The organism is Pantoea sp. GABEPS69 (genome assembly GCF_045780835.1).
In the GTDB taxonomy this organism is placed as follows: Bacteria; Pseudomonadota; Gammaproteobacteria; order Enterobacterales; family Enterobacteriaceae; genus Pantoea; species Pantoea septica.
Map to the genome: position 1 here is coordinate 1 of NZ_CP118619.1, position 56973 is coordinate 56973.

Sequence of the window (56973 nt, forward strand, 5' to 3'; positions counted from 1 at the left end):
ATGGCAGATAAAGAGAGTGAAAACAAAGCGTTACTTGAACCTTTTCTGTCGGTGACCAAAAACAGCGGTGAAGTTATTCAGCTTCATCCCAATAAGAACAATACTGTTCAGCCCGTCGCTTTGATGCGTCTGGGACTGTTTGTCCCGACACTGAAATCAACGGCGCGCGGAAAGTCAGGTGCGATGGCTTCCACCGATGCGACTAAAGAGCTTAAAAACCTGTCGCTGGTGAAAGCAGAGGGTTACGAGAAGATTACCATTACCGGCGCGAGGCTGGATATGGATAACGATTTCAAAACCTGGGCCGGGATCATTCAGTCTTTTTCCCGTTACCCTACTCAGGGCGATACCGTTACCCTGCCCTTTATCGATTTCGTTAAGATGTGCGGCATTCCCTCAGCCAACTCCTCAGCGGCGTTACGTAAGCGGCTGGACGCCTCGCTGCGTCGCATCGCCACCAATACCCTCTCTTTTGAGGGCAACGGCAAGGCTTACCATACGCACCTGGTGCAGTCAGCCTATTACGATCGGGAAAAAGATGTGGTGCGCATTCAGGCCGATCCCAAGCTGTTTGAGCTCTATAACTTTGACCATAAAGTTCTGCTGCAGCTCAGGGCGATATCACGGCTTAAGCGCAAAGAGTCTGCGCAGGCGCTCTATACCTTTCTTGAGAGCCTGCCGACCAATCCTGCGCCTATCTCGCTGGCGCGCCTGCGTATGCGCCTGAACCTTGGCTCAAAAACCACGACGCAGAACCACGTTGTGCGACGTGCGATGGAGCAGCTAAAGGAGATTGGCTATCTTGATTACTCCGAGGTTAAACGAGGTCGCTCGGTGTTTTTTATCATCCATAGTCGCACGCCAAAACTCGATGGAATCAGTACGCTGGAGAGTATCGACTCTCTCGACGAGATCGATTTTGATGAGTCATAGGTATCATTCACTGTAATCGGTATGCTGCCTGCGGCACTGTTACTTTCATGGAAAACGTGACAGTCGCCGCTACTGCATTGGCGTTCACTGTAGTTGGCTTTTCGTAGCGTTCACTGTAGTGGGTGCTGTTCACTGTAGTTAGTAAATACAAGCTCATGCGCTGCCTTCCTGTCTTTCTCATCTTTTAAAATATCATGTTAAAACAATTATTTAAACGGTAAGTTTGCGCTTACTAACATCCATTGCCTCTTTCTTGCTATCTTAAGAATGCTGTCTACACTGATTACAGTGAATATTCTCTGGCGCAGCTCTGGGCTCTGTTTCTGCTGTCTACAGTGAATGGTTTTAAAAGAGTGGGTTACTGATCACAGTGAATAAAATTCTTTAACCATCTGAATTTCATATTTAAATTTTTGCTTTGCCCTGCGGTGGTTTCCATCTTACTGACTACAGTGAACATTAGCGTGTATGGCGCAGAGAAACGTGACAGGGTTAGACTCCGTACTGATTACAGTGAACATATGCAGGATAGCGAGATGATTTTGCGGGTTATCTGAGCGTTATTGCCCATTACAGTGAACCTTCCGTCTCACACGGTGAGACCAATAGCTCCGAGATACAGCTTATCTACTCGGTTCTGACTATAGTGAACACTGTGATTCCCTTTGATTGACCCTCCGTCTGTTGTCATTTGCTGACTACAGTGAATCTTTCTCGCTTCTCCTCCACGGTATGCATTTCTGCCTGCATTCTATTAGTGCTGACGCGTATTCCTTTCGCCGGTTACAGCGCCATTTACTGAATACAGTGAATGTTAGTGCCCTGCTCAGTCCGCTATTCTGCTCGTTGCTGATTACAGTGAATCCTTGCCGCGTAATGGTTCTGACATCCCTGCTCGCGCTTTAATACGACGTTCGTTACTGATTACAGTGAATGTTTGAGCTCCTTACTGATTACAGTGAATGTTCAGCTGATTACAGTGAACGTTTCTGCATTGAAATCCTCAACGTGTGATTTTCGGACGCAGATACTGATTACAGTGAATGTTACGACATCATATCGCGTCCCTGCCCTCTTCTGCTGACTACAGTGAATGCTTTCAGAGGCAACAGCTGATTACAGTGAATGTTTTGCAGGGTAATACCGACATAAGAAAGCCAGAAGCGTGCCGTTGCTTCAGGCTGTGCCCGATTGCTGATTACAGTGAACGAACGTCTGATTACAGTGAATGTTTTGGTTGTAAATTTAACATCTCAACCATCCGCTGCTGATTACAGTGAATCTTTAAAACAACTCCTTATCCTGGCAGCCAAATTTGGAGCCTCCTTTATTTCGGTATGAAAGATATTTTCTTGCCCGACATGCAGGATTTATGTATAAAGTCACAAATCCTACATGTGTGGAGCAAGTATGGCTAACGACGAAAAGCAGGTGCTGAAGGTCGCACAACGGTCTGAGAGAATGCTGCTAAGCCTGACAGAACAGATTCAGGCGCAGAAAGAAGAGCTGCATGAGAATACTTTTTACCAGGTTTACGCCAAAGCTGCGCTGGCTAAACTGCCCAAGCTGACGCGCGCCAGCGTTGACTATGCTGTCAATGAGATGGAAGAAAGCGGCTACCAGTTTGACAAGCGCGCAGCGGGTAGTTCGACCAAGTACGCCATGTCGATTGAAAATATCATCGATATCTATCACCACCGCGGCGTGCCTAAGTATCGCGATCGCCATCCAGAAGCCTATACGATCTTTGTTGGTAACCTTAAAGGCGGCGTATCTAAAACGGTTTCGACCGTCTCTCTTGCCCATGCGCTGCGAGCGCATCCACATCTGCTTTTTGAAGATTTGCGCATTCTGGTTATCGACCTCGATCCCCAGTCTTCTGCGACGATGTTCCTCAACCACGAACGCTCAGTGGGTATTGTCGAAGCGACAGCCGCACAGGCGATGCTGCAAAACGTCAGTCGTGAAGAGCTAATAAAAGAATTTATCGTGCCGTCTATTATCCCTGGCGTTGATGTATTGCCGGCGTCCATTGACGACGCCTTTATCGCTTCTCGCTGGGACGAACTCTGCGCCGAACATCTTTCCGGACAGAATGTGCATGCGGTGCTGTATGAAAACGTCATCGCTAAACTGAAGAAAGATTATGACTTCATCTTTATCGACAGCGGCCCGCATCTGGATGCGTTTTTGAAAAACGCTATTGCGGCGTCCGATCTGCTGATGACGCCCGTGCCGCCTGCGCAGGTCGATTTCCACTCTACCCTGAAGTATCTGACGCGCCTTCCTGAACTGATCGATATCATCGAACAGTCCGGTGCACCCTGCCGCTTACAGGGCAATATCGGCTTTATGTCCAAGCTGTCAAATAAGGCGGATCACAAACTCTGCCACAGCCTGGCGAAAGAGATATTCGGCGGCGATATGCTGGATGCCGCTCTGCCGCGCCTTGACGGGTTTGAGCGCTGCGGCGAATCCTTTGACACCGTTATTTCAGCCAACCCCTCTACCTACGTCGGCAGCAGCGAAGCGTTAAAAAACGCGCGTTCAGCTGCGGAAGATTTTGCGAAAGCGGTTTTTGACCGTATTGAATTTATTCGCCTGAACTGAGGTCGCTATGAGTGCAAAAAGAATTACTATCGGCAGAACCTTCAGCCAGACGCCTGTACAGGCTGAAGCGTCAACAGATACGCCAACACAAACCTTTGTTCTTTCTACCGGCAAGCGCGCCGTGTTTCGTCTTGAGCGTATTGAGGCCAGGGAGATTGAAGATAAAACTTTTGTGGTGATGGAAACTAACGGACGCGATCAGGCTGGGTTGACGCCCGATTCGCTGCGCGACATTATCCGCACCATTAAACTGCAGCAGTTCTTCCCGGCCATTGGCGTAAAGCGGGACGGGCGCATAGAAATCCTGGACGGTTCGCGCCGTCGCGCTGCCGCGCTCTATTGTAAAACCGGGCTGGATATTCTGGTTTCTGAAACCGCGATCACCACTGAAGAAGCGCGTCGGCTGGCACAGGATATTCAGACCGCGCGCGAGCATAACCTGCGCGAAGTTGGCCTGCGTCTGCTGACGTTGAAAAACGGCGGCCTGTCGCAAAAAGAGATCGCGGAGAGTCAGGGCCTGTCGCAGGCGAAAGTGACGCGAGCTTTGCAGGCGGCTAGCGTGCCGACAGAGCTGATTTCACTTTTTCCCAACCATTCCGAACTGACCTATCCTGATTACAAGGCGCTGCTGATGGCCGCCGATAAACTTTCCGCAACAGGACAGCCGATTGAGCGGCTCATCGAAACCGTTTCTATGGATGTGGATAGTATCTGCGCCCGCGAAGGGCTGGCGGAAGATGAGGTGAAAAACCATATCCTTCGTCTGGTGCGTAACGGCAGTCAGACGCTGATGGAAGTCCCCGCAAAAGAGAAACCTGTCTCAGAAAACCTCTGGAACTTTGCGGATAAGGATCGTTTTGCCCGGAAGAAAATTCGCGGCCGCATGTTCAGCTACGAGTTTAACCGACAGTCCAGAGAGCTGCAGGAAGAACTGGACAAAGTGATTGCCGAAACGTTACGCAAATATCTGGGCGACCAGTAAGCTTCTGCATCCGGGTAAATCTCTACCCGGATGTGTTTTATCCCCCTCTTCCCGCCTCTCTGTTCGCCATCAGTATTTCAAAGCTAACCTACTGTTTTTGCGATTTTTACAAAAAGATTTCAGGCTGAAATCGCCAGAATTTCAATCTGTTTTAAAGGCAAAAGCTATCAGGCAAAGCGCTAGCTATAAAAGGCGCAAAATCTCTCGCTATACTCTGCCCGTGCTGAAAACTAAACAACCTTCTCCAGTGCAATTTCACAATTAACTTATTGAATAAAAACATTTTTTAATCAGAATTTCAGGCTGAAATCGCCAGGGTTTGGCGATAAGTGAGGAGATGATTGCCCTGAGGTCAGGGCAATAACACGTTATTTCTTATCTGATGACCAGGTGGCCGATCGCACATCTACTTTAACCGGCAGCAGCTTCACACGGTAAAAGGTATCCGCCAGCGTTTGCTGTTGCAAAAACACGCTGTCGGACATGCGTTCCGCACCATAAGGCAGACGTGTCAGCGTGGTGCGCCAGATCGCTTTATCCAGGCCAGTGGACTGCGCCAGAATCGCGGCTGCCTGATCCTGATGCTCATTAGCCCAGCGGCTTAAAGTACTTAGCTCCTCGAGCACTTTTTTGGCCGTATCAGGCTGGCTATCGGCAAATTTCCGGCTGGCGAGATAAAAGGTGTAATGTGGCACCAGTCCCTCCGCATTGCGCACCTGACGCGCGCCAGTGCTGGCTTCAACTTCCGCGAGATAGGGATCCCAAATCACCCAGGCATCCACCGCGCCTTTCTGAAAAGCGGCGCGCGCATCGGCTGGCGGCAGATAAACCGGCGTAATATCTTTATAGGTCAGCCCCGCTTCTTCAAGCGCAGCGATAAGCAGATAGTTAACGTCTGAGCCTTTATTCAGCGCCACACGTTTCCCTTTAAGGTCTTTAACGCTGTGAATAGCAGATGAGGAAGGCACTACAATTGCTTCGGTTTTCGGATTCGCAGGCGAATGTCCCAGGTAAACCAGATCGGCTTTTGCCGCCTGAGCAAATGCGGGCGGCGCATCGCCGGTGGCCGCCAGGTCGATGCTACCTACATTCAGTCCTTCAAGCATTTGCGGTCCGGCGGGAAACTCGACCCAGCGAACGGCGATATCCTCTTTTTTGAAGGCGGCGTCGAGCGTGCCGCGATATTTAAGCAGGGCAAAGATATTCGCTTTCTGATAGCCGATATTTACCTGTTCAGGTGCCGCGTGACTGGCGGCAGTCAGGGCACAGGCCACTATTGCCAGCGTTAATCCATTTCTTTTCATCTGTTGCTCTCCGTTTTTTTCGCTAACTTAGCAAATAGCGGATATAACCAATAAATAACCAATTGCATTGACTTATGCTGCGAGAGAATAGTTAGCACGTTAATAATTTGTAGTAATAATCAAAGAGCATTCCGTCAGGCCTTCTGCCAGGATACGGCCAAAAATGCCTGTCTGAGGTCCATTCACCGTATGAAGTGGTTTTCAAAAAGCGCGCTACTCTTTTCCAGCAAAACCTGCCTGGCCGCCTTCTTAGCGCTCTTTATCGCATTAGAACTCAACCTTGATAAACCTGCCTGGTCACTGACCACCGTCTATGTCGCTTCACAACTTTATTCCGCCTCCACTATCTCAAAATCTGTTTTCCGGTTTTTAGGCACGCTGCTGGGCGGGCTGTTCGTATTGCTGATCTATCCCGCCACGGTACAGGACCCGATGCTGTTCAGCCTCTGCATCTCACTATGGGTCGCGCTCTGTCTCTACCTGTCGCTGCACGACCGCACGCCCAAAAGTTATGTCTTTATGCTGGCGGGATATAGCGCGGCGATTATGGGCTTTCCTGACGTCACCGCTCCGGCTGACATCACCTATACCGTTATCTCGCGCGTGGAGGAGATTAGCGTCGCTATCCTCTGTAGCAGTCTGGTGCATCGGCTCATCATGCCGGTTTCGATGAGCAGCATGCTGGAGCAGAGCGTCAGCAACTGGTATCAAAACGCCAGAAAGCTCTGCGCCGAGCTGATTACAGTGATGCCTAAGGAGAAGTCGCTGGAACGGGAAGATATCCTTGTCCAGATGGCGAACTACCCGCTGAATGTTGAGACCCTGATTACCCATTGCGTTTATGAAGGCGAAGCGGCTCGACGGCTAATTCGGCTGGTCAGTGTGCAGTATCAGCATCTCTCCTATTTAATTCCCACGCTTACGGCGATTGAGGCGCGCCTCAGCCTGCTGGCGGAACAGCAGATACGTTTTCCAGAGCATGTCGCGCAGACGTTTCAGCAGTTTTTGCGCTGGCTGAACAGCGCCGAGCACGGTGTCGAAACGCAGGCGATTAAGGAAAGGCTGGCGGTAGCGCAGCAGCAGCTCAAGGCGGAGTGGGAAAGCGGCGAGCTGCCGGTTGAGGAGAGCATCCTGCTCGCCGGTCTGCTGGAAAGGCTGCTGAATTTCGTGCGTATTGCAGAGGCCTACCAGACGGTGGGCGAGCGCGTCAGCGATCTGACGCCGAGCGTGAAACCTGGCAAGGTGGCGCGCAGCCATAAACATGTCGATAAAGGCATGCTGCTGCTTTCCTGCCTGACCGCTTTTCTCGCCACCTTCCTGACCTGTCTGTTCTGGATAGGCAGCGGCTGGGTGGATGGCGCCACTGCCCCCATGATGGCGGCGGTTCTTTGCTCCTTCTTTGCTGCCATGGACAGTCCGCTCGCGCCGATGAAGATTTTTCTCAAGGGCGTGGTGGTGGCGATCGTCATCAGCATGCTTTACACCACCTTGCTGATACCGGAAGCGACCTCCTTTGAAGCGCTGGTGCTCTGCCTGGCGCCAGGGCTGATGGCGTTGGGATTGGTGATCGCTAATCCCTCCACCAATCTGATCGGCTTGATTGTGGCGACGCAGATCCCTGGCCTGATCGGAATGAGTCATCACTTTAAACCCAACCTGCTGCTTATAGTGAATGCCTCCCTCTCTACCCTCAGCGGCATTGCGGCAGCGGTAATGGTTACCGCAGTGATCCGCAACAAACGGCCTGCCTGGACTGCTAAACGTGCGCTGCGCAAAGGATTGAAAGAGCTGCTGCAGTTTATCAATGCGGTTGAGCTCAACAGCGCTTCGCTGCTGATGCGTCAGCAGTTTGTGGCGCGCACGCTGGACAAGGTTAACGTTATCCTTCCTCGTAAGCGTATCGACAACGATGCCGAACTGGCGGCGGGCGGCAATCTGATTACCGAAGCCTGGCTGGGCGCCAACTGCTATGACTTCTACGTCCGTCATCAGCCACTGCTGGCCGAGCAGCAGATTAGCAGCGACCCGTTATTCGGCGAGCTACGGCTGTTTCTTAAAGGCCGTATCAGGGTGTTACAGACGCCGCCGCATCAGGCGCTGCTGGATGAGCTGGACAGGCTGGTGCTGGCGCTGGAAACTCTGGCGCAACACGATAGTCGCTTTTATGCGCCGTTGTTGTATCTGTTCAACGTACGGCTCTCGCTGTTTCCTCAGGCCCGGTGGCCACAGCAGACGTAATCCATTCCCGGAAAATAACCACAGCCACATCCGTGGCTGTTTTTTTGTGCTAAAGCGCATCCGCATGGCAATAAAGCCGCGCCAGCGCGGCCTGTTATCAGGCATGCTATAACAATCATCATCTGAAGAAGCGAGGCGTAATGTGAAAACGATCGGCTTAATCGGCGGCATGTCATGGGAATCGACGGCGCTCTATTACCGCATTTTGAATGAAGAGGTTAAGCTTGCCCTGGGTGGCCTGCATTCGGCGCGCGTGGTGCTTTACAGCCTGGACTTCGACGAGATAGAGAAGTTGCAAAGAGCGGGACGATGGGACGAAGCCGGCCTGATGCTGGCGCAAGCTGCGCAGGCGCTTTCGCGTGCGGGCGCTGACTTTCTGGTGCTGGCGACCAACACCATGCATAAAGTTGCCTCTCAGATTGAACAGGCTGTAGCGATCCCTCTGCTGCATATCGCCGATGCGACTGCGCAACGCATTCATGATGAAGGATTAAAAAAGGTCGGGCTGCTAGCCACGCGCTTTACCATGGAGGAGGCTTTTTACCGTGGACGGCTCACGGATAAATGGGGGCTGGAAGTTATAACGCCAGAGAAGAATGATCGCGATTTTGTTCATCAGGTGATCTATCAGGAGCTGTGTCAGGGAGTGATCAATCCCGAATCGCGGGCGCGGTTTCGCGAGATAATGGCCACACTTGCCGCGCAGGGTGCTGAAGGGATTATCCTCGGCTGTACCGAGATCACCATGCTGGTTACAGTGAACGATGCCAGCGTGCCGCTGTTTGATACTACACAAATTCATGCGCAATGGGCTGTTCATCAGGCATTAAAAGAAGAGTGATCAAGATCGCACTTTTTGTTAGTCAGGTAATAGTAACTATGGTTATTATAACACCCATCGAAGGCATGTTGCCTTGCACTAACAAAAGAAGGATTTTGACCATGAAAAATGTAAAAACTCTCGCTATTGCTACCGTCGCCGCACTTTCTATGATCTCATTCGGCAGCTTTGCCGCACAAAGCATCTCTGCGCACGGCAGCACGCTGGACAGCGCTGAAGCCCATATCGCCGCGCAAGCGCAGGCTGAAGGCGCCTCAGGCTATAAAATTACCAGCGCCCGCGCCGATAACGGCGTCTACATGACCGCTGAACTCTATAAATAACGGATGGTCGTACAGGGACGTGCCAGAAAAGGCTGCCGCAAGGCAGCTTTTTTGTTGTCCTGCGTTAACCGCTGACGCGCCATTAATAGGGCGAGCGGGTAGGGCGCACCACAATCTCGCTCACATCGACATCGTCAGGCTGCTCGATGGCGAAGCGGACGGCGCGACCAATCGCCGCCGGCTGGAGCGCGATAGATCGATAGTCATCCATCAGCGCGGCGGCGGCGGGGTCGGTAATGGTAGAGGCGAGTTCGCTTTCCACTACGCCAGGGTGAATACAGGTTACGCGCAGCTGCGTATTCTCCTGACGCAAACCGTCTGAGATCGCCCGCACGGCAAACTTGGTCGCGCAGTAAACGGCGGCGGTGGGCGAGACGCTCAGCGCGCCGATAGAGGCGATATTGATGATATGGCCCGCTTCACGCGCCAGCATCGGCGGCAGCACGGCGGCAATGCCGTACAGCACTCCTTTAATATTGACGTCAATCATCTGATCCCACTCATCAACCTTCAGGGATGCCAGCGGCGACAGCGGCATCACGCCCGCATTGTTAACCATCACGTCGATCCGTCCCCATTTTTCCAGCGCGACTTCGGCAAACTGCTGCACGGAAGCGCGCGAGGTGACATCGAGCGCGGCGACGGCGACTTCTGCACCTTGCTGCTTAAGCTCCGCCGCCAGCGTCTCTAAGCGATCGACGCGGCGTGCGCCCAACAGCAGAGTTGCGCCGCTCGCCGCCAGCTCACGTGCGATGCCTGCGCCTATGCCGCTTGAGGCGCCGGTGATTAAGATCACTTTATTGCTCATGGTTTCGCTCCTGTCGTTAAGTGTCTGGCGATCTTATGCCTGCTGCTTTATAAAGAGAATCCATCCATTCCTTACCTGACTGGTAACAGAGGCTAACCAATGATGCTGGACAAAAACGCGCTGGAGGTTTTCGTCACCCTGGCGCAAACGCGCAATTTTCGCGTGGCGGCAGAGAAGCTGGGCGTGACGCGACCGGCAGTGAGTCAGGCGTTAAGGCGGCTGGAGGATCGGCTGCAGATATCGCTTATCCGTCGCACTACGCGCAGCCTTAGCCTTACCGAAGCGGGGGAAAGGCTCTACGCCGAGGCAGCGCCGGCTATTTCGCAGCTCAATCAGGCGGTAGTGGACGTCAGCGCGCTGGCGGGCGAGCCGCGAGGGCTGCTGCGGCTCGCCGTCTCTTCTATTGCCGAACGCTTTATCAACGGCGAGCTGCTGGCGTCGTTTCTCAGCCGCTATCCGCATATCGAGCTGGATATTTCAGTAACTGACGAAGAGTTCGATATTGTGGCGCAGGGCTATGACGCTGGCGTCCGGCTGGGAGAAATAATCGCGCAGGATATGATTGCGGTACCTGTCTCGCTGCGTCAGCGGCAGATCGCCGTCGCCTCACCCGATTATCTGGCGCGCTGCGGCACGCCGCGCCATCCCCATGAGTTGCTGCAGCACTGCTGCATCGGCTGGCGACGCGAGCCGGGCGTGGCCCCCTATCGCTGGGAATTTGCGGAAGAGGGCAGGGAGTTCGATGTGGCGGTTAACGCGCGGCTTAATACCAATGACATGGGAGTCATGATCCGCACCGCCTGCGCGGGCGGCGGCATCGCATTCGGCATGGAGGAGACCTATCGGCCCTATATCGCGCGCGGCGAGCTGGTGCCGCTGCTGGCGGACTATCTGCCGACCTTCGCCGGGTTCTATCTCTATTTCCCCAGCCGAAAAAATCTGGCGCCCAAGCTACGGGCGCTCATCGATCATATGAAGATCTGAGCGGCGGTTCAGCGCGACGCGACGCGCGTTACCGCGACTCCTTGTTCCTCTAGCTGCGCCAGCGCCTCGGCGTTCAGTCCGCTATCGGTAATCACCTGCGCGACCCGATAGCCCGACGACAGCGGATAGGGATGGATCTGCCCGAACTTCGAGGCGTCCGTCAGCGCCCAGGTCGGCACATTCTTCGCCAGTACCGCATCCACCACATCGCAGCGCAGCATATTGCGGCCGGTAAAACCGGTTTCCGCCTGCCAGCCGTCAACGCCGATAAAGGCTTTATGGAAGTGTATTTGCTGAATGCAGTAGCGCGTCAGCGGGCCGACCATCGACTGGCTACTCTTTTGCAACAGCCCGCCTGGCACGATCACGTCGCACGCCGCGTCTTTCAGCAGGTGCGCGATGAAATGGCTGACGGTTATTACCGTAATGTCGGCGCGATCGGCCAGCAGGCGCGCCAGCAGCGCATTGGTGCTGCCGCCCTCGATAAAAACCGCCTCGCCGGCGTCTATCAGGCCTGCGGCGTGGCTGGCGAGCGCCTGTTTGAGTTCGTAACGCGTATGCATACGTATGCCGACGTCATCGCTGTCCAGCGCCATCGCGGAGCCATGAACGCGGCGCAAGAAATGGTCGCGCTCCAGCAGGTTGAGATCCTGACGGACGGTGACTTCGGAAACGCCGGTCAGCTGGGCCAGTTCGGTGACCGTCACGCTGCCGCGCGTGTTAACAAGTTGAATAATCTGTTGATGACGAGCGTTCATGCGAGCCGTTTAGTGGAAAAGGGTGGCGCCAGTGTAGCAGAGAGAGGCCGCGCAGGGGACGCTGCGCGGCAATGATCAGGCCAGACCGAGCGCGCGGCGGCCGTTGTCGTTGAGATCGTCGAACGTGAAGCGATCGCGCCAGCCCGTTTCGTAATCCTCAGGCGGGAAATCTGCGGGCGACCGGCCGAGCGCCAGCGCTTCGGCGACCTCCTGCGCGCAGGCGCGGTTTTTGGCGCACATCGGCGCGGCGGGAATATACATCACGTTTCCCCAGCCCTGTTGATTTTCCACCGGCGCGACGGAATGGATGACGTCGCAGTGCCACCATACCGAATCGCCCGCTTCCAGCGGCGGGATAGAGCTGAGGCCGTTAATCAGCAGCGGATGCCACTTCTCGCTGACGGGCAGCACCTTGCCGGGCGCGACGCCGCACAGCTCGTCGTCCGGCACGTCGTCGAGCAGCGGACGCAGCAGAATATAGGCCATCGCCTCCGGCACTGGCACGACATGCAGCAGACCCTGTCCGGCGAGCATATCCGACAGTGCGGTCCAGCCCTGAAATGTGCGAAACGCGGAGCATTTGGTGGTGTCGGGCACGTCATATTCATTCACCTCGGTGCGCCACGCCGCGTCCCAGGGATCGTAAGCCTCTATATCGCCACGGAAGACGGCGGCGAACACCTGCTGATAAGCGGGCAGCAGCCAGCGCTCCAGCGCGCCGGAATCAGTATGCGCGCCCAGCCCTTTCGAGGTGGTGCCCGGCGGACGACGACGGATGCGGTCGGGATAAATAATGCTGACGTCAGGATCGAACCATTGCTTGCCCTGTGAAGAGAAACGCCACAGACGATTCAGGAAAGACTGCACCTGCGTGGTGGCGTCGCTCTGACGCGCCTGCATTTGCGCCTGCGACCAGTAAATAGGGAAAATTTCCGGACGTGACGCTTCGAGGCTGCCAAAGAAATTATCGCCGGGGCCGCGATACTGCGCGTCGAAGTCATTCAGATCGAGATAATCCAGCAGGGATTGATCCCACGCCAGCGCCTGCTCGCGAGGAAACTGCTGCTTTACCACTACACAGCCGCGTCGTTTAATGCGCGCCAGGGTTTCATTCGAAACCTCTCCCTGGGCGATAGCTTGCTGCGTTACGGTCGGCCACGCCGTACCGTAACGTTGCTCTTCCTCTTTCGCTTCCGCAATCGCGCTTTCGATGCGCTGGCTGACGCGGGCAAAAAGCGCCTCGACATCGCCGATTTGCTCACGAAGCTGCTGTTTAAAGGTGCGAATCGCTACGCTGATGTCGTCGGGCAACGGCGTAGCCTGTGTGTGTAGGGCCATTTTGGCCTCCGTAGGCTGGTAACTGTTTTTCATTTGTAATAAAATTGTGTTTCGTTCGTAAGTTTAAGCAGAGCAGTTATGATTAGGCAACCCCCAGTTTCGTGATCGTCTGCACACTGTGTCAGGAAAGCTCCGAAAGCCCTGAACATTCTTATTATTAGAATTCTCATTAATCCACACTGCGGGTAAGCTTTACCCATTGAGTGGGCATCACTGAAACAACAGCCTCAGCAAGGAGATGACAATGGCGGTAAAGATGATCGCGGTGGATATGGATGGCACCTTTCTCGACGACAATAAGGAGTACAACGTTCAGCGCTTTTTGCGACAGTACGCGCTGTTGAAAGAGAGAGGCATTCGTTTCGTGGTCGCCAGCGGCAATCAGTACTACCAGCTGCAGCGTTACTTTCCTGAGATTAAAGATGAAATCGCCTTTGTCGCCGAGAACGGCGCCTGGGTTTCAGACAGCAATGAAGAAATTTTTTGTGGCGAGCTGGCGCAGTCGCGCGTGCATCAGGTGCTGGATATCCTGGCGAAAGAACCCGATATCAGTACCGTGGTGTGCGGACGCAACGGCGCCTACGTTCACTCATCGGTCCCGGATGAGGTAGTCAACCTGCTGTCCAACCATTATGCCCGGCTGGAGAAACGCGACGATCTCTACGCTATCGATGACACTATCTTTAAATTTTCCCTGAACCTGGCGCATGCAGGCGTCGATGCGCTGCTGGCGCGCCTGCATAACCAGCTGGGCGAGATCGAAAACATTATGCATCCGGTCTCCAGTGGCTATGGCTTTATCGATCTGATTATCCCGGGCTGTCACAAAGCGCACGGCATCGCGCTGCTGCAGGAAAAATGGGGCATCAGCGATTGCGAAGTGGTCGCTATCGGCGACAGCGCAAACGATCTGGAGATGCTACGCCAGGCCTGCTTCAGCTTTGCGATGGCGAACGCCGTGGAGCCGGTGCGCGCCGTGGCGCGTTATAAAACCGAAAGCAATAACGATGACGGCGCGTTAAACGTTATCGCCCGCGTGCTCTCGCGCGAATTTCCCTTCGGTTAAGCCTCTGCCGGCCCCGCGTGCGATACAGCCGGGGTTACACCTGCCGCCGCGCTGCCTCGAGATTCTGCTCCATCTCATCCAGCGCGGCCTGATGCTCCAGCCCCCACTGATACATCCGCTCAATCGGTTCGGCGAAGGTTCTTCCCAGCGGCGTCAGCGCATACTCCACCTTAGGCGGCACCACTTCAAACACCTTGCGTGTCACCAGCCCGCGCTGCTCCAGTTCCCGCAGCGTCTGCACCAGCATTTTTTTTGAAATACCCTGCAGGCTGCGCTGCAGTTCGCCCGTGCGCGCACGCTGCTCAGGCCAGTGATAAAGAGCGTGCAGCACCATAGTGCTCCACTTTACGGCAAACAGCTCCAGCAGACGCCGCGGCGGCGAATCCGCGAAAAACATCAGCTTTCCATCAATCCAGGCGGGCATAGCAAAATTTCCTCATGGTCACCAAAAGGTAACTACTACCAATAGCTTCCCCGCCTGTCTATAGTGGGCCGCTTTCTTTGCCGCTTCAGGCAGACATCAGGAGGAAACGATGAAAATTAACGCACTGGTCGCTCAGCAGGCGACGCAACCGCTGGCGGTAGGCCAGGTCGAGTTACGCGAACTGCAGCCGGACGACGTTAAAATTGCCATTATCTACTGCGGCGTATGCCATTCCGATCTGCATATGGCGCGCAATGAGTGGGGCGTAAGCCGTTATCCGCTGGTGCCAGGCCATGAAATTGTCGGACGTGTCGAAGCCGCTGGCGCTAACGTTACCCACTTCAAAGCGGGCGACATTGTCGGCGTCGGCGTGATGGTTGACTCCTGCGGTCAGTGCCGCTTCTGCCAGCAGCAGGAAGAGCAGTACTGCGAGGCGGGCTTTACCCCCACCTATAACGGCACCGATAAATATACCGGTTCCACCACCTTCGGCGGCTACGCTCAGCATGTGATTGCCGATCAACATTTTGTGGTTTCCATTCCGCAGAATCTCGATCTGAAAGCGGTCGCGCCGCTGCTCTGCGCCGGGGTAACCGTCTGGTCGCCGCTGCGTCACTATCAGGTGCAGCCGGGCCACAAAGTCGGCGTTATCGGACTGGGCGGGTTGGGGCATATGGCGGTGAAGCTGGCCAGCGCGCTTGGCGCAGAGGTGACGCTGTTTACCACCTCGCCGGAAAAGGGCGCCGATGCGCGTCGCCTGGGCGCCAGTCATGTAGTGGTATCGCGCGATGACCAACAGATGGCCGCCTGTCAGGCTTCACTGGATATTATTCTCGACTGCGTCGCCGCGCCGCACGATCTTGATCCCTATCTGGCGACCCTGAAAACCAATGGCCAGCTGGTTCTGGTAGGCATTCCCGATCGGCCACATCCGTCGCCGAATGTGACACCGATGGTTTTCCGTCGACTGAGCATTAGCGGCACCTCCATCGGCAGCATCCGCGAAACGCAGGAGATGCTCGACTTCTGCGGCCAGCACAACATCACCTCCGACGTCGAAATGATCGCTGGCGAAGAGATTGAAAGCGCCTTCGCTCGTATGCTGCAAGGTGACGTGAAATATCGCTTCGTTATCGATATGGAGAAAACGCGCTGGTAACGTTAAAGGGGCTTAGGAATAAGTCCCTTGATTTTTAAGCATTTCAGCCTGAAATCGCCAGCAATGCCTGGTGCTAACCGCCGATTCGCGGCGCTATCCGCTTTCACGCTTTTCTACTGATTACAGTGAATGCTTCGTGGCTGGCGGATGTGATCAAATTTCATCCGGTAATTGCTCAGGGTTCAAACAGATCGGCCAGTTTTCTGCACGCAGAGCCGTTATATATGCAGATTGACTGTAATCAGCACCGGCGTGCTTTCTCTGACGCAACAACATTCACTGTAATCAGCAGCGCCATGCTGACTTTACTGCATTAACATTCACTGTAATCAGTAACCCGGCCGCACGTCAGACCTGTTCACTGTAGCCAGCGCAGGGCATGACATTGCCTGACATCGTCGGTAAAGTCAGGCTTTCGCTTTTAAAAGGAGGAGGTAAATGGAAAAGCTGTTTGTCTACGGCACCCTGTGCCCGGGACGTTCCAACGCCCATATTCTGGAAAATATCGGCGGCGACTGGCTACCGGGATGGGTGAAAGGCGTGCTGCATGAATCGGGCTGGGGCGCGGCGCTGGGCTTTCCGGCTATCCAGCTGGATGCCCAGGGATCGCCTGTACATGGCTACGTTTTTCAGTCATCCAGCCTGGCGCAGCACTGGCCGATGCTGGATGAATTTGAAGCAGGTTACGATCGCGTGCCGGTTACAGTGAACACTGAAGAAGGCGACCTCGTCACCGCCTGGATTTATCAAATTCAGACCGCCTGAAAAGCCTGTGCCGGTAAGGAGTACTGGCACAACAATGCGTTACCCTCCGCTTCGTTTTAACCCCAGCCTGACGAAATATTGCCGAAATAGTGGCGATCGCCTCTTTCTCTGACTAGTTTTTTAATCGTCCTTGTTAACATTTTTTTTACGTTCGCATCATGGGTGCGGCGCTTTTCTGGCTGCGCGGGCATTTTCGACCGCGTCTGTCTTTCAACACTGCGGCCGGGCGGGCGACGCCTGGCGATTTCCGGAGTCGATGATGAAAACCCTTAAAGACGCGCGTTCTCTCGCTGCCTTCGCTGCCGTTGGCGCGTTACTGACGCCGCTGTCGGCGCTGGCGTGGGATAGTCTTACCGTGTTTGGCGACAGCCTGAGCGACAGCGGCAATATTGGCCGTTTTACCTGGGATGGCGGTCGCCATCCGCTCTACGATGAAATTCTGGCTGCGAATCTGGGACAGGACTTACAGCGATCGAGGCTGGGCGGCAGCAACTATGCCCAGGGCAACGCAGTATCGCGGCCGCAGCTCAACCCGCAGCTCAACACCGAAGACCAGCTCGCCGGCTACCTGAGATCGACCGGCGGCCGCGCCGACAGCAACGGTCTTTATATTCACTGGATCGGCGCTAACGACGTCGCGGCCGCCGTTACCAATCCCTTTACCGCGACTAATACGCTCAGCACCAGCGCGGCAGCGGCGACGGCACAGGTGAAAACCTTGCTGGATGCCGGCGCAGGCGCGGTGATTGTGCCGACCGTACCGCAGCTGGGCGAAACGCCCTATATGATCTTAACGGTATTGAGAGCGCTGGGCCCCGCCTCCAGCGCGGCCTCGGCCGCCGCGTTTCAGTCGCTCGACGGCGCCACCACGCCCGATGCCGCCTCACGCCAGCAGGCGGTGCGCAACGCCTTTACTCAGGCGGCGGCGCAGGTGTCAGGAATACCCGCCGTGCGCGACGCGCTGGCGGAACAGCTCTATCGCGCGTGGCAGGCGCTGAGCACGCAGGTCTCGGCGCTGACGGCGGGCTACAACCAGCAGGAAGAGCAGGGGCTGGCGACGCTCAACGGCAATATCGTGCGCGTCGATATCGCCGGGCTGTTTAACGAAGTGATTGCCGATCCGACCCGTTACGGCCTGACTAATACTATCGGCATCGCCTGTCCGGTCGGCACCGCAGCGGATGAGTGCGCCTCTACCGACGCCGGCTTCTCCCGCGCGCAGGCCTATCTGTTTGCCGATCGTCTGCATCCCAGCCCGGACGTACACGCCATGATGGCGGACTATATTCAGTCGATTCTCGACGCGCCCGCGCAGGTCGCGGCCCTGTCGCAGGCACCGCAAACCCTGGCACGCGATATGCAAAACACGCTGGACGGGCATCTGCAACAGCAGAGGCATCAGGCGAGCAGCGCGGGGCAGCTTTCGGTATTCGGCGGCTATGCCGGCCAGCATGTGGACTATAAAGGCGATGCCTGGTACAACGGCGACGCCACCACCGCCAGCTTTACGCTGGGCCTCGGCTATCAGCTTACCGACAGCTGGCAGACCGGCGTGCTTTTCTCAAATACCAACCAGCGGCAGGAGCCTTCATCGCGCTACGACTACCGCCTGCGCGGCAATCTGGTTGCGCTTTACAGCCAGCTTGAGCTGGGCGACCAGGCGTGGATCAACGCCGATCTGCACTATGCCGACCTGGATTTTGACGATATCCAGCGCGACATAAAAATCGGTCCTGCAACCCGCACCGAGCAGGGCAACACCGGCGGCAAGCTGCTGGGCATGCGCGTGCAGACCGGCTGGGACCTGCCGCTGGGCGATCACCTGACTACCGGCCCCGTAGCCAGCTATGCGCTCGACTATGGCCGCGTCGGCGGCTATCGCGAGCAGGGCAACAGCAGTACGTCGATGCGCTACGGCGACCAGACCAGCCATTCGCAAATCGGCGCCATCGGCTGGCGCATTGACAGCCATCAGTGGCCGGTCAATCCCTGGGCGCAGGTGAGCTACAACCATCAGTTTGGCGATACCGACTCCACCGTAACCGCCGGCTTGAAGTCGACGCGTACCGCTTTCAGCCGAACCACAGGCGCACGCGACAGCAACTGGCTGGACGCCGCCGTCGGCGCCAACGTGCCGCTGGGCGAAACGATCAATGCCTTTGCCGGCGTATCGGCCGTCGGCGGCAATCGTGATGCGCATCAGCTCGGCTGGAATATCGGCGTAAACGCCACCTTTTAATGTTAATGGGGCCAGTCTCGACGGCTGGCTCTGATTTAATGGGTGAAGCGCCTGCGCGGATTAATTGGTGCAGATGTCAGAGGTTTTATTAATAAGGATGAAAAGCGAGGAGCGCAAATCAGGTCTGATTAAATCGGAGAAATAACAGGGGATTTATTGCTCGGGCTAAAAAATATGCGCCAGGTTTTGCAACCCGGCGCAGTCACTAGCGGCTTAATCCTGGCGCTCCGGCGTTTTCCACCTCTCTGAACGCCGGCAGGAAAATAAGCGGTCAAGAGCCACGGCGGCTGTTCTGCCCGCCTTTTTTACCTGCTTCTGACGCTTTTTCTCGGTCGTTTTTAAAGTTGCCGCCGCTGTGCTGTCCGCCTTTACGACCAGCTTCTGACGCTCTTTCACGATTTTCAGCAAAGTTACCTGATCCGCCTCGATGTTGAGCCATAATGGGTCCTCTTCATGAGTTGAAAATAACACAGCCGGTCTGGAAAGCTGTGTGCGTCTTACAGCATTAAGATTAGAAGCCCTGTTTCATTACGCAAGCGCTACGGCGAGGCGGTAAATAGCAGGTTAAGTGAGAGGGTAATAAGGCAGGCTACATGAAGCGGCTGGAATTAAAGGAAAATATGCGTGAAGTTGTATAGGAATAATATTGGTGTACAGGTTTAAGCTAACAGAAAAATATCAATTAATTTGCTGCTGCTAATGATTCAGAGTATTCCTGGCAGAGCGGCACAGCCGCGCCGAAGCGCGGTCTGGCAATGCTGTCATTCGGCGGGCAGCCAGCGCGTTTGGGTAGCTTCGCTGTCATACTTCAACGGCGAGGGCAGGGCGATCAACTCAATCAGTACCCCGAACGGCGTCAGGCAGAACCAGGTCTGATTGCCTGGCCCTTCTTCCTGCGCAAAACAGTCGCTCGGTCCGTCGTAAAAGCGCGCGCCGTGCGCCTTAAGTTTCTCCGCCGTTTCATGGATATCATCCACCAGCAGCGAGAAATGGTTGACGCCGGGCTGGCCGATATTCGCCAGATCGTCGGCGATGCCCGGATCGAGCTGAAACAGCTCTATATTACTGCCGTTGCCCAAACGCAGCATCGACAGCCCAATTACGCTCAGCTGCGACGGAAAGCCGTTCACCGGGCGCATCTGATCGCCGCTGATACGCTGCTCGCTTTTTTGCCAGGGCACGATGCGGTAGAGGATCGATGCGTCGAGGGCGTGGATAAAAAAGTTTTCCGCCTGCTCAATATTGCTGACGGTGATGCCGATATGCTCAATGCCTCTGATCCCCATCAGGCTTCTCCTTTGGTGTTCTGATTAGATTGATGACAGGTCAATGCCTGCGCGGCGCAGATCAGGGCCAGGTGGCTCAGCCCCTGCGGCAGGTTGCCGCGCCACTCGTTACTGCGTACGTCAAACATCTCATTAAAGATCTCAACGTTGCCGCTGTCGCACAGCGTCTCCAGGATCTCCTCCATGCAGGCACGCGCCTTGTCGATCTCGCCAATCGAGGCCCAGGCTTCCGCCAGCCAGAACGAGCAGGCGATAAAGGTGCTCTCTTCCTCTTCCACGCCGCTATAGCGGTAAAGCATGGCGCGTCCCTGGCCCAGCTCGCGCTGGATCGCCGCATAGGTCGAACGCATACGCGCCGGGTTGACCGCGTTGCCGTAGTGATGCACCAGCGCCAGCGACGCGTCTAGCCGATCTTCGCTGCCGACGTAAAACAGATAGGCCTGCTTGCTCTCCGACCAGCAGTGCGCCTCTATCCAGTCGCGAATGCGATCGCGCTCGCGCGCCCAGCGCTCCATCCAGGTGGGTTCGATATGACGGGCCTCGGCCATGGCGACCGCGCGATCCAGCGCCAGCCAGCACGCCATTTTCGAATGGGTGTAGTGCTGCTCGTCGTGCAGCTCCCAGATACCGGAATCCTTCAGCCGCCAGCGGTCGGCACAGTGGTTCGCCAGCTGGCCCAGCAGACGCGAGGTGCCGAGATCCAGCACGTGGCCCGCTTCGATAAACAGCTGCGCCGTGGCGAGCATATCGCCATACATGCTTAGCTGGCGCTGATCGCGCGCGTTATTGCCGACGCGTACCGGCCGCGAATCTTTATAGCCGCGCAGCGACGCATAACGTTCCGGCGGCACGATATCGCCTTCCAGCGTATAGCAGGTGCGTAGCTCGATGCCGTGGCGCAGAATGGTCTGCGACAGCCAGGAGAAAGCCGCTTTGCAGTCCTCCAGCGCGCCGAGATAGACGAAAGATTTGATAATCAGGCAGGCGTCGCGCACCCAGGCGTAGCGATAGTCGTAATTCTTCTCCCCGCCGATGCCTTCCGGCAGCGAGGTAGTGGCCGCTGCGGCCAGCGCGCCGGTAGGGGAGTACCAGAGAAACTTAAGCGACAGCGCCGAGCGTTTAACGTGGTCTTTGTACTCGCCCTCGTAGCTCAGGCTTTTACACCAGTCTTGCCAGGCAGTATGGCTGGTTTCGATCCGCGTATCGATAGCGTCGAGATCGGGCACCGCCAGCGGTTCGCGCTGAGTAATCAGCAGCGCTACCAGCGATCGAGAATCCTGCTGCGTGATCAGCTCGGCGATCACCTGTTCGTCATCCATGTGGGTAATCTTCACGTCGTCGCTGGTGCGCAGCATCGCCATGATATCGCCGATATGAAACACATTGCCCTGCGTGGTTTCGCCCATCCATGGCGAGCGCGTTTCCGCCACGGTGCCGAAGCGCAAATGCAGTTTAAGTTTCACGCTGCCGCGCACGCCTTCAACGCGACGCGCCAGTTCGCTCCACGGCAGCCGGCCCGCCAGCGTACTGTTAAGCGACTCCGTCAGGCGCACTTCGCCTTCGTCGGTGGTGAAACAGGTTTCCAGCACGTTGCTCTCTTCGCGATAGCGTCGCGCCATGCGATAGGGCTCAACCGGCGTAAGCGCAAAAAAACCGCCGATGTCCGGATCGAGCAAACGATCGAACAGCGGCGGTGAATCCAGGTTCGGCGCGCACCACCAGTCGATGGCGCCGTCGGGGGCAATCAGCGCCACAGAGCGTCCTTCGCCAATCGCTGCGTAATCGCCGAGGCCAGCAAATCCCTCCTCGCGCACGGGCGAGGCGTAATCACCGTTTTTCATCAGAAGCATCCTTGTCTGAAACGCATTCTCTACAGACGAAAAAACTGGCCGCACAGGGCGGCCAGTTGGGAGGAGAACAGAGGGATTACAGCGTGCCGGTACCGCCGTCGGAGCACCATACCTGACCAGAGGTGTAGCTGCTTTCGACCGAGGCGAGGGTCACATAGAGCGGCGCGATTTCAACCGGCTGACCAGGACGGCCCAGCGGCGCGCTGGCACCAAACTCTTTCACTTTTTCCTGCGGCTGACCGCCGGAAACCTGCAGCGGCGTCCAGTATGGACCCGGCGCCACCGCGTTCACGCGAATGCCTTCTTTGCCCAGCTGCTGTGCCATCGTCTTGGTAAAGGCGACGATACAGGCTTTTGTTTGCGCATAATCGAGCAAAATTTCGCTGGGCTGGTAAGCCTGCACGGACGACGTATTGATAATGGACGCGCCGCGTGGCAGATAGTCGACTGCCGCTTTGGTGATCCAGAACATGGCGTAGACGTTGGTTTTAAACGTGGCGTCGAAGTCTTCGGTGGAGAGGGTACGAATAGACTCGTTAAACTGCTGACGGCCAGCGTTGTTGACCAGAATATCCAGTCCGCCCAGCTTCTCGACAGCCTGTTTTACCAGCGACTGGCAAAAGGCTTCGTCGCGGATATCGCCAGGGATCGCCACGGCTTTGCGGCCTTCCGCTTCAATCAGCTTAATCACTTCTGCGGCATCGGACTCTTCTTCCGGCAGATAGTTAATGGCCACGTCAGCGCCTTCACGGGCATAGGCGATAGCCACAGCGCGGCCGATACCGGAGTCGCCGCCGGTGATCAGCGCTTTACGACCGGTCAGACGGCCTGTGCCGCGATAGGTGGTTTCCCCATGGTCCGGAACCGGATCCATTTTGCTGGCAAGACCGGGCACGGGTTGTTTCTGCCCTGGAAAAGAGGGTGTCGGAAATTCAACCGGGACGAGTGTTTTGTCGTTTTGATTACTCATGCTTAGCTCCTTGCACATCGTTTTCGGATAATAATAAGCCTGGCACATATGTGAGGTTTGTCACATTTAATTTCGCTGGAGCTTATTAAATCCACCTGTATAGGGATCAGCATTAATAATAAGATGCCTTTTGGCTTTTCAGGGCGAGCAGCGAAAATTTTTTTGCTCTGGCTATTTAAATGACGGTTTAATAAACAGTTTATATAACCTGCACTTAGTTGAGACTGTTACGCTTTTTCGATGTTGATTCTGTATAAATAACATTTAATATCAATGTATTAGATATTAAAGATGTTTTTTATGATGCGCTTTTATATCGCTTTATTTTGGCCTGGTTTTTTTAGCTCCGCCGCTTTTTCTGACGGGCGATGAGCCCCCATGGCAGGACGAAAAATTATATTCATCCTCGCTAAGCAAAGCGGGAAATTAGTTTGTTCAGCGCTCGCGTCGAGATAGCGAAAAAATCAGGCGCATATTTGTGCTGCGTGCCAGTCTCATAAAGGCAGAATACGCTGTATTTATTGTGGTTTCCCACCGCCCGCGCCGCGCGTCTGCGTTACCCTTAACGCTCACTTTCTGCAACGGGCAAATAAGGAGCGCGACGTGAGCGCGTCGACGGGAATTTCACTCAAAATCATGGCGACCCTTAGCTCGACGCTGATGCTTGCCTGCGTAAAAGGTCTGGAGGGCGCGCTGCCGGTGGGAGAAGTGATCTTCTTTCGTTCGCTGGTGGGCGTAATGCCGCTGCTGGTATGGCTAACCTTTCAGGGCGGCATTATCCAGGGCATCAAAACCCGCAATGTGAAAGGGCATATCGGTCGCGGTCTGGCGGGCACCTGCAGCATGTACCTGAGCTATCTGTCGCTGATTTATATCTCACTGACCGACGCCACCGCTATCAACTACGCCGCGCCGCTGTTCACCGTGCTGCTTGCCGCCATAGTGCTGCGCGAAAAGGTGCGGCTGAATCGCTGGCTGTCGGTAGCGGCCGGTTTCGCGGGGATCGTCATTATGCTCTCCGGTCACCTGTCGCTCAGCGGCCCGCCCAGGCTGACGGTAGCCAGCCTGGCCTCTTCCGTCGGCGTCTTGCTGGCGCTGCTCTCTGCGCTCTGTACGGCGGGCGCGCTGATTCAGATCCGCTATCTGAGCGGTAAAGAGAAGCCGGGCGCGATCGCTTTCTGGTTCACCGCTATGACGGGCGCGACATCGCTGCTGACGCTGCCGTTCGGCTGGCGCCTGCCGCAGGGCGAGCAGCTGCTTCTGCTGCTGGGGTGCGGCCTGTGCGGCGGACTGACGCAAATTTTGTTGACGCTGAGCCTGCGCTACGCAGATGCCTCGCTGCTCGCCCCGTTCGATTACAGCTCGCTGCTCTGGTCGGTCATTATCGGCCTGATTTTTCTCGGCACCTTGCCAGAGAAACTCACGCTGATCGGCGCCAGTCTGGTGGCGTTTGCCGGCATTTACGCGGTTTTAAGCGAGCGACGTCAGCGGCGCCGGGCCGCGGCATTGGCGCTGACCGCCCGCAGCGAAACCGCCGATTTAACGCCTGATTAACACACCGTACTTGACGTCGGGCAGGCAGTTGCCCTACAACTAATGGCCGTCGGGGGAGTCTCGCCAGAGAGACTGAGAGGCTAATAGCGCAGCGCGCGGTTTAGCGACCCTTTGAACCTGACCCAGTTGATACTGGCGTAGGAAGACTCGTATCTCATTATTTTTAGCCTCTGTGAGATGCCTGCCGCGCGAGCCTGCTCACTGCTCACGCTTTTTCCCTTCACGTATCACGGGTCGTCAATATCGAGGCCTGCGTGAACATGACTCTTTTTCAAACCGTTTTCTCTATCAGGTGCGCGCCATGAGCCGCTGGTCAGTCATCGGCAGCGGCGTCGCCGGCTTATGCGTCGCGACGCTGCTGGCTGAACAGGGCGAAACGCCAGAGGTGATCGTCAGCGACGAAATGCCCGCGTCGCACTGGGCGGGCGGCATGCTGGCGCCCTTTTGCGAAGGGGAGAGCGCGCCTGAACAGGTTATCGAGCTGGGGCAGCGCGCCGCCGGCTGGTGGGCGCAGCGGGTCGACGGCGTCGCGCGTCAGGGCACGCTGGTGGTGGCCGCGCCGCGCGACGCCGCAGAGCTGACGCGCTTCGCCCGCATGACGCGACAGCATCAGTGGCGCGATCCTGCACAGCTTGAGCCTGAGCTGGCAGGGCGCTTTGCGCGCGGCCTGTTTTTCCCCGACGAAGCGCATCTTAATCCGCGCGACGCCATGCGCCAGCTGCGCGCCAGCCTGGAAGCGCGCGGCGTCGTTTTTCACCGCGGCAAACCACGCGGCACGGTTATCGACTGCCGCGGCATTCACGCCGCCGCTCGCCAGCCTGATCTGCGCGCGGTGCGCGGCGAGATGCTGATCCTGCAGTGCGATGAACTCCACTTCTCCCGTCCGATCCGGCTGCTGCATCCGCGCTTTCCCTGCTATCTGGTGCCGCGCGCCGACGGCCTTTTTATGCTCGGCGCCACCATGGTCGAGAGCGACGACGCTAGCCCGATCAGCGCCCGCGCCATGATGGAGCTGCTCGGCGCCGCCTGGAGCATTCATCCGGCGCTGGCCGAAGCGCGCATCGTCGAGAGCGGTACGGGACGGCGTCCCGCCTATCGCCATAACCTGCCGGAAGTACGCTATCAAGACGGCGTTTTCTCCCTTAACGGCATGTATCGTCACGGTTTTTTGCTCGCGCCCGCCATGGCGCAGCAGCTTATGCAACTGCTTAGTCAGGAGTCGAATGATGCAAATCGAACTTAACGGTCAGAGAGTGGAAACCGAAGCGGCGACGGTCGCCGCGCTGCTGCAGGAGCGGCAGATCGACGCCGCCTGCGTCGCCAGCGCCTTTAACGGTGAGTTTTTGCCGCGCGCGCAGTATGAGAGCCAGCGGCTGGAGGCGGGATGCCGTCTGGAAGTGCTGTCGCCGATGCAGGGAGGCTGAACCATGTTTTACGGCTTTGTTCCCCGTTCGCGTTTTCTGCTCGGCACCGCAGGCTATCCGTCGCCCGATATTTTGCAGCAGGCGATCTGCGCCGCAGAGGCGGAGATCATCACCGTCAGCCTGCGGCGCGAAGGCAGCCAGGGCGGCGCGTTTCGCGAGCTGCTCAGCCAGCTCAACCGTCGCGTGCTGCCCAACACCGCCGGCTGTCACAGCGTGAAAGAGGCGGTGACCACGGCGCATATGGCGCGCGAACTCTTCGGCACGCCCTGGATAAAGCTGGAGGTAATCGGCAACGCCGACACGCTGCAACCCGATCCCTTTGCCCTGGTGGAAGCGGCGCGCATTCTCTGCGCTGACGGCTTCCAGGTCTTTCCCTATACCACCGAGGATCTTATCGTCGGCGAAAAGCTGCTGGAGGCGGGCTGCGAAGTGCTGATGCCCTGGGGGGCGCCCATCGGCTCTGGCCAGGGGCTGCGCAATATCGAAGGGCTGCGCAGTTTCCGTGCCTGGTTCAAAGGGGTGCCGCTGGTGATTGACGCCGGTATCGGCGCGCCGAGCCAGGCGGCGCAGGCGATGGAGATGGGCTTCGACGCCATTCTGCTCAACACCGCGGTGGCGAAAGCGCAGGATCCGGCGGCAATGGCGGGCGCCTTCGCAAGCGCGATTCGCGCGGGGCATCAGGCGCATCAGGCGGGCATGATGGAGCGGCGCGATATGGCCGCCGCGTCGACGCCGGTGTTCGGTCTGGCGCAGTTTAGCTAACGGGACAACATAATGAATCGTTATCAGCGGCAGCAAATGCTGCCGGAAATCGGCGAAGCGGGACAGCAGCGGCTGCGCACCGCGCGCGTGCTGGTGGTCGGCGCGGGCGGGCTGGGATCGACGCTGTTGCCGCTGCTGGCGGGCGCGGGCGTCGGCTATCTGCGCATCTGGGACCCTGATCAGGTGGAGCTGCATAATCTGCATCGGCAGACGCTCTACACCGAGGAGGATGTCGGTCAGCCAAAGGCGCTTTGCGCCGCGCGCGCGCTGGCCGCCCGTAACCGCGACTGCATTACCGAGGCGCGACAGCAGGCGCTGCGCGCCAGTACGGTCGAGCAGGCGCTGTCGCAGGTGGATTTGGCGATCGACGCAGCGGACAGCTTCGCCGTGACCTATACGCTCTCCGACGCCTGTCGGCCGCGCAACATTCCTCTCATCAGCGCCTCGGTGCTGGGTCGGCAGGGCTATGTCGGCGGTTTTTGCGGCGGCGCGCCGGGCTATCGCGCCCTGTTTCCCCGACTGCCCGCTTCCGCCGCCAGCTGCGACACCGCGGGCGTGATGGGACCGGCGGTGGCGACGCTGGGCGCGATGCAGGCGCAGATGGCGCTCAGCGTGCTGCTGGGGCACACGCCGTCGCCGCTTGGCAGCCTGATAAACTGCGATTTCAGCCAGTGGCACTTTCGCGCCTTTCGCTTTGACGATGCGCAGGAGCCGACGCAGCCCGCCATTCCTTTTATCGATCGCGATCTGCTGCGCGCCGACGACTGTATCGTCGAGTTGCGCAGCCTGGCGGAAGCACCGCACAGCGTGGCGGCGCAGGTAGAGCGTCTGCTGCCCGACGCGATAGCCGCGTGGCAGCCGCCCGCCGATCAGCGCGTGGTGCTGGTCTGCGCCAGCGGCATTCGCGCGGCGAAAGCGGCGGCCACGCTGGCGCAACGCGGCGTCGAGCGGCTGGCGATTATCGCGGCGAACCAGCCATGAGCCTGAGGTCGCATGGGCCCGACATTCTCTTTAACGACGTCACCTTCGGCTGGGAGAGCAAGCCCCTCTGCGCGCGCTTCAGCCTGCGGCTGCGCGGCGGCAAAACCAGCGCGCTGCTGGGTCGCAGCGGCGCGGGCAAGAGCACGCTGCTGCGGCTGGCGGCGGGGCTGTCAACGCCGCAGCAGGGCCGCATCAGCAGCTCGCTGCCGGGCGCGCTGTCGCAACAAATCGCCTGGATGGGGCAGCGCGACGATCTCTATCCCTGGCTGTCGGTGCGCGACAACGTCATGCTCAGCGCGCGGCTCAGCGGCCAGCGGCCCGACAACAGGCGCGCCGAGGCGCTGCTGGCGCAGGTCGAGCTCGCCGGACTGGGGGATGCGCGGCCCGATTCGCTCTCCGGCGGTATGCGGCAGCGCGTCGCGCTGGCGCGCACCCTCTATCAGGATCGTCCGGTGGTGCTGATGGATGAGCCGTTCGCCGCCCTCGACGTCATGACCCGACTGCGGCTGCAAAGCCTGACCGCCGGGCTGCTGCGCGGCAAAACCCTGCTGCTGGTCACGCACGATCCGCTCGAGGCGTGCCGTCTGGCGCATGATATCTATCTGCTGGAGGATGCGCCGCTGCGCGTCCGCGACGTGCCCGCGCCTGACGGCGAGGTGCCGCGCGCGGCGCAGACAGAAGCGGTCCTGCAGGCGCAAAGCCGGCTCTTTCAGTTGCTTAGTCATGATTAAGCGCCTGTTAAGCCTGCTCTGGCTGCTGGCGATCGTCGTCGGCGCGTGGCAGCTGGCGCGCTACAGCGGCGTGCCCGCTTTTCTGTTGCCCTCTCCAGCGGCGGTAGGGCAGGCGCTGCTGCAACAGCACGCCCTGCTGATCCATCACGCCTGCTACACGCTCGGCGAGATCGCGCTGGCGCTGCTGCTGGGCGGCGGCGCTGGCGTCACGCTGGCGATAGCGATGGCCGCCAGTCCGCTGCTGCGCCGCCTGCTGTTTCCGCTGGTCGCCGCCAGCCAGACCATTCCCGTGTTCGCGCTGGCGCCGCTGCTGGTGCTGTGGCTCGGCTTCGGCGTCGCCTCTAAAGTGGCGGTCGCGGCGCTGATCGTCTTTTTCCCGCTCTGCCTGTCGCTGTTCGACGGACTCTGCCGCACGCCGCCCGGCTGGCTCGAGCTGGCGCAGACCATGAACCGCTCGCGGCTGCGGCTGTTCCTGCACGTGCGCTGGCCCGCCGCGCTGCCGCACTTCTTTTCCGGCCTGCACATGGCGGCGATCCTCGCGCCGGTCGGCGTGGTGATCGGCGAATGGGTCGGCGCCAGCGAAGGGCTCGGCTATCTGATGATGCATGCCAACGCGCGGCTCGAGACGCCGCTCAGTTTCGCCGCGCTGGCGCTGTTAATGCTGCTGGCGCTGCTGTTATCGGGCGGGGTCGCGCTGCTGCGCCGCCGCTTTCTCTACTCTGCATAAGGAATAATCGTGAAAAAAGTGATGCTGATGCTGACGGCGCTGCTGATTGCGGCCGCGGCGCCCGCGCAGGCGGCGCAGAAGGTACGCCTGCTCCTCGACTGGTTCGTCAATCCCAATCATGCGGCCATCTTTGCCGCCAAAGAGAGCGGCGCCTTTGCGCGTCAGGGGCTGGAGGTTGAGACGATCGCGCCAGCGGACTCCGCCTCGGTGCCGCTGCTGCTGGCGGCAGGCAAGGCCGATCTCGCCGTAGGCTATCAGCCTCAGCTCTACACGCTGGTGGATAAAGGGGTGCCGGCGATCCGCGTCGGTACGCTGATTGGCCAGCCGCTCAACACCCTGACCGCGCTGAAAAGCAGCGATATCCACCAGTTGAAAGACTTCGAGGGCAAAACGCTCGGCTACGCTATTCCAGGCTTTGAGGATGTCGCCATCCAGACCATGCTCCGATCCGCAGGCGTGGACGTTGCTAAGGTCAAACTGATCAACCTCAATATGGACGCCGCTTCGGCGCTGCTTAGCCATAAAATCAGCGGCGCGATGACCATTTATCGCAACTACGAGCTGCTGGAGCTTAAGCAGCAGGGCGCGGAAACCCTGACGTTCAGGCCGGAAGATCACGGCGTGCCCGCCTACGACGAACTGATCCTGCTGGCGAACGCGGGAACGGCGGCGACCGACCCGCGTATCGGCAAGTTTTTGCATGGGCTGAACGAGGGCGTGGCCTACCTGCGCGCCCATCCGGAAGCGGTCTGGCTGGCGTTTATCCGCGCTTACCCGGAGTTGAACACGCCGCTTAACCACCAGGCGTGGCAGGCGACGCTGCCGCTGTTCGCCAGCGATGCCGGCCGCTTTGACGCGGCGCGCTATCAGGCTTTTGCGCGTTATATGCTGGACAACAAGCTTATCGGTCAGATCGCGCCGATGTCGCGCTACTCGCTGCCGTCGCAGTAAATGCGTGCTTTGCCCCCGTGCTCTTTATCCGGCGCGTCTAGACTTAACAAACAGGATAAGGAGCTAATGATGACAGAGAAGATCACGCTGGTGGCAGGCGATATCACCAAAATCGAGGCCGACGCGATTGTTAACGCGGCGAACAGTTCGCTGCTCGGCGGCGGCGGCGTAGACGGCGCGATTCACCGCGCCGGCGGGCCGGAGATACTGGAAGCGTGTAGAGTCATTCGCAACCGGCAGGGGGGCTGCCATACCGGCGATGCGGTGATCACCACCGCGGGCAAACTGCCTGCGCGCTATGTGATCCATACCGTCGGTCCGGTCTGGAACGGCGGCAGTCAGAAAGAGGCGGAGCTGCTGAAGCGCGCCTATCAGAGCTGCTTTCAGCTGGCGCGGCAGCACGATATCAGGACAATCGCGTTTCCCAGCATCAGCACCGGCATCTACCGTTTTCCAAAGCAAAAGGCGGCTGACATTGCGCTGGCGGCGATGCGCGAGGCGCTGGCGGAGAATCCAGCGCTGGAAGATGTGAAAATCGTCTGTTTCGATGAGGAGAATTACGCGATTTATGCCGGACTGCTTAACTAATTCATTACCAGCCCAAGAATAAGCAGCACGACGGCCACCACGGCATAGACGCCCGCACGCGTCAGCAGATTTTTCTGCTGGCGCTTTACGCCAGCGATCAAGAATCCCAGCGCGATGCAGAGCGCCATAAGTGAAACCAGTAAGTATGCTGACATGCCAACTCCCGCTAAAAAAGCCTTATTTAACATGCCAGCAGCGAAGGCGATACCCGATTTACACTTCTACTAAAAACTTATTCTGATCCATATATCATCTTGCTCATCAACGCGTCTGCGTCGCTTTCTTAAGCGCCTCTACGGAAAAGTAAGAATATTCCTAAAAAACCTCACCCTTCTAACTCAAATCCCGATAAACTGCGCAAACCATCCCGCCTCTCCCTACTGATTTAATGAATTATTATTCTCCTGATGACAGTCATCTGAAGTTGCGCTCGACACGGTTCGTCAGGCGCATGTTTGCTATGCGACAGCTGGGTACGCTTCTTTGCTTCTATCCCATTCTGTCGGTATTAATGGAGTCGGGAAAAAGCCTGAGCATCTGCGCGCTGCTGTTCGTTAATGCCTTTTTCTGGCCCTGGATGGCGTGGCGGCTGGCGCTTGCCTCGGACGATCCCACCGGACGCGAACGCACCAACCTGACGCTGGACGCCGCCTTTGGCGGCATCTGGGTAGCGATGATGGCGATCAGCCCGCTGCCGTCGTTCGTGATCATGGCGGTTCTGGTGGCAGACCGCTACGCCGCGGGCGGCTGGGCGCAGCTTATCGCCGCGCTGCAGGCGTTTCTGGTCGCCTTCGTGCTCACCTGGGCACTGCAGGGCGCGCCGGTCAATATGAGCTTTAGCACGCGTACGGTGTGGCTGACGCTGCCGCTCGCCACCTTCTATCTGCTGGCGTTAAGCGTGGTCTCTTATAACCTGACGCTGAGTCTGCGTTTGAAAAATCGCGAGCTGGAGCGTATCGCGCTGATGGATCCAGGGCTGAAGATCCCTAACCGGCGGCTGTTTGAACGTCGCCTGGAGAGCGAATTTCTGCGCACCCGCCGTGGGGAAGGCGCCGCCTGGCTGATGCTGATCGACGTCGACCATTTCAAAGCGGTCAACGACAGTTTTGGCCATGAAGCGGGGGATTTTCTGCTGGCGGAGATCTCCGCGCTGCTGCGCGACGGCGTCGGCATCGAGGATATTCCGGCGCGCTTTGGCGGCGACGAACTCTGCGTGATCGTGCGTGATGCGCAGGATGCGGGGATTCTGGCACTGGCGCAAACCCTGAAAACGCGCATCGCGCAGCTTCGTTTGCCCACGTCGCCGGACTTTTCCTGCACGGTGAGTATCGGCATCGCGCCCGCCAGTATGGCGGATTCGATCCATCACTGGCTGCGCCACGCCGACGAGGCGCTCTATCAGGTGAAGCGCGACGGCCGTAACGGCGTGCGCCTCTGGCAGCCGGCGTAGACGCTAAGGGGGCATTCCCCAACAGGGCGCGCGTTTTCAGGCCAGGGATTATTTTTTGCCGGCCGAGCCCGGCTCAGAAATCATGCGGTGGCGCTGCGCCTTCTGAGATTCACTCTGCAGGCGGTTAAGCACGTCGCCTTCATGCTCGGCCTCATCGCTGCCGTAAACGTACTCATGACCGCTCATCAGCGCATACCAGGCGCGCTCGGCGACCTCGCTGGGCTTCGTCGGCTGCGAGGCGCCTACGGCGGTGTCGGTCTGCCCCGCATTTTTGAAGAAGTTGGTTTCGGTGGCGCCAGGCATCAGCAGCGTCATATTCAGGCCGCTGCCCTTCAGCTCGTTGCGGATGGCCCAGAAGAAGGAGTTAACGAAGGCTTTGGAAGCGCCATAAATCGCTTCAAAAGGAATGGGCGCCGTTCCTGAAACAGAGGAGGTCATCAGCACGTGGCCGCTGCCGCGCTGGATCATGTCGGGCAGGAAGATCTTAGAGAGATGGACATAAGAATCCACATTCAGCCTGATAAGCTGAAGCTCTTTTTCCAGCGCCGTTCCGCCGATAAAGCGTCCGCCTAAACCCTGTCCGGCATTGATAACCAGCGCGTCGATATCTCTGCCCAGGCCGTCGACTTTCTGCTTCAGCGCCTCAATCTCTTCATAGCGGCTAAGATCGGCGGCGTAAGGCTGTACGCTGCCGCCAAAATGCCGCAGCGCCTCACAGGCGTTACTGAGCTTCTCTTCATTTCTGGCGACGGCGATAATATCGTAATCGTGTTGAGCGAAAAGCTTCGCCAGTTCGAAACCTATGCCGTTTGATGCCCCGGTAATTAAAGCCAGTTTATTGCTCACTGTTTTCCCCTTTTTTCATGAAAGCGTAGTAAGCCTGGCACGAAAAAAGGGGCGATGAGTTATTTCCCGCCTGCGCAGGCGTTAAATCGCGACAAGGTTTCTCACCCCTTCAGCCGCCATGTCGGCTCCCGCGCCGCGCTGTATTATCTCTCCGCGCGACATCACCAGATAGCTGTCCGCCAACTCAGCGGCAAAATCATAAAACTGCTCCACCAGCAGAATCGCCATTTCGCCTTTGCCTGCCAGCTGGCGAATGACTTCGCCGATTTCCTTGATCACCGACGGTTGAATCCCTTCCGTGGGCTCGTCCAGTATCAATAGCTGTGGCTTGCAGGCCAGCGCCCGGCCTATCGCCAGCTGCTGCTGCTGTCCGCCTGAGAGATCGCCGCCGCGCCGGCCTTTCATCTCCTGCAATACGGGAAAAAGCTGATAAATTTCCTCCGGCACCGATCTGGCCTGTGCGCCAGAGAAGCGAGCCAGACCCATCAACAAATTCTCTTCTACCGTCAGGCGCGGAAAAATTTCACGTCCCTGCGGCACGTAAGCGATGCCCGCCTGCACGCGCTGGTGCGGCTTACGGCCGTTAATCACTTTATCGTGCCAGCGGATCTCACCTGACCTGGCCGGTATCAGCCCCATCAGGCATTTCAGCAGCGTGGTTTTTCCCACGCCGTTGCGTCCCAGCAGACAGGTAATCTCGCCCGGCTTCGCCTCGAACGAGAGGCCACGCAGGATATGGCTGCCGCCATAATATTGATTCAGTTCGTCAACTTGCAGCATCTCAGCGCCCCAGATAAACGTCGATGACCCGATCGTCCGCCTGTACCTCGCGCAACGATCCCTCTGCCAGCACCTGCCCCTGATGCAGCACGGTGACGTGATCGGCAATGGTTTCCACAAACCCCATATCGTGCTCGACCACCATAAGCGAGTGTTTGCCCGCCAGGCTGCGGAACAGCTCGGCGGTGTATTCGGTTTCCGCGTCGGTCATGCCCGCCGCCGGCTCGTCGAGCAGCAGCAGATGCGGCTCCTGCACCAGCAGCATGCCGATTTCCAGAAACTGCTTCTGACCATGCGACAGCAATCCCGCTTTGCGCTGGCGCTCGCCGCTGAGCCGCAGCAGTTTCAACGCCTCGTCGATGCGATCCTGCTGTTCGCCGCTGAGCCTTGCCCGCAGGCTTGCCCATACTGACTTATCGTTTTTCAGCGCGATTTCCAGATTTTCAAACACCGTTAACGCTTCAAACACCGTGGGTTTCTGGAATTTGCGGCCGATGCCGGCCCGGGCGATCTCAACCGGCGACAGGCGCGTGAGGTCAGTATCCTGGTCATACAGCACCCGTCCGTTATCAGGCCGGGTTTTGCCGGTGATAACATCCATCAGCGTGGTTTTACCCGCGCCGTTAGGGCCGATCACGCAGCGCAGTTCGCCGACGCCGATCTGTAGCGACAAATCGGTGAGGGCATGAAAGCCATCAAAGGAGACGTTGATCCGCTCCAGCTGAAGCACCGGATCGCGTTGAGCGCGATGACGATCGGTGGGGCGCGGTTGGGTAAAGGGGGTATCAGTCATCATGCCTCCGGCGCAGCAGGCCGATCACGCCGCGCGGCAGCAGCAGCGTCACAAGGATAAACATCAGGCCCAGAAAGAATAACCAGTACTCTGGAAAGGAGACGGTAAACCAGCTTTTGGCGCCGTTGACAATCCCCGCGCCCAGCAGCGGGCCAATCAGGGTGCCACGGCCGCCCAGCGCCACCCAGATGGCCGCTTCAATCGAGTTGGTCGGCGACATTTCGCCTGGGTTGATGATGCCGACCTGCGGCACATAGAGCGCGCCGGCCAGACCGCACAGTACCGCCGAGAGCGTCCAGACAAAGAGTTTGAAGCCTCGCGGATCGTAGCCCACAAACATCAGGCGGTTCTCTGCATCGCGCACCGCCGTCAGCACCCGGCCAAACTTACTGCGCGCTAGCGCGAAGCCTGCACCGAGACTGGCCAGCAGCAAGGCGACGGTGGCGATAAACAGCCCGACGCGCGTGCCGGTCGCGGTGACGTTAAAGCCGAGCAGGGTAGTGAACCCGGTAAAGCCGTTGTTGCCGCCGAAGCCGGTTTCGTTACGGAAGAACAGCAACATGCCTGCGTAGGTCAGCGCCTGCGTCATGATGGAGAAATAGACGCCTTTGATTTTCGAGCGAAAGGCGAAGAAGCCGAACACCAGCGCCAGCAGGCCCGGCACCAGAACGATCAGGCAGAGCGCCCAGGCGAAATGCTGGGTGCCTGCCCAGAACCAGGGCAGCGTGTCCCATGACAGGAACGACATAAACGCCGGCAGGCCATCGCCCGCGGCCTGGCGCATCAGGTACATGCCCATGGCGTAGCCGCCGAGGGCGAAGAACAGGCCATGTCCGAGCGACAGCAATCCGGCGTAGCCCCATACTAAATCGAGCGCTACGGCGACGATGGCGTAGCAGAGAATCTTACCCACCAGCGTCAGGGTATAGGTGGAGATCGCCAGCGGGTGGCTGGCGGGCAACAGCGCGCAGAACGGCAACGCCAGCAGCAGCAGGGTCAGCAGAATTCCCAGGCTAATGCTGAGGCGCGGCGTTTTGCGCGTCAGGGTTAAAGTCAAAGGCTGGCTCATCAGTCAGTTACCCTCCCTTTGAAGGCAAACAGGCCCTGCGGCCGCTTTTGAATAAACAGCACGATCAGCACGAGAATAAGGATTTTGCCCAGCACCGCGCCAATCTGCGGTTCCAGCACTTTATTGAGAATACCCAGCCCGAAGGCGGCTGCCACGGTTCCCGCCAGCTGGCCTACGCCGCCCAGCACCACCACCAGGAAAGAGTCGATGATGTAGCCCTGACCCAGCTCCGGGCCGACGTTGCCGAGCTGAGACAGCGCCACGCCGCCGAGTCCGGCAATGCCGGAGCCCAGGCCGAATGCCAGCATATCGATGCGCCCGGTCGGCACGCCGCAGCAGTCGGCCATCGCGCGGTTTTGAGTCACGGCGCGCACGCTCAACCCCAGGCGCGTTTTATTGAGCAGCAGCCAGGTGAGGCCGAGCACGGCAAACACGAACAGGATCACCGCCAGACGGTTGTAGGGCAGGACCAGATTGGGCAGCACCTGCAGGCCGCCCGAGAGCCAGCCGGGATTGGCGACCTCCAGGTTCTGCGCGCCGAATAGCATGCGGACCAGCTGGATCAGCATCAGGCTGATGCCCCAGGTGGCGAGCAGGGTTTCCAGAGGACGGCCGTACAGATGACGAATGATGGCGCGCTCCAGCAGCATGCCGATACCTGCGGTGATCAGAAACGCCGCCGGCAGCGCCAGCAGCGGATACCACGCCAGCCACTGCGGCGCGAACTGCTGGAACAGATGCTGCACAAACCAGGTGGCGTAGGCGCCCAGCATCAGCATTTCGCCATGCGCCATATTGATTACGCCGAGCAGACCGTAGGTGATCGCCAGTCCGAGCGCCGCCAGCAGCAGGATCGACCCCAGCGACAGGCCGGTAAAGGCCTGACCGAACAGATCGCCCCACATCAGCCGGTGTTTGATGTGCTGCAGGCTGGCGGCGGCAGCGGCGCGCACCTGCGCATCGGGTTCGATGCCGTCCTGCGTCAGACGCTCCAGGCTGGCCTGCACGTTGGGATCGCTGCCTTCGCCCAGCAGCGTAACGGCTTTCAGGCGCAGGGCGGCATCCGGGCTGGCAAGCTGCAGGTTGGCGACCGCCATGGCCAGGGCCGCATGCACCTGCGCATCTTTCTCTGCGGCGAGGCGCTGTTCCATAAGCGGCAGCTGATCGGCCGCCGCGTCGTTTTGCAGCTGCTGCGCGGCGCGCAGGCGGATCGCCGCATCGTCGCTCACCAGCTGGTGGGCCGCGAGCGCGCTGGCGATCAGCACGCGCAGCCGGTTGTTCATAAACAGCTTTTTGGTGTCGCCGCTGGGCTGGCGGGCGCTGTCGAGCGGAGTAAGAGTATCGCCCTGTTTGCTGAACGGCTGTTTTTTCTGGTCGATGACCAGGCTTTCATTGCGCAGCGCCTGCAACAGCGGCACGCGACTCGCCTGCGGCGCGGCGGCCCACTGTTGCAGCAGCGTGGCCTGTTCGGTGCGGCTGGCGGCGGCGAAATCGGCGCCATCCCCCGCCTGAGCGAACCAGGACAGGAGCAGCAGAACACAAATAAAGGGTTTGAAGTTCATCAATACCGCCCTCTGAGTAGCGCTAAGCGCCCTTCAGGCATTCTGAAGGGCATGATGTTATTTCGCCGACTTCACGGGGTAATCGGGCTTTTTATCATTACCGGCGATATAGGGGCTCCACGGCTGCGCGCGGATCGGCTGTTCGGTCTGCCACACCACGTTGAACTGCCCGTTTTCTTCTACTTCGCCGATCATCACCGGCTTATGCAGATGGTGGTTGGTTTTATCCATCGTCAGGGTAAAGCCGTCCGGCGCCTTGAAGGTTTGTCCCGCCATGACCGCGCGCACTTTATCTACGTCGGTGGTGCCCGCTTTCTCTACCGCCTGCGCCCACATATGCAGACCGACATAGGTCGCTTCCATCGGATCGTTAGTGACGACCGTGCCTGCGTTCGGCAGGTTATGCGCTTTGGCATAGGCGCGATAATCGGCGACGAATTTAGCGTTGGTGGGATTGTCTACCGACTCGAAGTAGTTCCAGGCCGCCAGCTGGCCCACCAGCGGTTTGGTATCGATGCCGCGCAGCTCCTCTTCCCCTACGGAGAAGGCGATAACCGGAATATCGGTGGCTTTAATGCCCTGATTCGCCAGCTCTTTATAGAAAGGCACGTTCGAATCGCCGTTGATGGTGGAGATCACTGCGGTTTTGCCGCCGGCGGAGAACTTCTTGATATTAGAGACGATGGTCTGATAGTCGCTGTAACCAAACGGCGTATAGACCTCCTCGATATCTTTATCCTGAATGCCCTTGCTGTGCAGGAAGGCACGCAGGATCTTGTTGGTGGTGCGCGGATAGACGTAATCGGTGCCCAGCAGGAAGAAACGTTTGGCGCTGCCGCCATCTTCGCTCATCAGGTATTGCAGGGCGGGGATCGCCTGCTGGTTAGGCGCGGCGCCGGTATAAAACACGTTCGGCGACATCTCTTCGCCTTCATACTGAACCGGATAGAACAGCAGGCCGTTCAGCTCTTCAAACACCGGCAGCACCGATTTGCGCGATACCGAGGTCCAGCAGCCAAACACCGCAGCGACTTTGTCCTGCGTCAGCAGCTGGCGGGCTTTCTCGGCGAACAGCGGCCAGTTGGAGGCCGGATCGACCACCACCGGCTCCAGCTTCTTGCCCAGCACGCCGCCGCTGGCGTTGATCTCGTCAATGGTCATCAGGGCCATATCTTTTAGCGGCGTCTCTGAAATCGCCATGGTGCCGGAAAGGGAAGATAATATGCCGACTTTAATGGTCTCTGCGGCCTGTGCGCCAAAGGCGAAGCCCAGACTGGCGACGGTGGCGGAGAGCGCGAAAGCCTTGAGCAATGAACGTCTTTTCATCAGTAACCCTCTAAAATTTAATGGTTTTATTATTCAGTAACCTGAAGCCGGGCCTGCTGTAACCTATGCAATGTGATCTTTCTGACTTCCGCTTTACTGACGGCGATGTGGTCGGTCAGAATGCGCTGCGCCTCCTCGGTGTTTTGCTGAAATATCGCCCGTAAAATCTGAGCGTGTTCGCGGTATGTCGCCTCTACCCGATCGTCGCGTGTAAAGTCGAGCCGACGGATAATGCGGATTTTTTCGGTTAATTCGCCGTGGACGCGGGCGATCTCCTGATTGCCGGCCGCCGCCACCAGCGCCATATGAAACGCCTCGTCCTGAGCCGACACCGCGATGCCCTCTTCAAGGCGCGGATCGTCAATCCAGAAGCGCTTCAGGGCGGCGAGCATTTCCGCGCAGGCGAGGGGCGGCAGGGCGCACAGGCGCCGCACCGCTTCGCGCTCGATAACGGTGCGGAAGTCGTAGAGCTCTTCGAAGTATTCGAAGTCGAACGCCTTTACCTGCCAGCCGCTGCGGAACCACACTTCGACATAGCCCTCGCGCTCCAGCCAGAACAGCGCCTGGCGCACCGGCGTGCGGCTGACCTCCAGCCGCTCGGCGATTTCGTTTTCGCTGAAGCGGTCGCCGGGCATCAGGCGGAAGGCAAAAATGTCCTGCTTGAGCGCCTGATAGACTTTCTCCGCCAGGGCTTCAGGGCGGCCTTTGCTACGCGGGCGTGAATTCATGGACGATCCTTATTCAAGCCACAGCAGGGCGTCGCCCGGGCTCACCGGACGTCCCGCCTGGCAGGCGATGCGTTTCACCGTACCGGCCTGGGGCGCGACGATTTGAAGTTCCATTTTCATCGCTTCCACCACGATCAGCGTCTGGCCGCTTGCCACCCTGTCGCCCGGCTGCACCAGTACTTTCCAGATGTTGCCATTCATGTCGGCGCACACCGCCAGCGCCTCGTCATCGACTTCGGCAACCGCCAGCGTCTCTTCGCTGGTTAGCGGCGCGTTCTGCTCTTCCTGCGTCCATAGCGTGACTTCGCGCTCAAACGCGTCGCTCTGGCGCTGGCGGAAGGCGCTAATCGACGCTGCGTTTTCTGCAAGGAACTGACGATGGGCGGCGAAATCGAACAGGGTTTCTTCGATGCGTACGCTGGCGCGCCCCTCGCGGAAGTCATCGCGCAGCCGGGCAAGCTCCTCTTCGCTGACCGGATAGAAGCGCACCTGATCGAAGAACTGCAGCAGCCATGGCTCATCCGCCGCGAACTGATCGTTCCTGAGGAATTTGTTCCAGATCGGCAGCGTGCGGCCCACCAGCTGATAACCGCCGGGCGAGTCCATGCCGTAGATGCACATATACATGCCGCCGATGCCTACCGTGCCTTCGGCGGTGAAGGTGCGCGCGGGGCTGTATTTGGAGCTGAGCAGACGATGGCGCGGATCGATGGGTACCGCGCAGGGCGCGCCCAGATAGACGTCGCCCAGGCCAAGGATGAGGTAGCTGGCGTCAAAAATCGTATCGCGCACCGCTTCGCGGCTCTCCAGCCCGTTGATGCGCTGAATAAAATCGACGTTGTTGGGCAGCCAGGGCGCGCTGGCGCGCACCGTCTCTTTATAGCGCGCCACGGCGCCGAGCGTGGCGCTGTCTTCGAACGCCATCGGCATCCAGACAATGCGCGACGGCACTTTCAGCTGGCTGACGTCGCCGAGTCCAGCTTCCAGCTCCAGCAGCAGATTCATCAGCTGCTTTTGGCTGAGGATCAGGCTGTTATAGCGCACCTGCAGCGATCGCACGCCGGGCGATAGCTCCTCCACGCCGGGCACGGCGCGCTCGCGTAGCGCCTTCATCAGCAGGTGTACGCGCAGGCGCAGCGCCAGATCCAGCACGTTATCGCCATATTCGATCAGCACATATTTGTCGCCAGCCTGGCGATAGACGGCGGCCGGCGTGGTTTCGGTAGCGGGCAGCGCCGCCAGCAGCGTCGCGGAGCCGAACCCGGTGGCCGCTAAAGACGGCACCGCAAAGGTCGCGGCGTGATGGCTGCGAAGGGTGGCAACGCACTCTGCCTGCGCTTTTTCCAGCGCCGCCGCCTCTTCTACGCCGATCGGGTGGAAGCGAATGCGATCCCCCGGTTTCACCTGGCCCACTTTCCACAATTCGGCTCTGGCGATGGTCACCGGGCAGACGAAGCCGCCCAGGCTGGGGCCGTCGTGCGTCAGGATCACCGGAAAGTCGCCGGTAAAGTTCACCGCGCCAATGGCGTATTCGCAATCGTGGACGTTAGAGGGGTGCAAACCGGCTTCGCCGCCGTTGGCGCGCGTCCAGGTCGGTTTCGGCCCGACCAGGCGCACGCCAAGACGGTTGGAGTTGTAGTGCACCTGCCAGTCGCTGGAAAAAAACTCGTCGATAGCGGCCTGGGTGAAAAAGTCTGGCGCGCCGTGCGGGCCGTAGAGTACGCCGATGCGCCACTCGTTGCCGTAATGCGGCACCAGCGCTTGATCCAGCGCCTGCGGCGCGCTGACCGGCGCGGGTGTGGTGCAGGCCGCCAGCCGCGGCTGGGAGATCGGCAGCATATCCGCCACGCGCAGCGTACGTCCGGCATGGCCGCCAAACTGGCCGAGCGAGAAGGTGGAGCGGCTGCCCAGGTATTCCGGCACGTCGAACCCGTTGCGAACCGCCAGATAAGTGCGGCAACCGCTCTGGGCGCGGCCTATGGTCAGGGTTTGCCCGGCTTTCACCTCAACGGGCTGCCAGTAGGGCAGACTCACGCCATCTAACGCAGCCGGGCAGCTGGCGCCGGTCAGGGCAATCACCGCATCGCTGTGGAAACGCAGCGTCGGCCCCTGCAGCGTAAACTCCAGTCCGGCGGCGCTCTCGTGGTTGCCCACAATGCGGTTGGCGAGGCGGAAGGCGAAATCATCCATCGGGCCGGAGGGCGGTACGCCAATATCCCAGTAGCCGAGACGCCCCGGAAAATCCTGAATGGTGCTGAAGGTGCCCGGCTGCAGCACTTCAATTACGCTGGCGGACGGAGTAAAGCCGTCAAGAAAGCGGGTCCACACCTGACCGCTGCGGAACGCCTCGGTGGCGACGACTTGCCGCAGATAGTCGAGATTGGTGGCGATGCCGTGCAACTGGGTGGCGTCAAGCGCCTGCTGCATCTTCGCCAGCGCCGCTTCGCGCGTCTCCGCATGGACAATCAGTTTGGCGACCATCGGATCGTAAAACGCCGAGACTTCTGTGCCGGTGTCGATCCAGCTATCCACGCGCACCTCATCCGGGAAGACAACGCCGGTAAGCGTGCCCGGCGCGGGCTGAAAGTTTTTCAGCGGATCTTCGACGTAAATGCGCACTTCAATCGACGCGCCGACAGGCGCCTGTTGCAGGCGCGCCCAGTCAAGGGCGTCGCCCGCCGCGACCTGGAGCATGCACTCCACTAAGTCGAGGCCGGTGACGCATTCGGTCACCGGATGTTCCACCTGCAAACGGGTGTTTACCTCAAGAAAGTAGAAGGCGTCCTGTTCGGCGTCATAGATATATTCAACGGTGCCTGCGCTGCGGTAGCTAACTCGCTCGCCCAGGCGCACCGCTGAGGCCAGCAGGGCGTCGCGCGTGGCCTGCGGAAGATGGGGCGCCGGGGTTTCTTCCACCACTTTCTGGTTGCGGCGCTGTAGCGAGCAGTCGCGCTCGCCAAGGGCGATCACTTTGCCGCTGCCGTCGCCGAAAATCTGCACTTCAACGTGGCGCGCGCGATCGATGCAGCGCTCCAGGAACACCCCGGCATCGCTGAAGAACTGCTCGCCGAGGCGGCGCACGCTCTCCCAGGCGTTGCGCAGCGCCTCCTCGTCGGCACAGCGCGTCAAACCGATGCCGCCGCCGCCGGCCGTGCTTTTCAGCATGACCGGATAGCCGATGCGCGCGGCGGCGTCGATCGCCTCCTCCAGGGCGTTGAGCAGCGGCGTGCCGGGCGTCATCGGCACGCCGGCCTCAGCGGCCAGTTCGCGCGCGCGATGCTTCAGGCCAAATTCGCCAATCTGCTGCGCCGTCGGGCCGACAAAAGCGATGCCCGCCGCTTCGCAGGCTGCGGCGAACGGCAGGCTTTCCGAGAGAAAACCGTAGCCGGGCCAGATCGCTTCCGCGCCGCTCTCGCTGGCGGCGGCGAGAATTTTATCGATGCGCAGATAGCTGTCGGCGGCTTTATCGCCGCCGAGCGCGATCGCCACGTCCGCTTCTTTAACGTGGCGCGCGTTGCGATCGGCATCGGAGTAAACGGCAACGCTTTTCACGCCGAGGCGCTTCAGGGTGCGAATCGCGCGGCAGGCAATTTCGCCACGGTTGGCGATCAAAACGGTGCTGAACATGGTTATTTACTCCCCTGAGAGGCGAGCCAGCTGCGCCAGCCGCCGAATTCGGTGATCTCCAGCGCCTGCGTCAGCGCCGCCGGTTCACAGATGAAGCCTTTTACGACGCGGCCGTCGGCGAGGGTCAGCGAGCCGATGCCGAGCGGCGCCGGGATCTCGGCCACGAATTCGCCGAAGCGCGCCAGCGGGATATCCCACAGCTCGACTACGATCGCCGCGCCGCTGTCGCCGCGCAGCAGGCCCGGCTTTTTGATCGGGCCGTCGAGCAGGGCGAAGAGGCGATAGTTGCTGGCGGTTCGCGTCTCTTCTACCCAGACCGCGTTACGGGTGGTGAGCTGGAAATTGAGCGGCATGCCGGTGAGATGCGCGCCAACCACCGCGACGCGCACGTGATCGGCAGAGAGCGGTAGCGGGGCATGCTGGGCGCGCGGCGGCTGGCCGGTGGCGCCAGGGGAGAGCGCCATCCGCTGCTGCCAGCGCAGGCCGAAATCGGCGAGGGCGCGATCCTGCCAGGCGGGCGCAATGAGCGTAATGCCTGCAGGCAGGCCATCGTCCCGGAAGGGGCCTGGCAGGGCTAAGGCGCTGAGATCGGCGAGATTAGTGAAGTTGGTATAGGTGCCGAAGTGCGAGTTAAAGCGCACCGGCTCCTGCTTCATCTCTTCCAGAGTGTGAATGGTGGGCGAGGTCGGCACCACCACGGCATCGAACTGCGCCAGGGTTTGCTGGATCTGCCGCGTCAGTTCGGCGCGCAGATATTCCGCCTGATAAGCGTCGACGGCGCTATATTTCAGCCCGCTGCTGACGATGCCGTACACCACCGGATCCATCTCTTCCGGGCGGTTGATCATCTCGCCTACCGCCGCGGTGCGTTCCGCCACCCACGGACCGTAGTAGAGCTGCTCCGCAAGCTGGTGGAAGGGGGTGAAATCGATCGGATGCAGCGTGGCGCCGCCCGCCTGCAGCTGCTCCAGCGCACGTAGCCAGGCCCCTTCAGCCTGCTTGTCGCCGAAAAATTCCGGCGCGGCGGGAACGGCGAAAGCGGGCTGCGCCTTGAAGCTGGCAGGCGCGGTGCGCGGGTTGTGGCGCGAATAGGCGTCACCGGCGTCATAGCCGCCTGCGGCGGTGGCGACCGCAAAAGCATCTTCCACCGTTAAGGCAAAAACGGAGACGGTGTCGTTAAGGCGGCAGGCGGGCACTACGCCGCTGGCGGAGAACCAGCCTTTGGTGGGTTTAAGCCCGACGATATTGTTAAAGCCCGCCGGCACGCGGCCGGAACCGGCGGTATCGGTGCCGAGCGAGAAGCCGACCAGGCCGCGCGCCAGCACCGAAGCAGAACCAGAGCTGGAGCCGCCGCTGACATAATCTGGATTAAAAGTATTGCTCACCGCGCCGAATGGAGAGCGCGTGCCGACTAAGCCTGTCGCAAACTGGTCGAGATTCGTCTTGCCGATCACTACCGCGCCCGCCGCTTTTAACTGCGCCACCACAAAGGCGTCCGCGTCGGCGGTGTAGGTGAAGGCAGGGCAGGCGGCACTGGTGGGCCAGCCTGCCACATCGATATTGTCTTTCACCGCAAAAGGCACGCCAAACAGCGGCAGCGCAGTCGGATTACGCAGATAGCTTGCCAGCAGCGGTTCGATTTGCGCCTGTAGCTGCGCCGGGGTAGCGAGATAAAGCCAGGCGTTATCCTGCTGATCGATAGCGTCGAGGTGCGCAGTCAGCAGCGCACCGATGCAGTGCGGGTCCTGCTGGTAGCGGTGTTGCCACTCCTGAAGCGTGAGTCCGAAGGTTGAGGCCATGAGTGAATTCCAACTGGTATACAAGATGGAATTCCTCGAGCAAAATGCATGCCATTTGCTAATGGCATGAATCTACTGGCTATTTTTTTCAGCGCTGCGCGCTCAACCTCATTACCTGACGTGTCGTGGTGCAACGCAGCACCGGCTTAAAGCAGAAGAACTGTTGAAGCGGCGTTAAATCGCAGGATAGTCGCCGTAGCCGTCCGGCCAGGGCGTCAGCAGGTCAAATCCGCTTTCCGTTACCGCCAGGGTATGTTCCCACTGCGCTGAAAGCGAGCGATCTTTGGTGACCACCGTCCAGCCGTCCGAGAGCACGCTGGTGCCCGCTTTACCGGCGTTGATCATCGGCTCAATGGTAAAGATCATGCCAGGCTGGAGCGCTAAACCTTGCCCGGGCGTGCCGTAGTGCAGGACCTGCGGCTCATCATGATAGATCTGACCGACGCCATGGCCGCAGTAGTCGCGCACCACGGAGAAACCGGCGCCTTCCGCGACGCGCTGGATCGCTGCGCCGATATCGCCCAGCGTCGCGCCCGGCTTCACGGCGTGAATGCCCGCGACCAGCGACTGATAAGTGATATCCACCAGCCGCCGCGCGCGCACTGAGGGTTCGCCGACAAAGTACATACGGCTGGTATCGCCGTACCAGCCATCTTTAATCACGCCGATATCAATATTGACGATATCCCCTTTTTTCAGCCTTTTGACCGAGGGAATGCCGTGACACACCACGTGATTGACTGAGGTGCAGGTGGTGCGCGTGTAGCCCTGATAGCCGATATTGGCGGGGATCACCTTTAGCTCGTTAACGATAAAATCGTGGCAGATGTCATCCAGCTCTTCCGTGGTGACGCCAGGCTGCACGTGCGGCGCAATCATCGCCAGTACCTGCGCCGCCGCATGGCCCGCCGCGCGCGCCAGCTCGATCTGTTCCTGAGTGTGGATCTTTACGCTTCTGTTCACTGCGCTTCTCCTTGTGGCAGGCGTTCGGCAGGGGAGATGAGCTGACGCAGGTCGCTACCGTGCTCCAGTTCGACGCGGATCAGCAGCTGCGCCAGCTCCTGCTGAGTAAAGTGGGGATAGAGCTCCGCCAGCATGCCCAGCTTAAGCCAGTGTTCGGCTTGCGCGTTGATGGAGCGGCTCATCGCCTGACTGGCGATACGCAGATTTTCATGCATCAGATCGGATATTTTGACAATGCCCATGCGTGGCCTATATGAAACGTATATGGTTTGTATATAGGTTACTCTTTGCGGGTTGATGTGCAAGGAGAATGTATAGTTGCTTCACCATGGCACATCTCCTTTTTAACGTGGGGCGAGAGATTTTGGGTCACTTAACGCCTTTTATGGCTTGGCAACTGCTGCGTAAAACTGTCGCGTCTTTACTTTATTGTCAGATACGGAATATGCGATATCTGAAGAGTTTAGAGGCGGGTAGGGAGAGAATTTTTCGACTCTGATTTAGTGTGTTGCGGAAGGCGCCTGCGTGAAAGTAGATGTCTGCTTTGAGCGAAAAGCGGATATTAGCAATGAATGATTTATGGTTTTTTCATTTCTCCAACGAGCCAAGCCCTCAGCCGATTTCGCTAACCGAAGTAAAGGTTGTGTAGGAAAGCTTTGCTGAAGTTAGATTGTGACAAAAAAGTCAGTGACAACTGAAATGAATGAGGTATCTGCCATATTGTGATTCGATGACAAACTCGTCGTGTTGGGAGCCATACCACACTGGTGGGCTAGTGATGAGGCTATAGAATAGTGCATTACCTGTCATTTCAATGAGAGCATCTATGAAATTACCCAGGATATTCTGCTTCAATGAGGATGGCAGAAGCTGCATGTCTTCATGTTCAAAAAACCATATTGCCACTGTTTCCATAACTATTTGTTGAGAACATTCTTTGAGTTGTGGGTGCCAGTATGCGGCCGGAAATTTATTTGTAATAGATGAGTGATACATCGCCAAAGAAGACAGCATGCTGTCGCTTTCCTCAAGTTTAACCACAAAATAATCAGATATACGATTTGCCGCATCATTCATACAACCTACAGCGCGCATAAACCCTGTGAGTCGTTCCGCATACTTATCCATTTTTCCCTCTTTAAGCGCGTTGCCGTACATGAATTCATGAACAGGACTTCATTATTGATAGTAATCTTTCAGAGACATTGCAGCATATCTGTAAGTTCACGTATTAAACAGCGTGCGAGAACATTGAATCCTTTAACAGCTTCAGACTGATTAAAATACGCTGTTTTAACAACGTCCGCTCCTGGCACAGAGCAGACATATAAGAAAGGTAAGGTCCGCTATAAGCGAAAAGCGGATGTTAGCCTTTCACGCTATCAAACTACAGGGCACCTGATTTTCTGAAAGAAAAAAGCACTTCTCTGAGATGACAGAAAAGCGCTGACGAGCTTTCGAAAGAGACCTGCTAAGCTTTCTCAGTTTTTTTAGTTATGAAGGCAGATCACTTGCCCGAAACAGCCATTATCCTGCAGGTCCATGATGACCAGGGCAGCACAATCCTCCGGAGCCTGAGCAATAAGTTCTCCCCTTGCATCCCATGCGGCGCTTTTTCCGACCGGTTTCCAGCCACCTGACGGGCCACAGTAATTGGCCATCAGCGTGGGCATTGCGTAAAGTCTGGCGTAGCTTTGCAGCTGTCCTGAATCTTTATCAAACCCGCCGGCGCTCAAAACGGCATTCAGATAGACTTCAGCACCCTGCTGCACCGTGCGTTCTGCATGTACGGGCTGTCCTGCATCTGCGCATATGGCTATGCCAACATTAAATGACCTTTCCTTAAACACGCACTCCGTATCACCCGCTGAAAAATAATCGGACTCTCCCGGATGGAGGTATATTTTTCGGTAACAGAAAACGGGCCGTTTTGATGAAATCACACATGCACCAATAGCCGGTTTTCCATCTTTAACATGCAACGGTGCGCCTACAATAATTGTCATATCGTACCTGTCAGACAATACCTGAAGTGGGTGCAGACAGCTTTCATCAGCCAGTGCCACTTCTTCAGCCATTTCTGGTTCATAACCCGTCAGAGAGAGTTCAGGAAAAAAGATGAGGTTAACGCCTGCCGATGCCGCAGACTCAATCAACATTTCGTGATAACGCATATTCTCATCAATACAGCCGCGCGCTGGCGCAAACTGTCCTGCTGCGATTCTTAACCTTCCTTGAATAGAGTCCATGCTTTCTCCCGTGCTGTTTTTTTAAAGTTGTCAGTTACTCTACGAAAATGAAGACTGCCTGGCTCAGCCTTCGCGCTGAGGCGAATTCAGGCTGATCCAGCGCGCTATTTTCTCCCTGCTGTCATCAGTTGCTGGATTGAATAGCATCATTGTCAGATCCGGCCTCCCTTCAACAGAAAAGGTGGCAAACTCCAGCGCAACTCTCCCGATTTGAGGATGATGCAGCACCTTTAACCCTTCCCCATGCCCGGCAACATCGTTGTTGCGCCAGAGGCGGGCGAAGTCAGCGCTTTGTGCTGACAGCTCCTCAACCAGCCGATCGATTTCCTCTGAAGCGCCAAGGCGCGCGGCATCCGCTCGAAAGGCATTGACGATGAGCCGGGCCACACTCTCCCAGTCGTCCTGCATCTCCAGCGCCTGCGGGTCGGTAAAAAGCAGGCGCAGAATATTGCGCCGCGCGGGCGGGAGCAGCGCATAATCCTTCAGCACAACCGACGCAGGGTGATTCCATGCCACCACATCCCAGGTGGCGGTTTTGATAATTGCCGGAATCGTCAGGCTTTCCAGCATGCGTTGCAGTCGTGGGGTTATGTTGCGGGACGGACTGACCCGGTTTTCCGGAGGATGGCCAAACGCGAGTATAAACAGATGATCGCGTTCGGGAGAAGTAAGTCGCAGTCCGACAGCAATGCGGTTTAATACCTCGCGCGAGGGGGCGCCCCCGCGGCCCTGCTCAAGCCAGGTATACCAGGTCGGACTGATATTCGCGAGCTGGGCCACTTCTTCGCGGCGCAGGCCCGGCGTACGGCGGCGGCCGGGCAAGAAACCAAACGAAGCTGGGTCAAGTCCCAAACGACGGGCCCTTAAAAACTCACCCAGCGGATTTTCAGAAAGCAGTGTCATAGATTAGCCTGTTAATGTTTATACACTGAAAATGTCACTACTTTAATAGTAAGAGAGCCGCGCCTACGCTGTCGCCGTCAATCACTCAGGAGACAGACTATGCGTATTTTTCTAACGGGTGCAACGGGCTTTATTGGCTCACGTCTGGTATCGGTCCTGCTGGCAGGCGGTCATCAGGTCGTCGGGCTGGTGCGTTCAGAAGAAGCCGCCCGGCAGTTAGCCGATCGGGGCGCAACCGCTCAGCACGGAACGCTGGAAGATCCACTGGCGTGGCTCGCAGGCATTGATCAATGCGATGCCGTGATCCACACCGCCTTCGATCATGATTTCAGCCGTTTTGCGGAGAATTGCGAGAAAGATCGCCGGGTTATTCGTGCTATTGGCTCTGTGCTGCAGGGCAGTCAGCGCCCGTTATTGATCACCTCCGGAACTGGAATGGGCGATGACGGCAGTGGCCAACCTGCTCTTGAGCAAAATTTTAACCCGGCACACCCCAACCCACGTGTAGCCTCTGAGCTTGAAGGTTCCCAACTACCGGAATCGGGGATCGATGTCAGGGTGGTGCGTTTGCCTCAGGTTCACAATACCGAACGCCAGGGATTAATCAGCTATTACATCGCGCTTGCCAGGGAAAAAGGCGCGGCAGCTTATATTGGTGAAGGCGAAAATGCCTGGTGTGCGGCACACGTGGATGACGTGGCCGGACTGTATGTAAAGGTGCTTGAGCAAGGCGAATGCGGCAAACGCTATCATGCGGTAGCCGAAGAAAGCATTGCCTCACGGCTGATTGCTGAAACCGTGGCGACAGGCCTGGATATTCCCGCCGTTTCGCTGAAACCAGAACAGGCCGCGGAGCATTTCGGCTGGTTCGCCGCTTTTGCAACGATGGATCTGCGTGCCAGCGGTGCCTGGACGCGCCAGCAGCTTAACTGGCAGCCCAAAGGGCAGGGGCTTATCGCTGATTTGAGCCAAATGAATTTTTAAGCCAGCCTCAGACCCGGCGCCTGTATCGGCTTTTGCCTTAACCGGCTGCGGATCTTGCGGAAGTCTGGATGACACGCAGGCTCGATCGGCGAATCGACGCCAGGCGCAACAAGTTGTTCTTGTAAACAGCACTCTGATGATTGTTACCTTACTGCATGGATATGTAAGAGAATCAATAAGCTGCTCGATAAAACAGACATTTATCCTCAATGCCTGTTATCACGGCGGCGCCGATACCTCTGCTATGACATTAAGCAGACAGGCACGTAGGCTAATGTCCGCTTTGAGCGAAAAGCGGACATGCGCACTTCTTGTCAGTAGACTACATCGTGCTCGTCTGACTTATTTCAACAGCAGTCGTATTCCCAGAAGGGCCATAACGCCTCCGCTGAGTTTATCTAAAAATTTACGGTATCTAATGTAAGCCTGACGTGGCCCGTCAGTTGATAATAAGCATGCAACGACTGCATACCAGAGCACATCAATAACGAATGCCATTGTGGGCAGAATGATGTACATAACAGGCTGAATATTTTTACTAAGCGCTGCGGAAAAAATACTGGCAAAGACCAGTGCAGTATGCGGATTGCTGATTTGCGTAAATACGCCTGTCATAAAAGCTTTTGAGGCGCTGACTTCCTCTGAACCGGCAGAATCGTTGAAACGATTTGAAGGACGGCGGAACATTTTCAACGCCAGCCATAAAAGATAGCAACCGCCTGCAACCTTCAGGCCCGTGTAAAGGGATGGGACCAGAGTCAGCAGGGTATGAAGACCTGCTAAAGCTATGACAGCAAAAATAAACGCACCAAAACCCATACCTGCAGCGACAGATAAAGCCGCCCGTCTGGAACCGGACATGGCCGTTCGTGCCACGAGAAGAAAGCTGACACCCGGGCTCATTGCGCCAAAAAGGATAGCTACGCCAATAGCAGAAAGCGCAATCAAATCACTTGTCATTCATCTTCTCCATCAATAATCAGTGTCAGACAGCTCCCTCGTTGTGCGAACTGCACACCCCATGAACTGCTCCCGGTTAACAACATAACATGATGCCAGTAATGTCCGCTCCTGGCATAGTGCTGCTGTTGCAGCCCTCACAGGCCAGACTTCGATTGACGCCGATACTTCCAGAGCATCATCTGCTTCAGTGCCACGGAAACGTACTCTGCTTTCAAGTTTTTAGTGATCAAAAAGTAAGTGAATTATCCGAAGATTCTTTTTTATAGATCAGATATGGCTTGGTTCTGCGCATTTAATGCGTACTGGAGAGCGTCTTACCGAGGCCCAGCTTCCCGATCCATTCATGAAAAATACGGTTATATTGTCTGGTTGAGATGTGTCGTGAAGAACCAACGCGTGACGGGAAAAGGTAGTCGTTATCCAGAAGCTTAACTGGCTTTAATAGGGCGAATGGATTTTTCAGATCGCGCAAATCCGATGCAACAGGCTGTAGCTTTCCAGGATAGAGCATCAGGTGAAGCAGGCAGAACGTTAACAAACGGGCTCAGGCTGAAAAACGCTAAGTATGAAAATGGCTCTCCCGGCTCGCAGGAGAGCAACAGGCTCAGGCAATCAATATTGCCCGGATATCATTTACGTTGGTTAGCGTCGGGCCGGTGATCAGCAAATCATCTAGCGCGTGAAAATAGCTGTAGCTGTCATGTCCATTAAGAGAATTAACCGCATTAAGGCCGCGTATTTTGCCGCGTGTCAGCGTGTCCGGGAAGACCATCGCGCCCGCTGCATCTTCCGTACCGTCAATACCATCACTGTCGCCGGCGACTGCCCAGATACCCTGTTCACCCTGCAATGCGCAGGCAAGGCTGAGCAAAAACTCGGTGTTGCGCCCCCCTTTTCCTGGCTGACCGTTGCTGACCGTTACGGTGGTTTCACCCCCCGACAACAGCAGAGCAGGGGCGGGAACCGGGTGCCCGTACTGCTTCACTGACCTGGCGATACCGGCCATAACCACGGCTACTTCACGGCTTTCACCTTCTATCGCATCGCCCAGAATAAGCGGCGTGAGTCCGTGATTGCGTGCGGCTACCGCAGCTGCCTGCAAAGCCAGCGCAGGGGTAGCGATTAGCCTGACTTCGCCGTTCGCTACGTTTTTCACCGGGCTGGCCGGCTGGTTTAGCAGGTCGCGAACAGCGTCAGGGATCGCGATGCCGTAGCGCTGCAGTACCTGGAGCGCATCATGCGGCATACTGTGGTCGGCAACGGTGGGGCCAGACGCTACGTCTGCCGGATTATCGCCCGGCACATCACTGATAATCAGTGACACGATACGGGCCGGTTGCGCCAGCATCGCCAGCTTGCCGCCTTTCACCGCGGAGAGGTGACGACGTACCAGATTCATCTCTTTGATGTTGGCGCCACTGTGTAGCAGAGAGCGGGTGATTTTCTGCTTATCGGCCAGCGTCAATCCCGGGGCGGGCAGCGCCATCAGCGCAGACCCCCCACCGGAAATCAGCGCCAGCACCAGATCATCCGGTGTCAACCCGCGCAGGGCCTCCACAATCAGCATGGCGGCCGTTTCACTCATGGCATCTGACACGGGATGCGCCGCCTCGATAATGCGGATGCGACCCGCGGGCACCGCGTGACCATAACGCGTCACTACCACGCCTGACAGATCCACATCCGGCCAGGCCGCATCCACCGCTGCCGCCATCGCTGCCGAAGCTTTTCCGGCACCGATCACCACGCAACGACCGCGTGGCTTTTCCGGCAGATTCGGAGGGATCACCGGCCCGGCGCGGGCGCTGTCGACAGCCTGCTGAAAGATATCCTGCAGGATCGCTGCGGCCTGTTCATTTTTCATGGTTATGCGGTCTCGGCAACGTCAGCTTTGGCTTCGATAAATTGCACCACGGCGCGGGTGACGTCAGCGGTAGTGGCGGTGCCGCCGATATCAGGCGTCAGAATGCCTTTCTTACACACGTATTCGATGCCTTCCATGATCAGCGCAGCAGCGTCGCGTTCGCCCAGATGTTCAAGCATCTGCACGGCGGTCCAGAAGGTCGCAACCGGATTAGCGATGCCTTTGCCGGTGATATCGAACGCTGAACCATGGATCGGTTCAAACATGGATGGGAAGCGGCGTTCCGGATCGATATTGGCGGTAGGCGCCACACCCAGACTGCCTGCCAGCGCACCGGCCAGATCAGACAGAATATCGGCATGCAGGTTGGTGGCAACGATAGTATCCAGCGTCTGCGGATGCAGCGTCATACGGTGCGTCATGGCATCGACCAGCATCTTGTCCCACTGCACATCCGGGAACTCCAGCGCTACCTCAGCGGCAATTTCATCCCACATCACCATACCGTGACGCTGGGCATTGGATTTGGTCACTACGGTCAGCAGCTTGCGCGGACGTGACTGCGCCAGTCTGAAGGCATAGCGCATGATGCGCGTGACTCCAACGCGGGTGAAGATGGCCACTTCGGTACCCACCTCTTCTGGCAAGCCTCGATGCGCACGACCGCCGTTACCGGAGTATTCGCCCTCAGAGTTTTCACGCACGATGACCCAGTCAAGATCGCCCGGACCACGGTTACGCAACGGTGACGTCACGCCCGGCAGGATTTTGGTAGGTCGAACATTGGCGTACTGGTCAAAACCCTGGCAAATCGGCAGACGCAGCCCCCACAGCGTGATGTGGTCAGGCACATCGGGCGCTCCCACCGCGCCGAAGTAAATAGCGTCGAACTTCTTCAGCGTGTTCAGTCCCTCTTCTGGCATCATCACGCCATGTTTTTTGTAGTAATCCGACCCCCAGTCAAAGGTCTCTACATCAAACTTCAGTTGTGGATCGCGACGTGTCAGCGCCTGCAGCACCTCAACACCTGCTGAAATGACTTCCGGACCGATACCGTCGGCAGGTATGGCTGCAATTTTGTAGTTACGCATAGTTACTTCTCCAGTCAATGAGTATGAGGATGAGGGATCTCTGCCGTTTGCGGTTTATTCGCTCTGGCAGAAAGAATCAGGACAATCAGAGCTGAGAGCGCCAGCAGCGCGGCGACAAAGTAGAGCCCCCAGCTGTAGCTACCGGTTTGATGACGGATTACGCCAATCATCATCGGGCCGACAAAACCGCCGAGATTGCCGATGGAGTTGATCGTAGCGATACCCGCTGCGGCTGCCGGCCCGCTGAGAAACAGCGTTGGCATGCTCCACAGTGGAGGTTTGGATGCGCTGATCCCCACGGTGACCAGCGTTAAGGCGATGATCACGGCGAACAGCGTGCTGACGTTACCGGCGTAAATCAGCCCGGCAGCAGCCAGCAGGCAGGCGCCAATCACATGCCAGCTGCGCTCTTTAGTACGGTCGGAATGGCGTGCCCACAGGATCATGGCGATAACGCCGATGACAGCCGGGAAGGCGTTAAGGAAACCAATTTCAAGCGATGTGGCGCCGAAGCTGCGGATGATTTGCGGCGACCATATACCAAGCGTATATAATCCGGCGGACGTACCGAAATAGACCAGTGCCAGTGCCAGTACGCGCTTGTCCGCCAGCCCTCGCCATGCGCTGCTGTGGCTCTGTTTAGCGGTGCGAGCCAGCTCCTCAGCCTGCATCGTGTTTTCCAGCCAGGTGCGCTCTTCGTCAGTCAGCCACTTGGCTTTGGCCGGGCGGTCAGTAAGAAAGAACAACACCACAACGCCAAGCATCAGCGCCGGGACAGCCTCCAGTACAAACATCCACTGCCAACCGGCGTAGCCGAGGAAACCATGCATCTCCAGCAAAGCGGCTGAAATAGGCGATCCCAGTGCAGTGGAGAGCGGAGCTGCGGCCATAAAGATGGCAGTGACCTGCGCGCGTTTTGCGGCCGGGAACCAGTAGCTGAGATAGAGGATGATGCCCGGGAAAAAGCCTGCCTCAGCCACGCCGAGCAGAAAGCGCAGAATATAGAAGCTGGTCGTACCCTGCACAAAAGCCATGCAGCCAGAGACCAGGCCCCAGGTGATCATCACGCGAGCGATCCAGATGCGGGCGCCCACTTTATGCAGGATTAAGTTGGACGGGACTTCAAAAAGAAAATAGCCGAGAAAGAAAATGCCGGCACCCAGCCCAAATACGGTGGGGGAAAAACCCAGATCCTGATTCATGGTCAGGGCAGCGAAACCTATGTTCACCCGGTCCAGGAACGCAATGAAATACAGCAGCATAATAAAAGGAATGATGCGCAGGGTAACCTTTCGCATAACCTTTTTTTCGAGGTCGTTATTCATTTCAGGATGCTCCACAGTCATGTAGGGTTGTTATCGTTTTGTAATAATCCCAGTATGAAGTTTTGCGCGGCTTTATCATCGGCACTGCTTTATACAAATAATTTGCATAATCAGTTTTGGGTGGAAAAATGGATATAAATCAGTTGCGTTGCTTTGTGGTGCTGGGTGATGAACTTCACTTTGGCCGGGCAGCCCGAAAACTTGAAATGATGCCTGCATCACTCAGCCGCTTCATAAAATTGCTGGAAGAGGACCTGGGGATAAGGCTACTGAACCGATCGACCAGAAATGTGTCGCTGACGCCTGAAGGGGCAGCATTTTTGAATGAGGCCAAAGCCGTAATTGCTGATTTCGATGCGCTACGGCTGCGGTTCCGCAAAAAAACATTATCGCAAAAAAGAACGCTGCGGATAGGCGCTATTGACAGCGCCGCCAGAGGGTTACTGCCGGAACTGATTAATCTTTTTGTCAGGCAATTTCCTGATGCGGATATCCATATTACTGAAGATAAAACGCACAGCCTTATCCCTCGGCTGCTCTCCGGATGGCTGGATGTAATTTTTGTACGTCCGCCTGAACAGGTTGACGTAACGCTGACCACGCGATTTATCACTAATGAAACCTGCGTGCTCGCCGTTCCTGCCCATCACCGGCTGGTAAGTCATAGTGAAGTCAGTATCGATGATTTTCGTAATGAGCCGGTAATCGTGCCGGAAAGGCGTACCCGGCCTCATAGTCACGATCTGACGATGAACGTTTTCAAAGCGGGCGGCTGCGTACCCGTTATTGCGCAGTATGCAGAAGAGAAACAGACCATCCTGAGTTTTGTGGCCGCCGGTCTGGGTATTGCTCTGGTCCCCTCATCCTATAAGAATATGAACGCTGACGGCGTGAAATACCTTGCTCTCTCGCCGATGAAGAATGTGGAAGGGCTTCCGCTGAGTGTGATGTGGCATCAGGGAAATAATAATATTTATGTTAAGGCTCTGCTGGATATGCTTTCTGACAACATTCAAAAGCTTACTCATAACCTGTAATTGATTGCAGAACGCTGAAGGCTGGTCGTTTATTTACCCTGTGCATGCGTGCTGAAAAAAACGACAGGGTGTGGCGGGATATCATGTTGCTCTTTTATTAACGAGAGAAAGGGAAAACAGTAAAAATTCCGCGCCTTTCTATTTTATGAAAACCGGCCACAGCATACGGCAGGCGAAAAATTTCACCGGCCAAACAATAATAAAAATTTAAGTTAGATGCCCGTGTAGGTCTTTTTTTACCAGCAAACATCGTGCGGAACCAGCCTGTTATCTTTTCTTAGGTTTCGCGCTGGCTGGTTTTTAGTTTCTACGGCAGATTTCAATGGTTGATAATAAAAAATCAGCAACCTGATTTTTTTAGTTAAAATACGTTTTATTTAATTTAAAAATTAAATATTGTCATCTTTTTGAAGCGGTGTTTTATATGGAGTGTTTAAAAATCGATACGAGTAAGTTAAAATATTGCTTCACTCATCTATTTTCGATAGTACTAAATATAATGCTGCAACAAAATAAAATTTTCCCTGCGTTATCTCTCATCGCGATGTTAGTCAGTGCGACAGCCCATGCTGAAGACGCTAACGAAAAAACAGACGTACTTCTGATTGGCGGCGGTATTATGAGTGCCTCAATGGGCACGTTACTGCAAGAGCTCCAGCCTGACTGGAAACAGCTCATGGTTGAAAAGCTGGATGGTGTTGCGCTCGAATCATCCAATGGCTGGAACAATGCCGGTACGGGTCACTCCGCCAATATGGAGCTGAACTATACGCCAGAACGTCCAGACGGTTCGATTGATGTGTCTAAAGCGCTTGAAATCAACGAATCCTTCATGATTTCTCGCCAGTTCTGGTCATCCCAGGTAAAGCGTGGCGTGTTAAACGATCCGCACTCTTTCATCAACTCTACGCCACATATGAGCTTTGTATGGGGTGACAAGAACGTTGATTACCTGACTAAACGTTATGAAGCGCTGCAGCAGACGACGTTGTTTCAGGGGATGAAGTTCTCTACCGAT

The 56973-nt window shown here is 57.4% G+C and carries 52 protein-coding genes, 1 pseudogene and 1 riboswitch (1 of these 54 only partly in view); of the genes and pseudogenes, 24 read left to right on the forward strand and 29 right to left on the reverse strand.

The annotated features are described in order from the left end of the window. The 3 genes from PVE98_RS19880 (at position 1) to PVE98_RS19890 (ending at position 4525) form a co-directional block, all read left to right on the forward strand. Positions 1-933, forward strand: a complete 933-nt coding sequence (locus PVE98_RS19880) for a RepB family plasmid replication initiator protein (protein WP_033748239.1) — start codon at positions 1-3, stop codon at positions 931-933. A 1410-nt stretch (positions 934-2343) separates the two neighbouring features. Continuing rightward, positions 2344-3543, forward strand: a complete 1200-nt coding sequence (locus PVE98_RS19885; RefSeq protein ID WP_048781090.1) for an AAA family ATPase — start codon at positions 2344-2346, stop codon at positions 3541-3543. 7 nt (positions 3544-3550) lie between these two features. Continuing rightward, positions 3551-4525 carry a ParB family protein gene (locus tag PVE98_RS19890; protein ID WP_096074164.1) on the forward strand — a complete coding sequence of 325 codons (975 nt, stop codon included), beginning with the start codon at positions 3551-3553 and terminating at the stop codon, positions 4523-4525. A gap of 368 nt (positions 4526-4893) precedes the next feature. On the opposite strand, the gene PVE98_RS19895 is transcribed toward PVE98_RS19890, so the two are convergent. Further along, a complete protein-coding gene (locus tag PVE98_RS19895) occupies positions 4894-5829 on the reverse strand; it encodes a sulfonate ABC transporter substrate-binding protein (protein ID WP_096074163.1) in 936 nt (311 codons plus the stop codon). A 189-nt stretch (positions 5830-6018) separates the two neighbouring features. On the opposite strand from PVE98_RS19895, the gene PVE98_RS19900 reads away from it, so the two are divergent. From PVE98_RS19900 to PVE98_RS19910, 3 genes are all read left to right on the forward strand, one after another. Continuing rightward, entirely contained in the window at positions 6019-8067 is a 2049-nt protein-coding gene (locus PVE98_RS19900; RefSeq protein WP_313619134.1) for an FUSC family protein, read from the forward strand. A 142-nt stretch (positions 8068-8209) separates the two neighbouring features. Continuing rightward, the gene (locus PVE98_RS19905) at positions 8210-8908 is read left to right on the forward strand and encodes an aspartate/glutamate racemase family protein (RefSeq protein ID WP_096074161.1); all 699 of its coding nucleotides are present in this window, start codon (positions 8210-8212) and stop codon (positions 8906-8908) included. Between the two features lie 101 nt (positions 8909-9009). Next, positions 9010-9231 (forward strand): YdgH/BhsA/McbA-like domain containing protein, encoded by a 222-nt coding sequence (locus PVE98_RS19910; RefSeq protein ID WP_096074160.1) that lies wholly within the window; start codon positions 9010-9012, stop codon positions 9229-9231. A gap of 82 nt (positions 9232-9313) precedes the next feature. Here the strand turns inward: PVE98_RS19910 and PVE98_RS19915 are convergent, their stop codons facing one another. Further along, positions 9314-10039, reverse strand: coding sequence for an SDR family oxidoreductase (locus PVE98_RS19915; RefSeq protein WP_096074159.1), 726 nt, complete (start codon positions 10037-10039; stop codon positions 9314-9316). A gap of 99 nt (positions 10040-10138) precedes the next feature. On the opposite strand from PVE98_RS19915, the gene PVE98_RS19920 reads away from it, so the two are divergent. Next, positions 10139-11023: a LysR family transcriptional regulator gene (locus PVE98_RS19920; protein ID WP_096074158.1), complete on the forward strand. Its 885-nt coding sequence runs from the start codon at positions 10139-10141 to the stop codon at positions 11021-11023. A gap of 8 nt (positions 11024-11031) precedes the next feature. Here PVE98_RS19920 and PVE98_RS19925 read toward each other — a convergent pair whose 3' ends face one another. Beyond that, the gene (locus PVE98_RS19925) at positions 11032-11781 is read right to left on the reverse strand and encodes a DNA-binding transcriptional regulator YciT (RefSeq protein WP_096074157.1); all 750 of its coding nucleotides are present in this window, start codon (positions 11779-11781) and stop codon (positions 11032-11034) included. 75 nt (positions 11782-11856) lie between these two features. Continuing rightward, the gene (locus tag PVE98_RS19930; RefSeq protein WP_096074156.1) at positions 11857-13119 is read right to left on the reverse strand and encodes a DUF1479 domain-containing protein; all 1263 of its coding nucleotides are present in this window, start codon (positions 13117-13119) and stop codon (positions 11857-11859) included. A 244-nt stretch (positions 13120-13363) separates the two neighbouring features. On the opposite strand from PVE98_RS19930, the gene PVE98_RS19935 reads away from it, so the two are divergent. Then, positions 13364-14185, forward strand: a complete 822-nt coding sequence (locus tag PVE98_RS19935; protein WP_313619135.1) for a Cof-type HAD-IIB family hydrolase — start codon at positions 13364-13366, stop codon at positions 14183-14185. Positions 14186-14219: 34 nt separating this feature from the next. Here the strand turns inward: PVE98_RS19935 and PVE98_RS19940 are convergent, their stop codons facing one another. Continuing rightward, positions 14220-14609, reverse strand: coding sequence for a helix-turn-helix domain-containing protein (locus PVE98_RS19940; RefSeq protein WP_033748264.1), 390 nt, complete (start codon positions 14607-14609; stop codon positions 14220-14222). A gap of 109 nt (positions 14610-14718) precedes the next feature. Between PVE98_RS19940 and PVE98_RS19945 the strand changes: the two genes are divergently transcribed. The 3 genes from PVE98_RS19945 to PVE98_RS19955 all read left to right on the forward strand — a co-directional run bounded on the left by PVE98_RS19945 (position 14719) and on the right by PVE98_RS19955 (position 18772). Beyond that, positions 14719-15768, forward strand: coding sequence for an NAD(P)-dependent alcohol dehydrogenase (locus PVE98_RS19945; protein ID WP_096074154.1), 1050 nt, complete (start codon positions 14719-14721; stop codon positions 15766-15768). A 438-nt stretch (positions 15769-16206) separates the two neighbouring features. Next, positions 16207-16533 (forward strand): gamma-glutamylcyclotransferase, encoded by a 327-nt coding sequence (locus PVE98_RS19950; protein WP_033748268.1) that lies wholly within the window; start codon positions 16207-16209, stop codon positions 16531-16533. 259 nt (positions 16534-16792) lie between these two features. Next, positions 16793-18772, forward strand: a complete 1980-nt coding sequence (locus PVE98_RS19955; protein WP_313619138.1) for an autotransporter domain-containing protein — start codon at positions 16793-16795, stop codon at positions 18770-18772. Positions 18773-19043: 271 nt separating this feature from the next. Here PVE98_RS19955 and PVE98_RS19960 read toward each other — a convergent pair whose 3' ends face one another. From PVE98_RS19960 to PVE98_RS19975, 4 genes are all read right to left on the reverse strand, one after another. Continuing rightward, positions 19044-19211 carry a general stress protein gene (locus PVE98_RS19960; RefSeq protein ID WP_071997418.1) on the reverse strand — a complete coding sequence of 56 codons (168 nt, stop codon included), beginning with the start codon at positions 19209-19211 and terminating at the stop codon, positions 19044-19046. Between the two features lie 322 nt (positions 19212-19533). Next, entirely contained in the window at positions 19534-20058 is a 525-nt protein-coding gene (locus PVE98_RS19965; RefSeq protein WP_096074152.1) for a VOC family protein, read from the reverse strand. Continuing rightward, the gene (locus tag PVE98_RS19970) at positions 20058-21899 is read right to left on the reverse strand and encodes a glycoside hydrolase family 15 protein (protein WP_407568604.1); all 1842 of its coding nucleotides are present in this window, start codon (positions 21897-21899) and stop codon (positions 20058-20060) included. Before PVE98_RS19970 ends, PVE98_RS19965 begins: the two co-directional genes overlap by 1 nt. 85 nt (positions 21900-21984) lie before the next feature. Continuing rightward, the gene (locus PVE98_RS19975; protein WP_096074150.1) at positions 21985-22878 is read right to left on the reverse strand and encodes an SDR family oxidoreductase; all 894 of its coding nucleotides are present in this window, start codon (positions 22876-22878) and stop codon (positions 21985-21987) included. A 603-nt stretch (positions 22879-23481) separates the two neighbouring features. On the opposite strand from PVE98_RS19975, the gene PVE98_RS19980 reads away from it, so the two are divergent. From PVE98_RS19980 to PVE98_RS20020, 9 genes are all read left to right on the forward strand, one after another. Continuing rightward, the gene (locus PVE98_RS19980) at positions 23482-24432 is read left to right on the forward strand and encodes a DMT family transporter (protein ID WP_096074149.1); all 951 of its coding nucleotides are present in this window, start codon (positions 23482-23484) and stop codon (positions 24430-24432) included. A gap of 41 nt (positions 24433-24473) precedes the next feature. Further along, positions 24474-24593: riboswitch (TPP riboswitch) on the forward strand. 140 nt (positions 24594-24733) lie between these two features. Further along, positions 24734-25675, forward strand: coding sequence for an FAD-dependent oxidoreductase (locus PVE98_RS19985; protein WP_096074148.1), 942 nt, complete (start codon positions 24734-24736; stop codon positions 25673-25675). Next, positions 25659-25856 (forward strand): sulfur carrier protein ThiS, encoded by a 198-nt coding sequence (gene thiS / locus PVE98_RS19990; RefSeq protein WP_033748282.1) that lies wholly within the window; start codon positions 25659-25661, stop codon positions 25854-25856. The genes PVE98_RS19985 and thiS overlap by 17 nt, the downstream gene beginning before the upstream one ends. A gap of 3 nt (positions 25857-25859) precedes the next feature. Beyond that, positions 25860-26618 (forward strand): thiazole synthase, encoded by a 759-nt coding sequence (locus PVE98_RS19995; RefSeq protein WP_096074147.1) that lies wholly within the window; start codon positions 25860-25862, stop codon positions 26616-26618. A gap of 12 nt (positions 26619-26630) precedes the next feature. Continuing rightward, the gene (locus PVE98_RS20000) at positions 26631-27599 is read left to right on the forward strand and encodes a HesA/MoeB/ThiF family protein (RefSeq protein ID WP_096074146.1); all 969 of its coding nucleotides are present in this window, start codon (positions 26631-26633) and stop codon (positions 27597-27599) included. Next, positions 27596-28330 carry an ABC transporter ATP-binding protein gene (locus PVE98_RS20005; RefSeq protein ID WP_096074145.1) on the forward strand — a complete coding sequence of 245 codons (735 nt, stop codon included), beginning with the start codon at positions 27596-27598 and terminating at the stop codon, positions 28328-28330. The genes PVE98_RS20000 and PVE98_RS20005 overlap by 4 nt, the downstream gene beginning before the upstream one ends. Further along, entirely contained in the window at positions 28323-29057 is a 735-nt protein-coding gene (locus PVE98_RS20010) for an ABC transporter permease (protein ID WP_096074144.1), read from the forward strand. Before PVE98_RS20005 ends, PVE98_RS20010 begins: the two co-directional genes overlap by 8 nt. A 21-nt stretch (positions 29058-29078) precedes the next feature. Continuing rightward, positions 29079-30008, forward strand: a complete 930-nt coding sequence (locus PVE98_RS20015; protein WP_369826096.1) for an ABC transporter substrate-binding protein — start codon at positions 29079-29081, stop codon at positions 30006-30008. 66 nt (positions 30009-30074) lie between these two features. Beyond that, entirely contained in the window at positions 30075-30596 is a 522-nt protein-coding gene (locus tag PVE98_RS20020) for an O-acetyl-ADP-ribose deacetylase (protein ID WP_096074142.1), read from the forward strand. Here the strand turns inward: PVE98_RS20020 and PVE98_RS20025 are convergent. Beyond that, positions 30593-30751: a hypothetical protein gene (locus PVE98_RS20025; RefSeq protein WP_160173329.1), complete on the reverse strand. Its 159-nt coding sequence runs from the start codon at positions 30749-30751 to the stop codon at positions 30593-30595. The two genes, PVE98_RS20020 and PVE98_RS20025, sit on opposite strands and share 4 nt — an antisense overlap. Positions 30752-30984: 233 nt before the next feature. Between PVE98_RS20025 and PVE98_RS20030 the strand changes: the two genes are divergently transcribed. Continuing rightward, positions 30985-32046 (forward strand): diguanylate cyclase, encoded by a 1062-nt coding sequence (locus PVE98_RS20030; RefSeq protein ID WP_096074141.1) that lies wholly within the window; start codon positions 30985-30987, stop codon positions 32044-32046. A gap of 48 nt (positions 32047-32094) precedes the next feature. Here PVE98_RS20030 and PVE98_RS20035 read toward each other — a convergent pair whose 3' ends face one another. The 14 genes from PVE98_RS20035 to PVE98_RS20100 all read right to left on the reverse strand — a co-directional run bounded on the left by PVE98_RS20035 (position 32095) and on the right by PVE98_RS20100 (position 48691). After that, positions 32095-32892 (reverse strand): SDR family oxidoreductase, encoded by a 798-nt coding sequence (locus tag PVE98_RS20035; RefSeq protein ID WP_222707501.1) that lies wholly within the window; start codon positions 32890-32892, stop codon positions 32095-32097. An 81-nt stretch (positions 32893-32973) separates the two neighbouring features. Beyond that, complete coding sequence (gene urtE / locus PVE98_RS20040; protein WP_096074140.1) at positions 32974-33672, reverse strand: urea ABC transporter ATP-binding subunit UrtE; 699 nt, start codon at positions 33670-33672, stop codon at positions 32974-32976. A gap of 1 nt (position 33673) precedes the next feature. After that, positions 33674-34465 (reverse strand): urea ABC transporter ATP-binding protein UrtD, encoded by a 792-nt coding sequence (urtD, locus tag PVE98_RS20045; RefSeq protein ID WP_333620290.1) that lies wholly within the window; start codon positions 34463-34465, stop codon positions 33674-33676. Beyond that, positions 34458-35534 carry an urea ABC transporter permease subunit UrtC gene (urtC, locus tag PVE98_RS20050; protein WP_096074138.1) on the reverse strand — a complete coding sequence of 359 codons (1077 nt, stop codon included), beginning with the start codon at positions 35532-35534 and terminating at the stop codon, positions 34458-34460. The genes urtD and urtC overlap by 8 nt, the downstream gene beginning before the upstream one ends. After that, positions 35534-37096 carry an urea ABC transporter permease subunit UrtB gene (gene urtB / locus PVE98_RS20055; RefSeq protein WP_096074137.1) on the reverse strand — a complete coding sequence of 521 codons (1563 nt, stop codon included), beginning with the start codon at positions 37094-37096 and terminating at the stop codon, positions 35534-35536. Before urtB ends, urtC begins: the two co-directional genes overlap by 1 nt. 57 nt (positions 37097-37153) lie before the next feature. After that, positions 37154-38422, reverse strand: coding sequence for an urea ABC transporter substrate-binding protein (urtA, locus tag PVE98_RS20060; protein ID WP_096074136.1), 1269 nt, complete (start codon positions 38420-38422; stop codon positions 37154-37156). 29 nt (positions 38423-38451) lie between these two features. Beyond that, positions 38452-39150, reverse strand: a complete 699-nt coding sequence (locus tag PVE98_RS20065; protein ID WP_096074135.1) for a GntR family transcriptional regulator — start codon at positions 39148-39150, stop codon at positions 38452-38454. 9 nt (positions 39151-39159) lie between these two features. Next, positions 39160-42777, reverse strand: a complete 3618-nt coding sequence (gene uca, locus PVE98_RS20070; RefSeq protein ID WP_313618871.1) for an urea carboxylase — start codon at positions 42775-42777, stop codon at positions 39160-39162. Positions 42778-42779: 2 nt separating this feature from the next. Next, the gene (atzF, locus tag PVE98_RS20075; protein WP_096074133.1) at positions 42780-44576 is read right to left on the reverse strand and encodes an allophanate hydrolase; all 1797 of its coding nucleotides are present in this window, start codon (positions 44574-44576) and stop codon (positions 42780-42782) included. Between the two features lie 174 nt (positions 44577-44750). After that, positions 44751-45539 carry a type I methionyl aminopeptidase gene (map, locus tag PVE98_RS20080; protein WP_033748303.1) on the reverse strand — a complete coding sequence of 263 codons (789 nt, stop codon included), beginning with the start codon at positions 45537-45539 and terminating at the stop codon, positions 44751-44753. Next, the gene (locus PVE98_RS20085) at positions 45536-45781 is read right to left on the reverse strand and encodes a ParD-like family protein (protein ID WP_033790797.1); all 246 of its coding nucleotides are present in this window, start codon (positions 45779-45781) and stop codon (positions 45536-45538) included. Before PVE98_RS20085 ends, map begins: the two co-directional genes overlap by 4 nt. A 442-nt stretch (positions 45782-46223) precedes the next feature. Then, positions 46224-46697 (reverse strand): hypothetical protein, encoded by a 474-nt coding sequence (locus tag PVE98_RS20090; RefSeq protein WP_313618873.1) that lies wholly within the window; start codon positions 46695-46697, stop codon positions 46224-46226. A 332-nt stretch (positions 46698-47029) separates the two neighbouring features. Continuing rightward, positions 47030-47788, reverse strand: a complete 759-nt coding sequence (locus PVE98_RS20095) for a carbon-nitrogen hydrolase family protein (RefSeq protein ID WP_033748314.1) — start codon at positions 47786-47788, stop codon at positions 47030-47032. Between the two features lie 63 nt (positions 47789-47851). After that, positions 47852-48691 carry a helix-turn-helix transcriptional regulator gene (locus tag PVE98_RS20100; protein WP_096074132.1) on the reverse strand — a complete coding sequence of 280 codons (840 nt, stop codon included), beginning with the start codon at positions 48689-48691 and terminating at the stop codon, positions 47852-47854. A 99-nt stretch (positions 48692-48790) separates the two neighbouring features. On the opposite strand from PVE98_RS20100, the gene PVE98_RS20105 reads away from it, so the two are divergent. After that, on the forward strand, positions 48791-49675 hold the full coding sequence (locus PVE98_RS20105) for an SDR family oxidoreductase (protein ID WP_096074131.1): 885 nt from the start codon (positions 48791-48793) through the stop codon (positions 49673-49675). Between the two features lie 342 nt (positions 49676-50017). On the opposite strand, the gene PVE98_RS20110 is transcribed toward PVE98_RS20105, so the two are convergent. From PVE98_RS20110 to PVE98_RS20130, 5 genes and pseudogenes are all read right to left on the reverse strand, one after another. Then, positions 50018-50635: a LysE family translocator gene (locus PVE98_RS20110; protein ID WP_033748320.1), complete on the reverse strand. Its 618-nt coding sequence runs from the start codon at positions 50633-50635 to the stop codon at positions 50018-50020. Between the two features lie 147 nt (positions 50636-50782). Next, positions 50783-51056, reverse strand: a pseudogene (locus PVE98_RS20115) (integrase); the annotation flags it as partial. A 186-nt stretch (positions 51057-51242) separates the two neighbouring features. Continuing rightward, positions 51243-52502 carry a glycerate kinase gene (locus PVE98_RS20120; protein ID WP_096074130.1) on the reverse strand — a complete coding sequence of 420 codons (1260 nt, stop codon included), beginning with the start codon at positions 52500-52502 and terminating at the stop codon, positions 51243-51245. Between the two features lie 2 nt (positions 52503-52504). Beyond that, positions 52505-53593, reverse strand: a complete 1089-nt coding sequence (locus tag PVE98_RS20125; RefSeq protein WP_033748324.1) for a tartrate dehydrogenase — start codon at positions 53591-53593, stop codon at positions 52505-52507. Between the two features lie 14 nt (positions 53594-53607). Then, positions 53608-54918 carry an MFS transporter gene (locus tag PVE98_RS20130; protein WP_096074129.1) on the reverse strand — a complete coding sequence of 437 codons (1311 nt, stop codon included), beginning with the start codon at positions 54916-54918 and terminating at the stop codon, positions 53608-53610. Between the two features lie 128 nt (positions 54919-55046). On the opposite strand from PVE98_RS20130, the gene PVE98_RS20135 reads away from it, so the two are divergent. Both PVE98_RS20135 and mqo read left to right on the forward strand, forming a co-directional pair. Beyond that, the gene (locus PVE98_RS20135) at positions 55047-55955 is read left to right on the forward strand and encodes a LysR family transcriptional regulator (protein ID WP_096074128.1); all 909 of its coding nucleotides are present in this window, start codon (positions 55047-55049) and stop codon (positions 55953-55955) included. A 499-nt stretch (positions 55956-56454) separates the two neighbouring features. Next, positions 56455-56973 carry the 5' end (the start) of a malate dehydrogenase (quinone) gene (gene mqo, locus PVE98_RS20140; RefSeq protein WP_033748328.1) on the forward strand. The gene runs 1137 nt beyond the window's last position, so the window shows 519 of its 1656 coding nt (coding positions 1-519); its start codon is at positions 56455-56457; its stop codon lies off the right edge, out of view.

What these genes read in the sequence shown, in the direction of transcription:
- PVE98_RS19955 (WP_313619138.1), top strand. Translation starts at nt 16,793, where the DNA reads ATGAAAACCCTTAAAGACGCGCGTTCTCTCGCTGCCTTCGCTGCCGTT.
- PVE98_RS20095 (WP_033748314.1), bottom strand. Translation starts at nt 47,788, where the DNA reads ATGGACTCTATTCAAGGAAGGTTAAGAATCGCAGCAGGACAGTTTGCG.
- PVE98_RS19910 (WP_096074160.1), top strand. Translation starts at nt 9,010, where the DNA reads ATGAAAAATGTAAAAACTCTCGCTATTGCTACCGTCGCCGCACTTTCT.
- PVE98_RS19915 (WP_096074159.1), bottom strand. Translation starts at nt 10,039, where the DNA reads ATGAGCAATAAAGTGATCTTAATCACCGGCGCCTCAAGCGGCATAGGC.
- PVE98_RS19945 (WP_096074154.1), top strand. Translation starts at nt 14,719, where the DNA reads ATGAAAATTAACGCACTGGTCGCTCAGCAGGCGACGCAACCGCTGGCG.
- PVE98_RS20090 (WP_313618873.1), bottom strand. Translation starts at nt 46,697, where the DNA reads ATGTACGGCAACGCGCTTAAAGAGGGAAAAATGGATAAGTATGCGGAA.
- PVE98_RS19940 (WP_033748264.1), bottom strand. Translation starts at nt 14,609, where the DNA reads ATGCCCGCCTGGATTGATGGAAAGCTGATGTTTTTCGCGGATTCGCCG.
- PVE98_RS20130 (WP_096074129.1), bottom strand. Translation starts at nt 54,918, where the DNA reads ATGAATAACGACCTCGAAAAAAAGGTTATGCGAAAGGTTACCCTGCGC.
- PVE98_RS20120 (WP_096074130.1), bottom strand. Translation starts at nt 52,502, where the DNA reads ATGAAAAATGAACAGGCCGCAGCGATCCTGCAGGATATCTTTCAGCAG.
- thiS (WP_033748282.1), top strand. Translation starts at nt 25,659, where the DNA reads ATGCAAATCGAACTTAACGGTCAGAGAGTGGAAACCGAAGCGGCGACG.
- PVE98_RS20025 (WP_160173329.1), bottom strand. Translation starts at nt 30,751, where the DNA reads ATGTCAGCATACTTACTGGTTTCACTTATGGCGCTCTGCATCGCGCTG.
- PVE98_RS20015 (WP_369826096.1), top strand. Translation starts at nt 29,079, where the DNA reads ATGCTGATGCTGACGGCGCTGCTGATTGCGGCCGCGGCGCCCGCGCAG.
- PVE98_RS20010 (WP_096074144.1), top strand. Translation starts at nt 28,323, where the DNA reads ATGATTAAGCGCCTGTTAAGCCTGCTCTGGCTGCTGGCGATCGTCGTC.
- PVE98_RS19960 (WP_071997418.1), bottom strand. Translation starts at nt 19,211, where the DNA reads ATGGCTCAACATCGAGGCGGATCAGGTAACTTTGCTGAAAATCGTGAA.
- PVE98_RS19920 (WP_096074158.1), top strand. Translation starts at nt 10,139, where the DNA reads ATGATGCTGGACAAAAACGCGCTGGAGGTTTTCGTCACCCTGGCGCAA.
- urtB (WP_096074137.1), bottom strand. Translation starts at nt 37,096, where the DNA reads ATGAACTTCAAACCCTTTATTTGTGTTCTGCTGCTCCTGTCCTGGTTC.
- PVE98_RS19975 (WP_096074150.1), bottom strand. Translation starts at nt 22,878, where the DNA reads ATGAGTAATCAAAACGACAAAACACTCGTCCCGGTTGAATTTCCGACA.
- PVE98_RS20005 (WP_096074145.1), top strand. Translation starts at nt 27,596, where the DNA reads ATGAGCCTGAGGTCGCATGGGCCCGACATTCTCTTTAACGACGTCACC.
- PVE98_RS19965 (WP_096074152.1), bottom strand. Translation starts at nt 20,058, where the DNA reads ATGGGGATCAGAGGCATTGAGCATATCGGCATCACCGTCAGCAATATT.
- PVE98_RS20125 (WP_033748324.1), bottom strand. Translation starts at nt 53,593, where the DNA reads ATGCGTAACTACAAAATTGCAGCCATACCTGCCGACGGTATCGGTCCG.
- PVE98_RS19900 (WP_313619134.1), top strand. Translation starts at nt 6,019, where the DNA reads ATGAAGTGGTTTTCAAAAAGCGCGCTACTCTTTTCCAGCAAAACCTGC.
- PVE98_RS19890 (WP_096074164.1), top strand. Translation starts at nt 3,551, where the DNA reads ATGAGTGCAAAAAGAATTACTATCGGCAGAACCTTCAGCCAGACGCCT.
- PVE98_RS19985 (WP_096074148.1), top strand. Translation starts at nt 24,734, where the DNA reads ATGAGCCGCTGGTCAGTCATCGGCAGCGGCGTCGCCGGCTTATGCGTC.
- PVE98_RS20030 (WP_096074141.1), top strand. Translation starts at nt 30,985, where the DNA reads ATGAATTATTATTCTCCTGATGACAGTCATCTGAAGTTGCGCTCGACA.
- PVE98_RS19895 (WP_096074163.1), bottom strand. Translation starts at nt 5,829, where the DNA reads ATGAAAAGAAATGGATTAACGCTGGCAATAGTGGCCTGTGCCCTGACT.
- PVE98_RS20100 (WP_096074132.1), bottom strand. Translation starts at nt 48,691, where the DNA reads ATGACACTGCTTTCTGAAAATCCGCTGGGTGAGTTTTTAAGGGCCCGT.
- PVE98_RS19950 (WP_033748268.1), top strand. Translation starts at nt 16,207, where the DNA reads ATGGAAAAGCTGTTTGTCTACGGCACCCTGTGCCCGGGACGTTCCAAC.
- PVE98_RS20110 (WP_033748320.1), bottom strand. Translation starts at nt 50,635, where the DNA reads ATGACAAGTGATTTGATTGCGCTTTCTGCTATTGGCGTAGCTATCCTT.
- PVE98_RS20105 (WP_096074131.1), top strand. Translation starts at nt 48,791, where the DNA reads ATGCGTATTTTTCTAACGGGTGCAACGGGCTTTATTGGCTCACGTCTG.
- uca (WP_313618871.1), bottom strand. Translation starts at nt 42,777, where the DNA reads ATGTTCAGCACCGTTTTGATCGCCAACCGTGGCGAAATTGCCTGCCGC.
- atzF (WP_096074133.1), bottom strand. Translation starts at nt 44,576, where the DNA reads ATGGCCTCAACCTTCGGACTCACGCTTCAGGAGTGGCAACACCGCTAC.
- urtC (WP_096074138.1), bottom strand. Translation starts at nt 35,534, where the DNA reads ATGAGCCAGCCTTTGACTTTAACCCTGACGCGCAAAACGCCGCGCCTC.
- PVE98_RS20085 (WP_033790797.1), bottom strand. Translation starts at nt 45,781, where the DNA reads ATGGGCATTGTCAAAATATCCGATCTGATGCATGAAAATCTGCGTATC.
- urtA (WP_096074136.1), bottom strand. Translation starts at nt 38,422, where the DNA reads ATGAAAAGACGTTCATTGCTCAAGGCTTTCGCGCTCTCCGCCACCGTC.
- PVE98_RS19935 (WP_313619135.1), top strand. Translation starts at nt 13,364, where the DNA reads ATGGCGGTAAAGATGATCGCGGTGGATATGGATGGCACCTTTCTCGAC.
- PVE98_RS19885 (WP_048781090.1), top strand. Translation starts at nt 2,344, where the DNA reads ATGGCTAACGACGAAAAGCAGGTGCTGAAGGTCGCACAACGGTCTGAG.
- PVE98_RS19970 (WP_407568604.1), bottom strand. Translation starts at nt 21,899, where the DNA reads ATGAAAAACGGTGATTACGCCTCGCCCGTGCGCGAGGAGGGATTTGCT.
- urtD (WP_333620290.1), bottom strand. Translation starts at nt 34,465, where the DNA reads ATGACTGATACCCCCTTTACCCAACCGCGCCCCACCGATCGTCATCGC.
- PVE98_RS20065 (WP_096074135.1), bottom strand. Translation starts at nt 39,150, where the DNA reads ATGAATTCACGCCCGCGTAGCAAAGGCCGCCCTGAAGCCCTGGCGGAG.
- PVE98_RS20000 (WP_096074146.1), top strand. Translation starts at nt 26,631, where the DNA reads ATGAATCGTTATCAGCGGCAGCAAATGCTGCCGGAAATCGGCGAAGCG.
- PVE98_RS19995 (WP_096074147.1), top strand. Translation starts at nt 25,860, where the DNA reads ATGTTTTACGGCTTTGTTCCCCGTTCGCGTTTTCTGCTCGGCACCGCA.
- PVE98_RS19930 (WP_096074156.1), bottom strand. Translation starts at nt 13,119, where the DNA reads ATGGCCCTACACACACAGGCTACGCCGTTGCCCGACGACATCAGCGTA.
- urtE (WP_096074140.1), bottom strand. Translation starts at nt 33,672, where the DNA reads ATGCTGCAAGTTGACGAACTGAATCAATATTATGGCGGCAGCCATATC.
- PVE98_RS20135 (WP_096074128.1), top strand. Translation starts at nt 55,047, where the DNA reads ATGGATATAAATCAGTTGCGTTGCTTTGTGGTGCTGGGTGATGAACTT.
- PVE98_RS19925 (WP_096074157.1), bottom strand. Translation starts at nt 11,781, where the DNA reads ATGAACGCTCGTCATCAACAGATTATTCAACTTGTTAACACGCGCGGC.
- PVE98_RS20020 (WP_096074142.1), top strand. Translation starts at nt 30,075, where the DNA reads ATGATGACAGAGAAGATCACGCTGGTGGCAGGCGATATCACCAAAATC.
- PVE98_RS19880 (WP_033748239.1), top strand. Translation starts at nt 1, where the DNA reads ATGGCAGATAAAGAGAGTGAAAACAAAGCGTTACTTGAACCTTTTCTG.